The 56964-nt window shown below is 67.3% G+C and carries 49 protein-coding genes (1 of these 49 only partly in view); 28 read left to right on the forward strand and 21 right to left on the reverse strand.

The window, feature by feature from the left end; all coding sequences use genetic code 11:
• Positions 1-266: 266 nt before the first annotated feature.
• The 4 genes from AC5P6X_RS00005 to AC5P6X_RS00020 all read right to left on the reverse strand — a co-directional run bounded on the left by AC5P6X_RS00005 (position 267) and on the right by AC5P6X_RS00020 (position 6041).
• Positions 267-884: an HD-GYP domain-containing protein gene (locus AC5P6X_RS00005; RefSeq protein ID WP_005412694.1), complete on the reverse strand. Its 618-nt coding sequence runs from the start codon at positions 882-884 to the stop codon at positions 267-269.
• A 44-nt stretch (positions 885-928) separates the two neighbouring features.
• On the reverse strand, positions 929-4393 hold the full coding sequence (gene mfd, locus AC5P6X_RS00010) for a transcription-repair coupling factor (protein ID WP_088436620.1): 3465 nt from the start codon (positions 4391-4393) through the stop codon (positions 929-931).
• Positions 4394-4542: 149 nt separating this feature from the next.
• A complete protein-coding gene (locus AC5P6X_RS00015) occupies positions 4543-5088 on the reverse strand; it encodes a GNAT family N-acetyltransferase (protein WP_004150340.1) in 546 nt (181 codons plus the stop codon).
• A 95-nt stretch (positions 5089-5183) separates the two neighbouring features.
• A complete protein-coding gene (locus tag AC5P6X_RS00020) occupies positions 5184-6041 on the reverse strand; it encodes a 23S rRNA (adenine(2030)-N(6))-methyltransferase RlmJ (protein WP_005408683.1) in 858 nt (285 codons plus the stop codon).
• Between the two features lie 35 nt (positions 6042-6076).
• Between AC5P6X_RS00020 and creB the strand changes: the two genes are divergently transcribed.
• The 7 genes from creB (at position 6077) to AC5P6X_RS00055 (ending at position 13919) form a co-directional block, all read left to right on the forward strand.
• Positions 6077-6802 carry a two-component system response regulator CreB gene (gene creB, locus AC5P6X_RS00025; protein WP_080047689.1) on the forward strand — a complete coding sequence of 242 codons (726 nt, stop codon included), beginning with the start codon at positions 6077-6079 and terminating at the stop codon, positions 6800-6802.
• A 3-nt stretch (positions 6803-6805) separates the two neighbouring features.
• A complete protein-coding gene (gene creC, locus AC5P6X_RS00030) occupies positions 6806-8266 on the forward strand; it encodes a two-component system sensor histidine kinase CreC (RefSeq protein WP_012479573.1) in 1461 nt (486 codons plus the stop codon).
• Between the two features lie 81 nt (positions 8267-8347).
• Positions 8348-9667, forward strand: a complete 1320-nt coding sequence (creD, locus tag AC5P6X_RS00035) for a cell envelope integrity protein CreD (protein WP_088436621.1) — start codon at positions 8348-8350, stop codon at positions 9665-9667.
• 10 nt (positions 9668-9677) lie between these two features.
• Positions 9678-10088, forward strand: coding sequence for a hypothetical protein (locus AC5P6X_RS00040; RefSeq protein WP_005408687.1), 411 nt, complete (start codon positions 9678-9680; stop codon positions 10086-10088).
• A gap of 169 nt (positions 10089-10257) precedes the next feature.
• Positions 10258-11835 (forward strand): M20/M25/M40 family metallo-hydrolase, encoded by a 1578-nt coding sequence (locus tag AC5P6X_RS00045; protein ID WP_123958348.1) that lies wholly within the window; start codon positions 10258-10260, stop codon positions 11833-11835.
• A 154-nt stretch (positions 11836-11989) separates the two neighbouring features.
• A complete protein-coding gene (gltX, locus tag AC5P6X_RS00050; RefSeq protein WP_123958349.1) occupies positions 11990-13393 on the forward strand; it encodes a glutamate--tRNA ligase in 1404 nt (467 codons plus the stop codon).
• 34 nt (positions 13394-13427) lie between these two features.
• Positions 13428-13919 (forward strand): Fur family transcriptional regulator, encoded by a 492-nt coding sequence (locus AC5P6X_RS00055; protein ID WP_004150412.1) that lies wholly within the window; start codon positions 13428-13430, stop codon positions 13917-13919.
• 67 nt (positions 13920-13986) lie between these two features.
• On the opposite strand, the gene AC5P6X_RS00060 is transcribed toward AC5P6X_RS00055, so the two are convergent.
• The 4 genes from AC5P6X_RS00060 to AC5P6X_RS00075 all read right to left on the reverse strand — a co-directional run bounded on the left by AC5P6X_RS00060 (position 13987) and on the right by AC5P6X_RS00075 (position 19799).
• On the reverse strand, positions 13987-15141 hold the full coding sequence (locus AC5P6X_RS00060; RefSeq protein WP_329755879.1) for an HlyD family secretion protein: 1155 nt from the start codon (positions 15139-15141) through the stop codon (positions 13987-13989).
• Between the two features lie 10 nt (positions 15142-15151).
• Positions 15152-16825: an MFS transporter gene (locus AC5P6X_RS00065; RefSeq protein ID WP_005408691.1), complete on the reverse strand. Its 1674-nt coding sequence runs from the start codon at positions 16823-16825 to the stop codon at positions 15152-15154.
• Positions 16825-17391 carry a TetR/AcrR family transcriptional regulator gene (locus AC5P6X_RS00070; protein WP_005408692.1) on the reverse strand — a complete coding sequence of 189 codons (567 nt, stop codon included), beginning with the start codon at positions 17389-17391 and terminating at the stop codon, positions 16825-16827. Before AC5P6X_RS00070 ends, AC5P6X_RS00065 begins: the two co-directional genes overlap by 1 nt.
• A gap of 200 nt (positions 17392-17591) precedes the next feature.
• Positions 17592-19799: a TonB-dependent receptor gene (locus AC5P6X_RS00075; protein WP_099605143.1), complete on the reverse strand. Its 2208-nt coding sequence runs from the start codon at positions 19797-19799 to the stop codon at positions 17592-17594.
• A gap of 135 nt (positions 19800-19934) precedes the next feature.
• Here AC5P6X_RS00075 and AC5P6X_RS00080 point away from each other — a divergent pair, with 135 nt between their 5' ends.
• Positions 19935-20348 (forward strand): MerC domain-containing protein, encoded by a 414-nt coding sequence (locus AC5P6X_RS00080; protein WP_060380373.1) that lies wholly within the window; start codon positions 19935-19937, stop codon positions 20346-20348.
• Between the two features lie 110 nt (positions 20349-20458).
• Positions 20459-20638: a 30S ribosomal protein THX gene (locus tag AC5P6X_RS00085; protein ID WP_004150462.1), complete on the forward strand. Its 180-nt coding sequence runs from the start codon at positions 20459-20461 to the stop codon at positions 20636-20638.
• 100 nt (positions 20639-20738) lie between these two features.
• On the opposite strand, the gene AC5P6X_RS00090 is transcribed toward AC5P6X_RS00085, so the two are convergent.
• The 3 genes from AC5P6X_RS00090 to AC5P6X_RS00100 all read right to left on the reverse strand — a co-directional run bounded on the left by AC5P6X_RS00090 (position 20739) and on the right by AC5P6X_RS00100 (position 24377).
• On the reverse strand, positions 20739-21989 hold the full coding sequence (locus AC5P6X_RS00090) for an alkaline phosphatase family protein (protein WP_329755878.1): 1251 nt from the start codon (positions 21987-21989) through the stop codon (positions 20739-20741).
• 421 nt (positions 21990-22410) lie between these two features.
• Positions 22411-22902 (reverse strand): methylated-DNA--[protein]-cysteine S-methyltransferase, encoded by a 492-nt coding sequence (locus AC5P6X_RS00095; protein WP_149500879.1) that lies wholly within the window; start codon positions 22900-22902, stop codon positions 22411-22413.
• On the reverse strand, positions 22899-24377 hold the full coding sequence (locus AC5P6X_RS00100) for an AlkA N-terminal domain-containing protein (RefSeq protein WP_329755877.1): 1479 nt from the start codon (positions 24375-24377) through the stop codon (positions 22899-22901). The genes AC5P6X_RS00095 and AC5P6X_RS00100 overlap by 4 nt, the downstream gene beginning before the upstream one ends.
• 583 nt (positions 24378-24960) lie before the next feature.
• Here AC5P6X_RS00100 and AC5P6X_RS00105 point away from each other — a divergent pair.
• The 5 genes from AC5P6X_RS00105 to ubiM all read left to right on the forward strand — a co-directional run bounded on the left by AC5P6X_RS00105 (position 24961) and on the right by ubiM (position 29053).
• Complete coding sequence (locus tag AC5P6X_RS00105) at positions 24961-26124, forward strand: COG3904 family protein (RefSeq protein WP_088436629.1); 1164 nt, start codon at positions 24961-24963, stop codon at positions 26122-26124.
• 58 nt (positions 26125-26182) lie between these two features.
• The gene (locus AC5P6X_RS00110) at positions 26183-26728 is read left to right on the forward strand and encodes a DUF4019 domain-containing protein (RefSeq protein ID WP_088436630.1); all 546 of its coding nucleotides are present in this window, start codon (positions 26183-26185) and stop codon (positions 26726-26728) included.
• Positions 26729-26788: 60 nt separating this feature from the next.
• On the forward strand, positions 26789-27187 hold the full coding sequence (locus tag AC5P6X_RS00115) for an SMI1/KNR4 family protein (protein WP_075674959.1): 399 nt from the start codon (positions 26789-26791) through the stop codon (positions 27185-27187).
• Between the two features lie 217 nt (positions 27188-27404).
• Positions 27405-27794 carry an MAPEG family protein gene (locus tag AC5P6X_RS00120; RefSeq protein WP_099605747.1) on the forward strand — a complete coding sequence of 130 codons (390 nt, stop codon included), beginning with the start codon at positions 27405-27407 and terminating at the stop codon, positions 27792-27794.
• 80 nt (positions 27795-27874) lie between these two features.
• Positions 27875-29053, forward strand: a complete 1179-nt coding sequence (ubiM, locus tag AC5P6X_RS00125) for a 5-demethoxyubiquinol-8 5-hydroxylase UbiM (RefSeq protein ID WP_099605748.1) — start codon at positions 27875-27877, stop codon at positions 29051-29053.
• 11 nt (positions 29054-29064) lie between these two features.
• Here ubiM and AC5P6X_RS00130 read toward each other — a convergent pair whose 3' ends face one another.
• On the reverse strand, positions 29065-29286 hold the full coding sequence (locus tag AC5P6X_RS00130; protein WP_005408703.1) for an RNA-binding S4 domain-containing protein: 222 nt from the start codon (positions 29284-29286) through the stop codon (positions 29065-29067).
• Positions 29287-29553: 267 nt separating this feature from the next.
• On the opposite strand from AC5P6X_RS00130, the gene AC5P6X_RS00135 reads away from it, so the two are divergent.
• From AC5P6X_RS00135 to AC5P6X_RS00160, 6 genes are all read left to right on the forward strand, one after another.
• Positions 29554-31491, forward strand: a complete 1938-nt coding sequence (locus tag AC5P6X_RS00135; protein ID WP_049448305.1) for a DEAD/DEAH box helicase — start codon at positions 29554-29556, stop codon at positions 31489-31491.
• 218 nt (positions 31492-31709) lie between these two features.
• Complete coding sequence (locus AC5P6X_RS00140; protein ID WP_329755876.1) at positions 31710-34133, forward strand: putative bifunctional diguanylate cyclase/phosphodiesterase; 2424 nt, start codon at positions 31710-31712, stop codon at positions 34131-34133.
• A 109-nt stretch (positions 34134-34242) separates the two neighbouring features.
• Positions 34243-35907, forward strand: coding sequence for a sensor domain-containing diguanylate cyclase (locus AC5P6X_RS00145; RefSeq protein ID WP_329755875.1), 1665 nt, complete (start codon positions 34243-34245; stop codon positions 35905-35907).
• A gap of 34 nt (positions 35908-35941) precedes the next feature.
• Positions 35942-36664 (forward strand): pseudouridine synthase, encoded by a 723-nt coding sequence (locus AC5P6X_RS00150; protein ID WP_005408708.1) that lies wholly within the window; start codon positions 35942-35944, stop codon positions 36662-36664.
• A gap of 144 nt (positions 36665-36808) precedes the next feature.
• Entirely contained in the window at positions 36809-37879 is a 1071-nt protein-coding gene (locus AC5P6X_RS00155; RefSeq protein WP_049448299.1) for a sensor domain-containing diguanylate cyclase, read from the forward strand.
• Positions 37880-38043: 164 nt separating this feature from the next.
• Complete coding sequence (locus AC5P6X_RS00160) at positions 38044-39204, forward strand: AAA family ATPase (protein WP_049417946.1); 1161 nt, start codon at positions 38044-38046, stop codon at positions 39202-39204.
• 45 nt (positions 39205-39249) lie between these two features.
• Here AC5P6X_RS00160 and AC5P6X_RS00165 read toward each other — a convergent pair whose 3' ends face one another.
• Genes AC5P6X_RS00165 through AC5P6X_RS00175 form a run of 3 tightly spaced genes read right to left on the reverse strand, consistent with a single transcriptional unit; the run spans position 39250 to position 41490 of the window.
• On the reverse strand, positions 39250-40197 hold the full coding sequence (locus AC5P6X_RS00165; protein ID WP_005408711.1) for a DMT family transporter: 948 nt from the start codon (positions 40195-40197) through the stop codon (positions 39250-39252).
• A 34-nt stretch (positions 40198-40231) separates the two neighbouring features.
• Entirely contained in the window at positions 40232-41050 is an 819-nt protein-coding gene (locus tag AC5P6X_RS00170; protein WP_088436636.1) for a DUF72 domain-containing protein, read from the reverse strand.
• Complete coding sequence (locus AC5P6X_RS00175; protein ID WP_005412719.1) at positions 41047-41490, reverse strand: VOC family protein; 444 nt, start codon at positions 41488-41490, stop codon at positions 41047-41049. Before AC5P6X_RS00175 ends, AC5P6X_RS00170 begins: the two co-directional genes overlap by 4 nt.
• Positions 41491-41600: 110 nt before the next feature.
• Here AC5P6X_RS00175 and AC5P6X_RS00180 point away from each other — a divergent pair, with 110 nt between their 5' ends.
• The 3 genes from AC5P6X_RS00180 (at position 41601) to agp (ending at position 46483) form a co-directional block, all read left to right on the forward strand.
• The gene (locus AC5P6X_RS00180; protein WP_088436637.1) at positions 41601-43160 is read left to right on the forward strand and encodes a serine hydrolase; all 1560 of its coding nucleotides are present in this window, start codon (positions 41601-41603) and stop codon (positions 43158-43160) included.
• Between the two features lie 199 nt (positions 43161-43359).
• Positions 43360-45192, forward strand: coding sequence for a multidrug efflux ABC transporter SmrA (gene smrA, locus AC5P6X_RS00185; protein WP_088436638.1), 1833 nt, complete (start codon positions 43360-43362; stop codon positions 45190-45192).
• Between the two features lie 67 nt (positions 45193-45259).
• The gene (gene agp, locus AC5P6X_RS00190; protein WP_088436639.1) at positions 45260-46483 is read left to right on the forward strand and encodes a bifunctional glucose-1-phosphatase/inositol phosphatase; all 1224 of its coding nucleotides are present in this window, start codon (positions 45260-45262) and stop codon (positions 46481-46483) included.
• Between the two features lie 9 nt (positions 46484-46492).
• Here the strand turns inward: agp and AC5P6X_RS00195 are convergent, their stop codons facing one another.
• Complete coding sequence (locus tag AC5P6X_RS00195) at positions 46493-47488, reverse strand: polysaccharide lyase (RefSeq protein ID WP_108270491.1); 996 nt, start codon at positions 47486-47488, stop codon at positions 46493-46495.
• A gap of 144 nt (positions 47489-47632) precedes the next feature.
• On the reverse strand, positions 47633-49441 hold the full coding sequence (locus AC5P6X_RS00200; RefSeq protein ID WP_099605756.1) for a DUF885 domain-containing protein: 1809 nt from the start codon (positions 49439-49441) through the stop codon (positions 47633-47635).
• Between the two features lie 112 nt (positions 49442-49553).
• On the opposite strand from AC5P6X_RS00200, the gene AC5P6X_RS00205 reads away from it, so the two are divergent.
• Together AC5P6X_RS00205 and AC5P6X_RS00210 are read left to right on the forward strand one after the other, a co-directional pair.
• Positions 49554-49910, forward strand: a complete 357-nt coding sequence (locus tag AC5P6X_RS00205; protein ID WP_012479600.1) for a GFA family protein — start codon at positions 49554-49556, stop codon at positions 49908-49910.
• A gap of 23 nt (positions 49911-49933) precedes the next feature.
• On the forward strand, positions 49934-50722 hold the full coding sequence (locus tag AC5P6X_RS00210) for a DUF4349 domain-containing protein (RefSeq protein ID WP_049448286.1): 789 nt from the start codon (positions 49934-49936) through the stop codon (positions 50720-50722).
• Positions 50723-50753: 31 nt separating this feature from the next.
• Here the strand turns inward: AC5P6X_RS00210 and AC5P6X_RS00215 are convergent, their stop codons facing one another.
• Positions 50754-51047, reverse strand: a complete 294-nt coding sequence (locus AC5P6X_RS00215) for a hypothetical protein (RefSeq protein ID WP_005408721.1) — start codon at positions 51045-51047, stop codon at positions 50754-50756.
• Between the two features lie 68 nt (positions 51048-51115).
• On the reverse strand, positions 51116-52060 hold the full coding sequence (locus AC5P6X_RS00220) for a LysR substrate-binding domain-containing protein (protein WP_005408722.1): 945 nt from the start codon (positions 52058-52060) through the stop codon (positions 51116-51118).
• 115 nt (positions 52061-52175) lie between these two features.
• On the opposite strand from AC5P6X_RS00220, the gene AC5P6X_RS00225 reads away from it, so the two are divergent.
• Positions 52176-53048 carry a DMT family transporter gene (locus AC5P6X_RS00225; protein ID WP_329755873.1) on the forward strand — a complete coding sequence of 291 codons (873 nt, stop codon included), beginning with the start codon at positions 52176-52178 and terminating at the stop codon, positions 53046-53048.
• A gap of 590 nt (positions 53049-53638) precedes the next feature.
• Here the strand turns inward: AC5P6X_RS00225 and AC5P6X_RS00230 are convergent.
• Positions 53639-54541 carry a peptidylprolyl isomerase gene (locus tag AC5P6X_RS00230; protein ID WP_329755871.1) on the reverse strand — a complete coding sequence of 301 codons (903 nt, stop codon included), beginning with the start codon at positions 54539-54541 and terminating at the stop codon, positions 53639-53641.
• A gap of 136 nt (positions 54542-54677) precedes the next feature.
• Between AC5P6X_RS00230 and AC5P6X_RS00235 the strand changes: the two genes are divergently transcribed.
• Together AC5P6X_RS00235 and AC5P6X_RS00240 are read left to right on the forward strand one after the other, a co-directional pair.
• Positions 54678-55043, forward strand: coding sequence for a PadR family transcriptional regulator (locus tag AC5P6X_RS00235; protein WP_049395935.1), 366 nt, complete (start codon positions 54678-54680; stop codon positions 55041-55043).
• A complete protein-coding gene (locus tag AC5P6X_RS00240; RefSeq protein WP_049395934.1) occupies positions 55040-56029 on the forward strand; it encodes a sensor domain-containing protein in 990 nt (329 codons plus the stop codon). Before AC5P6X_RS00235 ends, AC5P6X_RS00240 begins: the two co-directional genes overlap by 4 nt.
• A 108-nt stretch (positions 56030-56137) precedes the next feature.
• Here the strand turns inward: AC5P6X_RS00240 and AC5P6X_RS00245 are convergent, their stop codons facing one another.
• A protein-coding gene (locus tag AC5P6X_RS00245; RefSeq protein ID WP_322534438.1) for a polyhydroxyalkanoate depolymerase crosses the window boundary here: on the reverse strand, positions 56138-56964 show its 3' portion. The gene runs 481 nt beyond the window's last position; 827 of the gene's 1308 nt are visible here — the last part of the coding sequence; its start codon lies beyond the right edge, outside the window; its stop codon occupies positions 56138-56140.

A 56964-nucleotide genomic window follows, 5' to 3' on the forward strand; every position in this document is an offset into this window, starting at 1 on the left:
CCGCTTGGTAGAGTCGACCGTTGGTCGACTATCGCGCGCAGCGCGGGATTTTCTCGATCTGGACGAAGGGCAGTCGACTAACAGTCGACTCTACCGGCGGGTCGTTTCACGTGCCGGGAGTCGACCAACCGGTTCGACGGAGTCCGCTTGGTAGAGTCGACCGTTGGTCGACTATCGCGCGCAGCGCGGGATTTTCTCGATCTGGACGAAGGGCAGTCGACTAACAGTCGACTCTACCGGCGGGTCGTTTCACGTGCGGGAAGATCTCAGGCCAGCTCAGGTTCCTGCGCCAGCAGGCGATGGAAGCGTTGCAGAACGTAAGGGTCGATCAGACCACCGGATTGCTCGTCGATGATGCGCAGTGCCGTCTCGTGTTCCATCGCGGCACGGTAGGGACGCACGCTGGTCATCGCGTCATAGGCATCCGCAACGGTGACGATGCGTGAGCCCAACGGAATGCTCTCGCCGCGCAGCCCATCGGGATAGCCACTGCCATCGAACGCCTCGTGATGGGCGCGGATCAGCCGCGCAACCGGTGCCGCATCGCTGCGGCCGGTGGCCAGGAAGATGTGTTCACCGCGCACCGGATGCTCGCGCATGATCGCGCGCTCCTCATCGGTATGCCGGCGCGGGGCCAGCAGCACCTCATCGGGAATGCCGATCTTGCCGATGTCATGGAAGCGTGCGGCCAGACCGATCTGCGCACTGGCCTCGTCATCCAGATCGCAGTGCGTGGCCAGGCGCTGCGCGAGCAGGCCAACGCGGTCGCAATGGTGGCGGGTGTAAGCGTCGCGCATCTGCAGCGACATCGAGAGAGCATCGATCAGGCAGGCCTGTGCATGCAGCAGGTCGGGGGCGGGTACGGCGTCAGGAAACATGGTCATCCGCCCGCACCGGGTGGGGACCGGTGCGGGGTGTTCGGGGGCGATCAACCCGGGGCGAGGGTGGTCAGAAGGGCGCGGGCCGCGTTGAAGCGGTCCTCCGGCAACGGCAGCGGATGCTTGATGCGAAGCTTGTCGGGCCCTTCCATGGCATAGAGGTTTGGCTGTTTCTGGATCAGCTGGATCACCGCCATCGGATCGATGTTCGGCTTGGACTCGAACACGATGCGGCCACCGTTCTCGCCCAGGTCCAGCTTGCGGATGCCCAGCGCGTTGGCTTTCAGCTTCAGCTCGGCGATGGCGAACAGGTGCTTGGCCGCATCCGGCAGCAGGCCGAAGCGATCGATCATCTCCACCTGCAGTTCGCGCAGCGCATCGCTGTCGCGCGCGCTGGAAATACGCTTGTACAGGGTCAGGCGGGTATGCACGTCCGGCAGGTAGTCTTCCGTGATCAATGCCGGCACATGCAGTTCGACCTCGGCACCACGCACTTCCTCGCCGGCATCCAGGTCGGGCAGCTTGCCCTGCTTGATGCTGCGTACCGCGCGCTCCAGTAGCTCGGTGTACAGGCTGAAGCCGACCTCGGCCATCTGCCCGCTCTGGTCCTCGCCGAGCAGTTCACCGGCACCGCGGATCTCCAGATCGTGCGTGGCCAGGGTGAAGCCGGCGCCCAGTTCGTCCATCGAGGCGATCGCCTCCAGGCGCTTCTCAGCGTCGGGGGTGATCGCGCGGCGGTCGGGGGTGATCAGATAGGCGTAGGCACGGTGGTGCGAACGGCCCACGCGCCCACGCAGCTGGTGCAGCTGGGCCAGGCCGAAGCGGTCGGCGCGGTTGATGATGATGGTGTTGGCGTTGGGAATGTCGATGCCCGATTCGATGATCGTGGTCGACAGCAGCACGTTGAAGCGCTGCTTCTGGAAGTCCAGCATCACCTTTTCCAGCTCGCGCTCGGGCATTTGCCCGTGGGCGATGCCGATGCGCGCTTCCGGCACCAGCTCGGACAGCTCGCGCTGCATGCGGCCGATGCTTTCCACGTCGTTGTGCAGGAAGTACAGCTGGCCGCCACGTGCCAGCTCGCGCTGGAAGGCTTCGCGCAGCAGCGCGTTGTCCCACTGGGTGATGAAGGTCTGCACCGCCAGCCGGTTCGGCGGCGGCGTGGCGATGATCGACAGGTCGCGCAGGCCGGCCATGGCCATGTTCAAGGTGCGCGGGATCGGCGTGGCGGTCAGGGTCAGCAGGTGCACGTTGGCGCGCAGCGCCTTCAGGGCTTCCTTCTGGCGCACGCCGAAACGCTGCTCTTCGTCGACGATGACCATGCCCAGGTCCTTGAACTTCACGTCGGGCTGCAGCAGGCGATGGGTGCCGACGATGACGTCGATGGTGCCGGCGGCGACCTTTTCCAGCTCGGCCTTGATCTCCTTGGTGCTCTTGAAGCGCGACAGCACCTCGACCTTCAGGGGGTAATCGGCGAAGCGGTCGCGGAAGTTGCGGTAATGCTGTTCGGCCAGCAGCGTGGTCGGCACCAGCACGGCCACCTGCTTGCCGGCACTGGCGGCGGCGAATGCCGCACGCACCGCCACCTCGGTCTTGCCGAAACCGACGTCGCCGCAGACCACACGGTCCATCGGCTGGCTGCTGGCGAGGTCGCGCAGGGTGGCGTCGATGGCGGCCAGCTGATCGGGGGTTTCCTCGAACGGGAATCCGGCTGCGAACGGCTCGTACATCGCACGGTCCACCTGCAGTGCCAGGCCGGCACGCGCCTGGCGGCGGGCCTGGATCTCCAGCAGTTCGGCAGCGACGTCGCGCACCTTTTCGGCGGCCTTGCGCTTGGCCTTGCTCCACTGCTCGCCACCGAGCGAATGCAGCGGCGCGGTTTCCGCTGAAGCGCCGGAGTAGCGGCTGATCAGGTGCAGCTGGGCGACCGGCACATACAGGCGGTCGCCCTTGGCGTATTCGATTTCGAGGAACTCGCCGGGCATGCCGCCGACGTCCATCGCGATCAGGCCACGGTAGCGGCCGACGCCATGGTCCTCGTGCACGATCGGTGCACCCTCGGTCAGCTCGCCGAGGTCGCGGATGATCGCTTCCGGCTCGCGGCCGGCACGGCGCGTGCGGCGGGTGCTGCCGGCGCGCTCGGGGAACAGCTGGCGCTCGGTCAGCACCGCGATGCGCGGATCGTCCAGTGCGAAGCCATCTTCCAGCGGTGCCACCGCGATCGCGAAGCGCGCATCGTCGGCGAGGAAGCTGGGCAGGTCGGCCACCACCGGCGGCTTCAGCTCGGCGGCCTGCAGCACTTCCAGCAGGGCCTCGCGACGCCCGGGCGAATCGGCGGCGATCAGTACCCGGCCCGGATAGTGGCCGAGGAAGGATTTCAGCGCGTCGCCAGCGGGGGCCTCGCGCGCGGCCACCGGCAGCGGCGGCAGCGGCTGGTCACCCAGCGCATGGGCATCGGCGATGCGCGCGTGGTCAGCCGACCACACCTCGATGCGCGGGGCATCGTTCAGGCGCTCGCGCAGCAGCTCCGGCGACAGGTACAACGCCGAAGGCGGCAGCAGCGGGCGCTCCACATCATGGCGGCGCTGCTCATAGCGGTCCGCGGTCTGCGCCCAGAACGCGACGGACGCTTCATACGCACCGGTACAGACCACCGGCAGGCTGCCGTCGGGCAGGTAGTCGAACAGGGTTGCGGTGCGTTCGAAGAACAGCGGCAGGTAGTACTCGACGCCGGCCGGGGCCAGCCCGGACTTCAGATCCTGGTACAGCGAACTGCGCCGGGTATCCACATCGAAACGCTCGCGCAGCGTGGCCAGCACGCGTGCGATGCTGGCCTCGTCCATCGGCACTTCGCGGCCGGGCAGCATGTGCACCGCCTCGACCTTGTCCAGCGAACGCTGGCTTTCCGGATCGAAGGCACGGATCGAGTCGATGTCCTCGTCCAGTAGTTCTACCCGCAGCGGCTCGTCGGCGCCCATCGGGAACACGTCGAGCAGGCCGCCGCGCACCGCGAAGTCACCCGGGTCCATCACCTGCGGCACGTTGCGGTAGCCGGCGCTTTCCAGGCGACGCTTCTCGGCTTCCAGGTCCAGGCGCTGGCCGACTTTCAGGTCGAAGCTGCCACCGATCACATAGCTGCGCGGGGCCAGCTGCTGCAGCAGGGTCTGCACCGGCACGATCACCAGGCCGCGCTTCAGCGCCGGCAGGCGGTGCAGGGCGGACAAGCGCTGCGAGATGATGTCCGGATGCGGGCTGAAGCGGTCGTAGGGCAGGGTTTCCCAGTCCGGGAAGGCGACCACCGGCAGGGCCGGGTCACCGCCAAGCAGGGTCTGCAGGTCGGCTTCGAGCTGGTTGGCACCGTGGTTGTCACGGGCGATCACCAGCAGCGGGGCGTCATGCGCACGCGCGGCCTGGGCCAGGTACCAGGCCAGGGCGGTCGGCGAGGCGGGGGCGCGCCACCAGGCGCGGAGCTGGCCGGCGCGCGGCAGCGGCGGGGCGGGGTATGAGGTACGCGACATGGACCCCGGATTTTAGCAGAAGCCCGATCGAAGCCCGGTGGGTCGTGCCGGCCGTTTGCCGACGGCCTCACGTGCCGTTGGGGGAACACAATGCCGGCCAGCGGCCGGCACTACCGGGAGGCATGGCCGGGCAGGGCCCGGCGCATCCGTCAGTTGTCCAGCTCCAGCACCATCCGCACCAGGCCTTCGGCACCGGTCGGGTGCGGCACCGGCTTGAAGCCCAGCGAGGCGGCCAGCTGCTTCATCGGCTCGTTCTCGGCGGCAACGTCGCCGTACAGGCGGTCGAGGTACTTGCCGCGGCCCCACTTCACCAGCTTGCGCATCAGCTGCCGGCCCAGGCCCTGGCCAATGAGGAAGCGGCTGATCAGGATCGCGTACTCGGCTTCACGGGTACCGGGGATGATCGAGGCCCGGGCGACCGCGCCGACCACCGCTTCGCCAGCGGGCAGGGACTCGGCTGCGACCAGGGTGATCTCGGTCTTGGGATTGGGGTGGGTCAGGCGCTGGGTGGTTTCCGGTGACAGCTCGGTCACCGCCTGCAGGAAACGATCACGGATTTCTTCCGGCCCGAACAGGCTGAACGCCGCTTGCAGCGGTGCGCCGTCTTCCGGGCGGATGGGGCGGATCAGCAGCTCGTGGCCGCTGGGAGCCTTGAAGATCTCATGCCAGGGCGGCATGCGGTTGCGAGTGGCCATACCGGGTGATTCCTTGGTGGTCCATCGATTGTGGCATCACCGGGGCTGCATTCCGTGAACGAAAGGCTCACGGCGGTACAGCCTCGTGAAGGCCGTTATTCGGGGGCTTTGAGCCAATCCAGGCGGGTGCTGGCCCCCGGTTCGCCCAGGTGCTGGCGCAGCGCCGGCAGGGCCGGGCCGACCACCCGGTCGAACTGCCACGGCGGGTTGAGCAGCAGCATGCCGCTGCCGTTGAGGCGCAGCGGCGAGTCGTCCGGGCGCACCAGGAACTCGATCGTCATCGCCGACTTGACCGGCAGGGCAGTGGCCTTGCGCAGGAAATGCAGGATGGTGCGGCGCTGCTTGATCGGGAACCAGACCGCACAGGTGGCCTGCGGCCAGCGTGCCAGGGTCTCGGCCAGGGCAGCCAGGATGTTCTGGTATTCGGCGTCCTGCGCCTCGTACGGCGGATCGATCAGCACTAGGCCACGACCGATCTTGCTGCCGTTGAACTTCGGCGGCAGCAGCGAGCGCAGCAGGGCATAGCCATCGCCAGCGCGCACATCGACGCGGCTGTCATGGGCGAACAGGGCCTTCAGCGTGGCCGTTTCGGCTTCCTGCAGCTCGCAGACCGCCATCCGGTCCTGCGCGCGCATCGCCTGTGCGCTCAGCAGCGGCGAGCCCGGGTAGTTGGTCAGCGCGCCGACCGGGTTGTCGGCCTGGACCGCCTTCAGGTAGCGCTCGACCACCTCCGGCAGCTTGGGCTGGGCCATCAGCCGCATGATCCCGGATTCGGCCTCCAGGGTCTTGCGGCTCTCTTCGCTGGCCAGCAGGTAGCGGCCGGCACCGCCGTGGGTGTCGAGCACGAAGAACGGGCTGTCCTTGCGCTTGAAGCTGTCGATCAGGGCCAGCTGCACGATGTGCTTGAGCACATCGGCGTGGTTGCCGGCATGGAAGGCGTGGCGATAGTTCATGGGCGGCAGTGTACGGGGCGGCGGCCGCAGCGGCTATGCTGCGCGCCATGACAGCTCCCGTTGCCCATGTCCTGGTAGTCGAGGACGAAGCCGCCATCGCCGAAACCGTGCTCTATGCGCTGCGCAGCGAGGGCTATGCCGCCAGCCACTGCCTGTTGGGCGGGGAGGCGCTGCAGCGGCTGCAGGCCGGGGATATCGACGTGGTGGTGCTGGACGTGGGATTGCCCGACCTGGGCGGCTTCGAGGTCTGCCGACGGCTGCGCGCGCAGCCCGGGCCGGTGGCGCAGCTGCCGGTGATCTTCCTGACCGCCCGCAACGATGAAGTGGACCGGGTGCTCGGCCTGGAACTGGGCGCCGACGACTACATGACCAAGCCGTTCTCGCCGCGCGAGCTGGTGGCGCGGGTGCGTGCACGCCTGCGCCGTGCGGCGCCGGTCATCGCAGCGCCCAGCGCCGATGCAGGCTGGCAGGAACATGGCGCGTTCGCCATCGACCGCGAAGGCCGGCGCATCCGCTTCCGTGGCCAGGCACTGGATCTGACCCGCTACGAGTACGCGCTGCTGGAGGCGCTGCTGCAGCGACCCGGTGCCATCCTCAGCCGTGCCCAGCTGATGGACCGTGGCTGGGACAGCAGCGCCGACAGTGCCGACCGCACCGTCGATACCCATGTAAAGACGCTGCGTGCCAAGCTGCGCGCGGCCGGTGCCAGCGACGACCCGATCCGCACCCACCGTGGCCTTGGCTACGCGCTGGAGGTCTAGCCGATGCGCCTGGTGCTGAAGCTGTTCCTGGGCTTCTTCCTGATCACCGGCATCGCGGCGTTCTTCGTGATGCGCGTGTTCGTCAACGAAGTGAAGCCGGGTGTGCGCCAGGCGATGGAATCGACCCTGGTCGATGCGGCCAACGTGCTGGCCGAGATGGCCGCCGCCGACGTCAAGGACGGCACCATCCGCAGCGGCAGCTTCACCCGCAACCTGGCCAAGGCACGGCAGCGCGACCTGAAGGCAATGGTCTGGCGTTTCCCGAAGCGCTCGCTGGATTACCGGGTGACCATCACCGATGCCAAGGGCATCGTCATCTACGACTCGCTGGGCCGTGACCTTGGGCGCGACAATTCGCGCTGGAATGATGTCTACCGCACCCTGCGTGGCGAGTACGGTGCCCGTTCCAGCCCGGAGATTCCGGGCGAGGAAGGCGATACGGTGATGCATGTAGCGGCGCCCGTATACGACCCGGCCGATGGCCGCACCCTGATCGGCGTGCTCAGCCTGGCCCAGCCCAACCGCAGCATCGATCCGTTCATCGCTGCCAGCCAGCGCGCCATCATCGAGCGCGGTGCCTGGCTCATCGGATTGTCGGCGCTGGTCGGCGTGCTGGTGACGATGTGGCTGACCACTGGCCTCGGCCAGCTCAGCCGCTATGCACGCGCGGTCAGCGCGGGCGAACCGGTGCCACCACCACGGCGCCGTCGCGACGAGATCGGCGATCTCGGCCAGGCGCTGGAAACGATGCGCCGCAAGCTCGAAGGCAAGGCCTACGTCGAGCAGTACGTGCAGTCGCTGACGCACGAGATGAAGAGCCCGCTGGCGGCGATCCGCGGTGCCGCCGAACTGCTGCAGGAGCCGCTGCCCGAAGCGGACCGCGTGCATTTCGCGCGCAGCATTGTCGACCAGCAGGAACGGCTGACCGAGACCATCGACAAGCTGCTGGCGCTGGCCGAAGTGGAACAGCACGGCTGGCTGCAGACCCGCGACCCGATCGCGCTGCAGGCATTGCTGGCCGATGCGGCCGCGGCCGCGCAGGTGCGCGCGCAGGCGGCCGGTGTGCGGGTCCACATCGGCAACGTGCCCGACCTGCGGGTGCAGGGCGACGGCTACCTGCTGCGGCAGGCGCTGCACAACCTGATCGACAACGCGATTGCCTTCTCGCCCTCCGGCGCGGAGATCGCGCTGCAGGCCGAGGTGGATGGACAGGGCGTGCGCCTGCAGGTGGCCGACCGCGGCGCCGGCATCCCGGACTATGCGCGCGAACGGGTGTTCGAACGCTTCTATTCGCTGGCGCGGCCCGGCAGCGGGCGGCGCAGTTCCGGCCTGGGCCTGCCATTCGTGCAGGAAGTCGCGCGCCTGCACGATGGACGCGCCAGTGTCGACGTCCGCGAGGGCGGCGGCACCGTGGCCAGCCTGTGGCTGCCATCGGGTGCGCCGGGCCAGCGCCCGCGCCGCTGACTTCACACTCGCTTCAAATTCGCCACAAACCCTGCTCACCCCAGCGGTCCATCCTGCAGCCCTCTCCAACGAGGATGGACCATGAAATCCCTGAAGATGCTGCTGAGGTTCGCCATTGTCGGCGGGCTGATCCTGCTGCTGCTGGTGCCGCTGACCATGATCCGCGGGGTCATCAACGAACGCAGCGCATACCGCGACGAGGCGTTCTCGCGGGTGGCCGACAGCCGCGCCGGTGCACAGCAGCTGGTGGGCCCGGTGCGGGTGGTGCCATGGGTGGAACGCAAGCAGGTTGAACTGGTCGACCCGCTGGGCGTCAAGAAGACCGAGATACAGGTCACCGAGGGGCACTGGCTGCAGATGCCGGCGTCGCTGGAGGTGGGCGGCGAGATGCTGCCGAGCCAGCGCGAAGTCGGCCTGTTCAAGGTACCGGTGTACAGCTGGAACGGCCAGATGAAGGCGACCTTCGCCGCAGACGACTATCCGGTGAAGGCCGGCCGCAGTTACGGCCAGCCGTATGTCGCGGTTGGTGTATCCGATGTGCGGGGCCTGGTGGGTACGCCGAACCTGCGCGTGGATGGCAAGCAGCTGCGGTTGCTGCCGGGCGTTGGCGCGGCCAGCGAGGTGGGGCGAGGCCTGCACGCACCGGTGGCCGGTTTCGCTGCGGATCAGGGCGGCACGCTGGCTGCCAGCACTGTTGAACTGGAGCTGCGCCTGGATGGCAGCCGCATGCTGTCGGTGGTGCCGGTGGGCGATGACACCCAGATCGCGCTGCGTTCGAGCTGGCCGCATCCGTCATTCAGCGGTGCGTTCCTGCCCAACGAACGCCGCGTTGATGCGCAGGGCTTCGATGCACGCTGGGCGGTGTCCTCGCTGGCCTCCGATGCCCAGCGCCAGCTGCGCAATGACGGTTCGGTCGACTCGCAGGCGGTGACGGTGTCGCTGGTCGATCCGGTCGATACCTACACCCAGGCCGACCGTGCCTCGAAATACGGCGTGCTGTTCGTGCTGCTCACCTTCGTCGGCTTCATCCTGTTCGAGCTGATCAAGTCGCTGCGCATCCACCCGTTGCAGTACCTGATGGTGGGCCTGGCGCTGGCGATCTTCTTCCTGCTGCTGATCAGCCTGTCCGAGCACATCGCGTTCTGGAAGGCCTATCTGGTCTCGGCGGTGGCCTGTATCGGCCTGCAGGCGGTGTACCTGGCCAATGTGCTGGGCCACTGGAAGCGCGGCCTCGGCTTCGCTGCGCTGCTGACCGTGCTGTACGGCGCGCTGTATGGCCTGCTGGTGTCGGAGAACAACGCGCTGCTGATGGGTTCGCTGCTGCTGTTCGTGATCCTGGCGCTGGCGATGTGGGTGACCCGCCGGGTCGACTGGTACGCGCTTGGCGCGGAACTGAAGTAAGGAGCACGCCATGGGCTGGCGCCAGGGATTGCGGCAACGGGCACGGCAGGGCATTCCGGCCCTGCTGGAAGTGGATGCACTGCTGCAGGCACATGGCGTGCTGGCGGCCCTGCCGGGAGCGCGGATCGCCCCCGGCCTGGTCCGCTTCCAGCTGGCGGCGGTGACCTGCGAAGGATTGCAGGCGCAGGGATTGCGCTGGCTGCAGGGCGCGCGGCAGGGACGCGGCGCGATGGCTGGCCGGGTGCCGCGCTACCGGCCATGGAAGGCCGGGGCGGAGGCGCTGGCCGAGATCGGTATCGGTGGCCTTCCGGATGACTGGCCGGCACACGCGGCGGTGTACGGCTGCAGCAGCATCGACCGGCGGCACTGGTTGCTGCTGCTGCCGGAACGGGCACAGTTGTGGTTGGGATGGAGCGGGTGATTGGGCTGTTCATCCACGCATGGCGTGGATCTACTGTTGTGGGTGCGAACCTTGGTTCGCACGCTCCCGCCCATGACCGATGGGACGGTATCCCCGCGCCCCCGCTGGCTAGACTCGACGAGTTGATGATCGAGCCGAAGGGCAGGGGTGCGATGTGTTGAAGTGGGGCATGCTGGCCGCAGCGCTGGCGATGGGTGGCAATGCAGGAGCGCAGCAGCGCGAGACGGTGGACCTGGACATGGTCAGCCGCATCCGCCAGGAGGCCTTCCACCGTTCGCAGGTGATGGACACCTTCAGCTATCTCACCGAGCGCATCGGCCCGCGCCTGACCAACTCGCCGGCCATGGGGCGCGCCAACGCCTGGACCCGCGGCAAGTTCAACGAATGGAAGCTGGACAGCGTCCACGACGAGGCCTTCGACGACTTCGGGCGCGGCTGGGAGTTCACTTCGGCGAGCGTGGAGATGCTGGGCGACCGCGTGCAGCCGCTGCATGCACTGCCCAAGGCCTGGACGCCGGGCACCAAGGGGCCGGTTGAAGGCGAGCTGGTCCAGGTCGAGATCAAGAAGCCCGAAGACATCGAGAAGTACCGCGGCAAGCTGCGCGGCAAGATCCTGCTGCTGGGCGAGGCCCGCGAGTACAAGCGCGGCACCGAGGCGGATTCGCATCGCCACGACGCCACCTCGCTGGAAGGCCTGCAGGAATTCACCCTGCCCAAGGACAAGGACGCCACCGCCGAGCGCGCCAAGCGGGTCAAGGAGTACCAGGAACGCCAGCAGCTGGCGACCAAGGTCAATGCGTTCTTCGTGGAAGAGGGCGCGCTGGCCTCGATCAGCATCAGCAGCTGGGACAACGGCATCATCCGGGTTGCCGGTGGCGGTTCGCGCAAGGCCGGCGAGTCGGTGGGCATCCCCGAGCTGGCGATGATCAGCGAGCACTTCAATCCGCTGGTGCGCGCGCTCGAGGCCAAGCAGACGGTGCGCCTGCGCGTGGATGTGGCAGCACGCTTCACCGATGAGGCCGACCAGCCCGGTTACAACACGCTGGCCGAGATCCGTGGCAGCAGCAAGCCCGATGAAGTGGTGATGATCGGCGCGCACCTGGATTCCTGGCACAGCGGTACCGGTGCGGCCGACAACGCGGCTGGCGTGGCGGTGATGATGGAGGCGATGCGCATCCTCAAGGCCACCGGCGCCAAGCCCAGGCGCACCATCCGCGTGGCGTTGTGGAGCGGTGAGGAACAGGGCCTGATCGGCTCGCAGGCCTATGTGGCCAAGCACTTCGGTCGTTTCCCGGAACCCACCGACCCGGCGCAGAAGGCGCTGCCGGCCTCGCTGCGCGAGCCCACCGGCGCGCTGCAGAAGACCCGCGATTACGGCAAGTTCCAGGTCTACTTCAACATGGACAACGGCTCGGGTCGCTTCCGCGGCATCTATGCGCAGGAAAACCTGGCGGCGATGCCGATCTTCGAAGCCTGGCTGGCGCCGTTCCATGACGTGGGTGCCACCACCGTGGCCACCCGCAACACCGGCAGCACCGACCACATCAGCTTCGACCGCATCGGCCTGCCGGGCTTCCAGTTCATCCAGGACCGGCTGGACTACTTCACCAATGTCCACCACAGCCACCTGGACACCTGGGACCACGCCGAACCGGACGACCTCAAGCAGGCCGCAGCCATCGTCGCCTCGTTCGCCTACAACGCCGCGATGCGCGAGCAGCCGTTCCCGCGCAAGGTGGAACCCTAAAAGGGGACGGAGGGGATTAAGTCGTTTCTCCCCTCCGTTTCCCGGTTGCAGGCCCAGCGGCTGGGCAATCGCGACTTAATCCCCTCCGTCCCCTTTTTTCCGTCGGGGGCGGAGGGCTGGTAAAATCGGGGGATTCCCGTTCCTCGAGCCGTCCATGACCTGCCGCACCCGCTTCGCCCCCAGTCCCACCGGCTACCTGCACATCGGTGGTGCCCGCACTGCGCTGTACTGCTGGCTGGAGGCCCGCCACCGTGGCGGCGAGTTCGTGCTGCGCATCGAGGACACCGACCGTGAACGCAGCACCCAGGGCGCGATCGACGCGATCCTGGAGGCGATGGAGTGGCTGGGCCTGGACTATGACGAAGGCCCGATCTACCAGACCGACCGCGTCGCCCGTTACCTGGAAGTGGCCGAACAGCTGCTGGCCGACGGCAAGGCGTATTACGCATACGAGACCCGCGAAGAGCTTGACGCGATGCGCGAGGCCGCCATGGCCAGGCAGGAGAAGCCGCGCTACAACGGTGCCGCGCGTGACCTGGGCCTGCCGCGCAAGGATGACCCGAACCGTGTCATCCGCTTCAAGAATCCGCTGGACGGCACTGTGGTGTTCGACGACCTGATCAAGGGCCGTATCGAGATCGCCAACAGCGAGCTGGATGACATGGTCATCTTCCGCCCGGACGGCTACCCCACCTACAACTTCGCGGTGGTGGTGGACGACTGGGACATGGGCATCACCGAGGTCATCCGCGGCGACGACCACATCAACAACACCCCGCGCCAGATCAACCTGTACGAAGGCATCGGGGCCCCGGTGCCGAAGTTCGGCCACATGCCGATGATCCTGGACGAGCAGGGCGCCAAGCTGTCCAAGCGCACCGGCGCGGCCGACGTGATGCAGTACAAGGACGCCGGCTACCTGCCCGATGCGCTGCTGAGCTACCTGGCCCGCCTGGGCTGGTCGCACGGCGACCAGGAGCTGTTCAGCCGCCAGGAACTGATCGATCTGTTCGACGTGAAGGACTGCAATTCCAAGGCCTCGCGCCTGGACATGGCCAAGCTGGGCTGGGTCAACCAGCATTTCCTGAAGACCGAGGACGTGGCCGCGATCGTGCCGCACCTGGTCTACCAGCTGCAGAAGCTGGGCCTGGACGTGGCCGCCGGCCCCGCCCCGGAGGACGTGGTGATCGCCCTGCGTGAACGCGTGCAGACCCTGAAGGAAATGGCCGAGAAGGCCGTGGTCTGGTACCAGCCGCTGACCGAGTACGACGAAGCGGCGGTGGCCAAGCACTTCAAGGCCGGTGCCGAGGTGGCGCTGGGCAAGGCCCGCGAGCTGCTGGCGGCGTTGCCGGAATGGACCGCCGAATCGGTGGGCGTCGCCCTGCACGACGTGGCCGCAGCGCTGGAGATCGGCATGGGCAAGGTCGCCCAGCCGCTGCGCGTGGCCATCACCGGCACCCAGGTCAGTCCTGACATCTCCCATACCGTATACCTGGCCGGCCGCGAGCAGGCCTTGAAACGCATTGATGTGGCCATCACCAAGGTAGCAACGGCCTGAGGCATCCTTGCCAGGCCCGAACCGGAGAACACGCATGCCCGCCAAGACCGCCACTGCCTGTACCGCCCCGCACCACCACGTCCACGACGCATCGGATTTCGTGGCGGTGGTCGAGCGTGTCTCGCGCGAACGCGGGCTGCGCCTGACCCCGATCCGCGCCAACGTGCTGAAGCTGATCGCCGAGGCCGGCAAGCCGGTCAAGGCCTACGAGCTGCTGGAATGGGTACGCAACGGCAAGGGCGTGGGCGCTGACGCCCCGCCCACCGTGTACCGCGCGCTGGACTTCCTGATGGCCAATGGCTTCGTGCACAAGCTGGAATCGGTGAATGCCTTCGTGGCCTGCCACCATCCCAGCAGCGCCGCGCATTCGGTGCCCTTCCTGATCTGCAACAGCTGCCACAGCGCGGTGGAACTGGAAGACCGCGAGATCGTCACCCAGTTGGAGAAGCGGGCCAAGGAGCTGGGCTTCCAGCCGCAGGCACAGACCCTGGAAGTGCATGGCCTCTGCGCGCGCTGCGCCGGCTAACGCAACGGTAGTGCCGGCCGCTGGCCGATCTGACCCCGTTTCATATCGGTGCGACAGGGCCCGCGTCCTAGTCCATCGCCTTGGAACGGGTATCCACCCGCACGATCACCGACATGCCGGGGCGCAGCTGCGCGGCCAGCTTCTGGCCTTTGTTGATCGAAATCCGCACCGGTAGCCGCTGCACCACCTTGGTGAAGTTGCCGCTGGCATTGTCCGGGCGCAGCACGCTGAATTCCGACCCGGTGGCGGGCGCGATCTCCTGCACGCGGCCCCGCAGCACCTGCCCCTGGAACGCGTCCACCGAGAACGTGGCCGGCTGGCCGATCGCCATGCCCCAGGTCTGGCCTTCCTTGTAGTTGGCCACCACCCACAGCGTGTCAGGGACCAGGAACAGCAGCTGCGAACCGGCGGCGACGTACTGGCCCACGCGCACGCTGGCTTCGCTGATCTGGCCGTCGCGCGGCGCGTGGATCACCGTGTTGGCCAGATCGATGCGCGCCAGTTCCAGCTGCGCCTGCGCGCTTTCCACCTGGGCCTCCAGGCTCTTGCGTGCCACCTGGGTCGACACCAGCGTTTCCTCGGCGATGCGGATCTGCGCCTGCGACTGCTGCACGCTGGCCTGTGCCGAGGCCTGGGTGGTGCGGAACTTGTCGCGGTCGTTGATCGATACCAGCTGCTGCGCGGCCAGCTCTTCGTAGCGCTTGGTCTCGTTGCGTGAGCGTTGCAGCTCCGCCTGCCCGGCCGACAATGTGGCGCGTGCAGAGGCGATCTGCGCACGGTTCTGCGCCTGCGACTGGTCCGAGTTGGCCAGTGCCGCGCGTGCGCTGTCCAGCGTCGCCTGTGCCTGGGCCACACGCTGCGCGTAGATGCGGTCATCGATGCGCAGCAGCGGCTCACCCTCCCTCACGTGCTGGAAGTCCTTCACCAGCACTTCGGTCACATAGCCGTTGACCTGCGGTGCCATCACCGTGATCTGTCCGCGCACATAGGCGTTGTCGGTCACCATCACGCTGCTGGTGAACGGCCACAGGTGCCAGGCGCGCAGGATCAGCGCAATGCCCAGCAGGGCCACCACCACCATCACCACCACGCTGCGCGCGCTGGGCTTGAGGTACTTCGGCGCGACCGCGGGTTCTACCGGCGTAGGGGCAGGCGCCGCGTCGGTCGGCGGCGGTGGGGTCACGTTGTCGGCGTCGTCGGGTCGGGGCGGGACGGGAGGCATGGTCGAGAACTCAGCGGGGCGCGGCCGGCGTGGCCACAGCGGGGGAAGTGGGGTGGCGCTTGCGCCATTGCTTGAGCACGGCGGTGCGCAGCGACAGCAGCAGCAACCAGCACAGGAAGCCGATGGCCAACCAACCGCTCAGCGTGAACACATCATTGAAGCCGCGTACGTTGGCTTCGCGGCGCGTCGTCTGCGCCAACTGCGCGCTGCCCTGCGCGCTGCGCAGCACCGGATCGGTGATCTGGGCGACGTACAGCTGCTGTTGGATGCGCAGGCGCTGTGCCACCACCGGGTCGGCTGGGTCGAGCTGGCTGGTCAGCGCGCTGGAATACAACTGCTCGCGATGCAGCTGGAAGGTACCCAGCACCGCCGAACCGGCCAGCCCACCCAGCGTCTGCGTGATCGAGAGCGTCACCAGGAAGGTGATCATGTGGTCCACGCCCTGTTTCAGCGCGGCGGAAATGCCGAGCATGATCAACGGGCCCATGAACATGCCGGCACCGACCGAGGCCAGGAACTGGCTGGCGTAGAAGTCGTGCGGCCGATCCATGCTGGTGCGGTGCTGGTCGAAGAACGCGGCGGCGCCCAGCAGCAGGATCGCCATCAGCAGCTGCGGGATCAGCCGTTTGGGCCCGAAGGTCAGTGCAGTGCCGGCGATACCGGTGATCACGCCGGCAAGAATCACCACGAACAGCGGCCGCAACTGATCAGGGCCCATGCCGAGCGTGCGCATCAGGTTGACCACGCCGTAGGACTGCTCGGTGGTCAGGAAGCGGATCAGGAAGGCGCCGACGATGAAATGCAGTACGGGCAGGCTGGCCAGCCAGCGTGTCTGCAGCAGCGGATTGCGCCGGTAGTGCTCGATGATGAAGGCGGTGGTGGACAGCACGATCGAGGCGACCAGGGCCCAGCCCAGCCACGGCGTGTTAAGCCACCAGCGGGTGTAGCCCTGCGCCAGCACGATCACCAGCAGCGCGACGGCCGGTGCGAGCAGGGCAAAGGTGAGGAAGTCCAGCGGTTCGAAGGCCTTCACCTGGATGCCGGGCGGCAGCTTCAGCACCACCACTGCCGCGAACGCGCACAGTGCCAGCCCGGCTTCGAATGAGTAGAGCTGATGCCATTGGCCGGTATCGACCAGGCCTGGTGAAACGATCCAGGCGATCGGCACCGCCAGCTGCGAGAGGCCGACGCCGACCACCAGCAGATTGCCGGTAAAGCGGCGCGGCAGCGCCTGCAGCATGTACAACGTGCCCAGTGTCGAACAGGCCGCACCCGCGAAGCCGCTGGCGGCGCGGGTCAGCATCGTGGTCTCGAAGCTGCCGACGAACAGGTGCAGCACCGCCAGTGCCGCGTACAGGCCCAGCCCGATCTCGGCGAACAGGCGGATGCCGTACTGCTGGCGGAACTTGAAGGCCAGCAGGTTGGCGGTGACATTCACCATGGCATAGGCGGCCACCAGCCAGCTGCCCTGGGTCGGGGTCAGTGCCAGCTGGCCCTGCAGGAACGGCAGGTTGGCGGTGACCAGCGCATTGCCGAGGCCGCCGGTGATCGCCACCAGCAGTGATACCAGCGCATAGGCCGCGCGCCGATACGGCGGGTGCCAGGGCATCGACGCCGAACCGGGCATGGTCGGCTTCTCGTGCTCCTCCCAATCCGGAACCGGCTTCAGATACGGCTGGACCATCAGCGAGCCTCGCTGGTTGCTCCCTGGAGACCCCCGCGCAGCAGTTGCAGTGCGCGCCCGGCCAACTGAGCGCGCTCGTCGCGGGTCTTGCCGCGCAGGGCCGCACCCAGCATGCCCGAGATCAGTGAAATATCCGTCTTTTCCAGGTCGGCACGGCACAGCCCGGCGGCCTTGGCGCGCGCGATCGGTTCCTCCAGCAGGTCGCGCACGGTCTCGCGCGCGGCGCGCATGGACGGCACGTCCGAATCGACCGCACGCCAGTAATCGGCCAATGCCGGCGAATCAATGATGCGCTGGGCCATGCCCTCGAACACCTCGAACAGGGCGTCGTCGCGGTCGCCGAGCTGCTCGACCTGGCGCCGGATGCGGTCGACCGTGCGCTGCAGCAGCGCCTGGATCAGCGCGGTGCGGTCGGGGAAGTTGCGGTACAGGGTGGCGCGGCCTACCTGGGCGCGTTCGACCACCAGGTCCAGCGGGGCGGTGACACCGTGTTGGCCGAACACATGATCGGCGGCGTCGAGGATGAGGGCACGGCGGGCGGCGGCATCGGCACGTTGAGCAGTCATGGAATTATTTTCGGACAGAATTGTCCGATTGGCGAGACATTGGGTGACGGGATTGTCCGCTTGTTGTGGTACGCACATCTTTGTGACGGATGCGTGATGGCGTGGGTCGAAATGAAAACGGGGGCCCGAAGGCCCCCGTGGAATGGCGTGGGGGTCAGAGCCCTTTCCTTCGAGAAGGGCTGCGACCCCGCCGTGTGCGATCAGAAGAACGCGCGGATGCCGAATGCGACACCACGGCCTGGCAGCGGCGAGTAGTCGCGCAGCAGCGAGGTATGCGGACGCACTTCGCGGTTGGTCAGGTTGCTGCCATCCAGGAACACCTCGTAGCTGTTGTTGGCGTTGCGATCCCAGCGGTAGGCCAAGTGCGCGTCGACCAAGGTGTAGCCGTCGCTCGGGGCTTCGTTCTGGGCGACGTCCTTCTGGCGGCTGTAGCGCACCGCACCGACCGACGCGCGCCAGCCGTCCTTCGACCAGCGCAGGTCGGCGCCGACGCGGGCCGGTGCGATGCGCGGCAGATAGCCGGTGTTGGCCAGTTCCACCGTGTAGTTGTGGTTGTGGTCGCCGTGCGGCACGGCGATGTCCAGGTTGCGGCTGCCGCTGCCATCCAGCTTGGCCTTCACGTAGTCGCCGAACAGGCGCAGGTCCCAGTCACCGGCGCCGCCCTCGAACAGGTGTACCAGCGCTTCGGCCTCGGCACCGCGGAACACCGCGTCCTGCTGCGTCCAGGTGCGCACTGGCAGGCCCTCGGTGATGCCGGTGTCGGCCAGGTAGATGAAGTCCTTGAACCTGGTCTGGTAGACCGACGCGGAGAAGTCCAGGCGCTCGCTGTGGGTGTGGATACCCAGTTCCACGCGCTGGCCGCGCTCGGTCTTCAGGTTGGCGTCGCCGATTTCCAGCGAACGGGTGGCGATGTGCGCGCCGGCGGCATACAGCTCTTCGTTGGTCGGTGCTCGCTCGGAGCTGTCCACGCCGATGCGCAGGTCAACGGCATCGTTGAGCTTCCAGATGCCAGCGGCAGACAGGTTGGTGGCGCCGAAGGTGCGGCGGCGGTAGTCACCGCTCGGGTCCAGCTTGACCTGGTCGTGGCGGCCGCCCAGTTCCAGCTTGAACGGGCCGAACTGCTTTTCCTGCAGCACGAACAGGCCGATGTTCTTCGTGCCGGTATCCGGAACGAACGCTTCTTCGCCCTTGGCACCGAAATCACTGTTGCCGAACTGCAGGCCGAAGGCGCCGTCCCAGCCGCCGATCTGCTGCTGCACCGCTTCCAGGCGCGCTTCGATGCCGCGGTTGGTGAAGCGGGTCGACGGCGTACCGGCTTCCAGCTCCACGTGTTCGTAGTCGGTGTAGGCCACGCGTGCGTTGATGTTCTTCAGGAACGAGACCGGGTTGTAGATGCCGGCCTTGGTCTCGAAGCGGTTCTGCACCATGTCGATGCGCACGTCGTGCTCGTCGCCGCCTTCCTCTTCGTCGCCATGGTCGTGACCGTGGTCATGGCCATGATCGTCACCATCGGCGTGCACGTGCGCGCCATTGGGAATGCCGTAGTTGGTGCGGTAGGTACTGGCCGATACGCCGAAGTAGCCGCCGTCGCCCAGCCACGTTGCGCCGACGCCACCGGCGCGGGTGCGGATCGAGCTGTTGTCGAGGCGGCCGCGGCGCGGCTCTTCGCCTTCCTCGCCCGCATGATCATGGTCGTGGTCGTCGTGGTGGTCTTCCAGGCTGTCGATTACCGCGTAGCCGGGAATGCGGTAGTCGTCGCCATTGCGGACCAGGCCATCCACATGCAGCACGACGTTGCCGCTGACGCCATCGAGGCGGAACATGCCGCTGCGCTCTTTGTTCACCGAATTGCCGCGCAGTTCGGCACGACCGCTGAGCGGCCGCTCAGGCAGCTCGCGCGCGATGCGCCCGTCGACCACATTGACCGCACCACCAATGGCGCCGCTGCCGAACAGCAGCGTGGCCGGGCCCTTCAGTACTTCGATCTGGTCGGCCAGGAACGGTTCGATGCTGGTGGCGTGGTCGGCGCTGACCGTGGACGCATCCATGTTGCCCATGCCGTTGGACAGCACGGCCACGCGCGGGCCTTCCTGGCCACGGATGATCGGGCGGCCGACGCCGGGGCCGAAGAAGGTGCTCTGCACGCCGGGCAGCTTGGCCACGGTATCGCCGAGGGTGCCGGCCTTCTGCTCGTCCAGGCGTTCACCGGCCAGCACCTCCACCGGGCGTGCCAGCGATTCGGCGTCACCCTGCAGCGGCGACGCGGTGACCTGCACCGACGACAGCTCGGTCAGGTGGCGGTCACGATGGGCGGTGTCCTGGCCGGCTGCAAAGGCGACGGACGGCAGCAGGGCGGCGAGGGCCAGGGCCAGGGAATGCGGCTTGAGCCGTGGGGTATGGGCGGGCATGGACGGGTCCTTTGTTACAATGTATCAATCGCGGGGCGCACGAATCCCGTCGATGGGACAGGGGGAGGGAAACCGTGCGGGTCGGAGAGGGATGTTATATTATTCCATAACGATTCGCCGACCCTGCTGGAAGTCATGTCCCTGTCCTCACGCCTGCGCCACCTGCTCGACCGTTTCGGCGCCACTGGTTCGATGCTGTGCGCGGTGCACTGCGCGGTGATCCCGGTGCTGCTGGCCGCAGCGCCTTCATTGGGTCTGTCGTTCTGGCTGAGCGACGGCGTGGAACAGGCGCTGGTGGTGTTCGTGACCCTGCTGGGGTTGTTCAGCCTGGTCTGGGGCTACCGCCGGCACGGTGCGCTGCGTGCGCTGGGCTTCCTGGTTCCCGGCCTGGTCGCATTGTGGGCCGGCGTGCTGTATGACCCGCTGCACCACAATGCGGTGCCGCACGCGGTGGTGATGACCATCGGTGGCCTGCTGGTGGGTGTGGCCCATCTGGTCAACCTGCGCCTCAACCACGGTCACGTGCACGACGCCAGCTGCGCGCACTAGGCGCTCCGTGATAGGATTTTCGATCGTGCGCGGGGGCGCCCAGCAAGGCGGCCCCGCCGAACCCGTGTCAGTACGGGGTAACCAGATTTCACATTTGAGGAGTTGAAGACATGGGTAAGGGTGACCGCAAGACCGCCAAGGGCAAGCGCTACAACGCCAGCTATGGCAACGCCCGTTCGCACACCGCCAGCAAGGTCGCCGTAGGCGCCGCCGCTCCGGTTGCCAAGAAGACCGTGGCCAAGGCTCCGGCGAAGAAGGCTGTGGCGAAGAAGGCCGTCGCCAAGGCCTGATCCGGTCGAACGACCGGTTCAATGAAAAACGCGGCGCCTGGCGCCGCGTTTTTTTATGCCTGTCCGGTGAGCCGAGCGTGGGTTCGGCTCTACAACCGCATCAGCGCAGTGTCTTCTTCAGCGTTTCCGGATTGCCATCGTTCGGCGCGGCCGGTACCTGCAGCAGGTGGGCCAGCAGCGGATAGACATCGACGTTGTCGAAGCCATCGATCACCAGGCCCTGGCGGAACGACGGGCCGCCGGCCACGAACACTGCGCGCATGGAAGGCAGTGCGTTGTCGTAGCCATGCGAACCTCGATCCTGCTTCGCACGCTTGGCGATCTTCTCCTGGTGCAGGGCATCCCAGCCTTCATCCATGACACAGACGATGGCCGGAACCCGCGGATGCGTGCCGTAGTGCCAGCGTGCCGGCAGGTTCTCCTTCTTCCAGCATTCGTAGTGCGCGTGGCGTCCGAGCAGGGCGCGTTCGGCTTCCGCTTCGCGGCCGGCGACCGGCGCAAAACCCACCGACTGGCCCTGGCTGATATTGCGTGCAATGGCCGGGTCGGCCATCGACTCGGTGGCGATCACGTTGCCGTCGGCGACGCTGGCCATGCCGTGGTCGGACACGACGATCACGTTGGTGGTCTTGGCCAGATCGCGCTGCTGCAGCCCGTCGAGCACCTGGCCGACGATCTGGTCGGCGCGCACGATGGCGTCGGCGTACTGCTTCGACCCGGGGCCGTAGTTGTGGCCGGCCTTGTCCACGTGTTCCATGTACAGCGTGGTGAGGCGCGGTGCATCAGCATCGGTCTGCGCCAGCCAGTCGAGCACGATGCCGGCCCGCTGCTCCAGCGGTTCCTTGCCGTCGTATACGCGCCACTTGCTGGGGCGCACGCCGCGGATTTCAGACTCACTGCCCGGCCACGCCGTGGTGGCCGAACGTACGCCAGCGTTCTCGGCACTGACCCAGATCGGTTCGCCACCCCACCAGCCGCTGGTGGTGACCGCGTCGCGGTTGCTCAGTTCGAAACGGCCCAGGGTTGCATCGTCCATGCTGTTGTTGACGATGCCGTGGTGGTCCGGCCGCAGGCCGGTGACGATGGTGTAGTGGTTGGGGAAGGTCAGCGACGGATAGGACGCCGTCATCCAGCGTGCACGCACGCCGCCGTCGATCAGTCGCTGCAGGTTCGGAGTGAGCCCACGGTCCAGCGCATCGGCGCGCAGGCCGTCGATGGAGATCAGCAGCAGCTTCGGAGGCGAAGCCCCAGCGGCGGAACCGGGAACGGAGGCGGAAGGGGCGGGCGCGGTGGTGCAGGCCGCCAATGGCAGCAGCAGCGCCAGCGCGCAGGTCAGGCGTACGGAAGTCATCCACGCATGATAAGCCCGCGCAATGACGCGCCCAAGACACGGCGCGCTATCGCGCGCCGTGTCCGCGCATTTTTCCTTATCCCCGCGCCTGTCGGCGCGCCCCCTTCAACAGGAAGGGGGCTTTTCTCCAGACACAATTCCTGATGCTTCCATCCACGCATGGCGTGGATCTACCGTGTCGACCAAGGTCGACACCTACCAACAGTTGCGCAGAATGACGTTCGGACAGATCGCCGGAACCTGTCGAAGGCTGGGTGGGTCCGGTTGCAGGGGCGTGAGCGCCATGGATGGCGCGACCGAGCTTACAGGGACGTACTTGCAGCGTCCCCTGCAACTGGACCCACCCTGCCTCCCCGCAGGAAGCCCGCTGTTGCTGTTGCTCTAGCCTCTGCGGGTGCCGGGCGCAGCCCGGCCAGCCCTTTCACGCGAACAGCGGGGCCTGGCGTTGTTCCAGCCGCAGCAGCGCGGCCTTGGTTTCCAGTCCGCCGCCGAAACCGGTCAATGCGCCGTTGCTGCCGATCACGCGATGGCAGGGCAGGATGATCGGCAGCGGATTGCGCCCGTTGGCCGCGCCGACCGCGCGGGTCGCACTGGGCTGGCCGAGGTGCTGCGCCAGCTGCAGGTAACTCCAGGTATGGCCGAACGGAATCAGTGCCAGCGCCTGCCATACGCGCAGCTGGAACGGCGTGCCACGTGGCGCCAGCACAAGGTCGAAGCTGTTGCGCTCGCCGTGCAGGAACTGCAGCAGCTGTTCGCGTGCTTCCGGCAGGGCATCCGGTGCGTAGTGCCAGTCGTCGCGTCCGCGCGCCGGATGGCGGTTTTCCGGGAACAGCACATGTGACAGGCCACGCTCATCACCGGCGATGGTCAGCACGCCGATGGGGCTGTCGAAGCGATCAAACAACAGGGTCATGTCGGTTCTCCAACGAACGTGCCGGACAGGTGCCACAGGTGCAGCACGGCGTAGGCGCGCCACGGGCGCCACGGTTGCGAGCGCGCTTCAGTTGCACGTTCGCTCAGGCGCTGGCCCTGTGCGTGGCCGAGCACCTGCTGCAGCACCAGGTCGCCGGCGGGGAAGGCATCGGGCTGGCCGAGCCCGCGCAGGGCGATGTACTGCGCGGTCCACGGGCCGATGCCGGGCAATGCCACGCAGCGCGCAACAAAGTCTTCCAGGGCCTGCCCGGGTCCGAAGTCGAGCTGGCCGCTGGCACATGCAGCGGCCAGCGCACGCACCGTGGCGGCGCGGCTGCGCGGCAGGCCGATTGATTCCAGCGGCGCCTCGGCCAGCACCTCGGGCGCTGGGAACTGGCGATCGAACTCGGACGGCATGCCCGGCAGATGCGCCCCATACGCATCCACCAGACGCCGCGCAAAGGTGGTGGCGGCGGCGACGCTGACCTGCTGGCCGAGCACGGCGCGTACGCCGACCTCGAAGCCATCCCAGCCGCCCGGAACGCGCAGCCCCGGGCGTTCGGCGATGCCGCGTGCCAGCAGCGGTTCCTCGCCCAGGGCGGCATGGACCTGCTGCAGGTCGGCGTCCAGATCGAACACACGACGCACACGGCGCACGATGTCGGGGATCAGGCGCGGGTCGACCGCGCCCAGCTGCAGACGCAGCTCCGGGCGCTTCGGGTCGGCGGTGACGCGCAGCAGGGTGGGGCGCTCGGGTGTGCCGAGCACGCGCTGGTAGCTGTCTTCGCCGATCAGTTCGATGCCAGGCAGGCTGCGCTTGCGCAGGAAGGCCAGCATGCGCGGGAAGTCCAACGGTGGGCGGTACACGAGCCGCAGTACCAGGCCGCCGCCATCGGCGGCCAGCGGCTGGTGCTGGCGACGCAGCGCCGTCGGTGCCATGCCGCAGCCCTGCAGGAAGGCGGTATTGAAGCGGCGCAGACTGTTGTAGCCGGCGGCCAGCGCAACATCGGTCACCGGCAGCGTGGTTTCGGTCAGCAGTTGCTTGGCCAGCAGCAGGCGGTGGGTGGCATGGATCTGCCCGGGTGTTGCGCCGAGATGTTCGACGAACAGGCGCTGCAGCTGGCGCGCGCTGAGGCCGATCTTCTGCGCGAGGTCTGCAACGGGCTGCTCCTGCAGGAAGCCGCCGTGGATGATGGCGAGGGCGCGCTGCACGGTTTGCCCGGCCAGTGCCTGCTGGGCCTGCGGTGCCAGTTCGGGGCGGCAGCGCAGGCACGGCCTGTAGCCGGCAGCAGCGGCCGCGGCAGCGGTCGGATAGTACGTGATGTTGCGTGGCTTCGGCGGCGGCGCCGGGCAGACGGGGCGGCAATAGATGCCGGTGCTGCGCACGGCGGTGAAGAAAACGCCGTCGAAGCGTGCGTCACGGGCCAGGCGGGCGCGGTCGCAGGCGGCGGTGTCGAGGGCGAGGGCGGTGTCCATGGCGCCAGTCTAGGCCTCTGGCGACGGCGATACTCGCCACATTCGGACATGGATGCTGAAGGGGGATCTGGCAGGGCTGCGCCCGGCACCCGCGGTAGTGCAGGCCGCTGGCCGGCAACGGCAACGGCAGAAGCTGGTTTCCTGCAGCAGGGCGGGGTGGGTCCGGTTGCAGGGGACGCTGCAAGTACCCCTCCGGGGCCCGGCCCAGCCGCTGGCGGCTGTGCGTTCGGGCGCTTGCGAAGCAGTGCTTCGCAAGCAAAGCGCCTTCACCCATGTAAGCTCGGTCGCCGCTTGCTCGTGTGCGCTGTCCTGCGCACACGGCAAGACCGGGGTTGGGCGTCCTGCCCAACCCGCCCGAGGCATGCCTCGGGCCCATGGCGCTCACGCCCCTGCAACCGGACCCACCCCGCCTTGGAGAGGTTCCTGCGACATGTCTTGCGGGCGTTCTGCGCTGCTGTTGGTGGGTGTCGACCTTGGTCGACACGCTTTTCCCAAGGGTCAGAAGGGGTTCAGTGCCACGCGCTGAATGCGTGCCCCGGACGGGTAGACTGTGGCTCTTGCTCACGTGAAGACTGGTTGCCCGATGTCCGCCAAACTCCGCTGGTTGCCCCTGTTGTGCCTGGCCCTGGCGGGCTGCAGCCAGCTGGAGAATCCGGGCAATGTCACCGCCGCCGACAAGGCCGCGCGCGCGCCGGCCAGCGATGGCGAGAACATGGTGTCGATCAATGCGGCTGACGCACCGCCACCGCCGGCGCCGCCGCGCAGCCGGGCGGATCGGCCGTGGCCGCAGGCGCAGTTGGAGAATGGCCGCGCCTGGGTCAGCTGCAGTACCGAGTACGCCGGTGAGGCGGGCGATGGCGTCGAGCTGGAGGGCCTGCAGCGCGAGCAGATCACCCAGGCGCTGACGCCGTGCGCCGAACGTGGCCTGATGCGTGTGCGTTACGCCGGCAAGATCAATCCGGGCTTCGCCGAGATGATGTGGCGACTGGCCGTGGTCGCTGACGAGCAGAAGATCCACAAGCGCATCCTCGACCTGGATTCCAGCGGCGGCCAGGTGGAATCGGCGATCGTCGCCGGCGACAGCATCGGTGAATCGGGCTGGACGATCTGGGTGCGCGAGGGCTCGATCTGCCACAGTGCCTGCGTGTTCGTGCTGGCCGCCGGTGACAACCGCCTGCTGTCGGGCAAGGTCGGCATCCATCGCATGATGCGGATCAGCTCCAAGGCCACCTCGCGCGCGGAACTCAATCGCGAGCTGCACGAGGTCTACGACAACGTGAAGGACTACCTGCAGCGCAACGGCGTGGCGGTGGGTGTGGCCGACCTGATGATGACCGTGCCCAACCGCAGCCTGCGCCTGCTCACCCCGGACGAGCTGCGCCAGTACGGCCTGGATGGCACCAATGCGGTGCAGGACGATCTGGAGCGGATCAAGCAGATGCGCGCCTGTGGCGATGACTTCGTGCAGCGCAAGGACGCGTTCCTGATCGCCTTCGACCAGCAGTGCAAGCGCGAAGGCGCCGACATGGAATCGATCAACAGCTGCGGCCAGGCACTGAAGCAGCGCTTCGGCTTCCCGGATGCGGTATGCCCGGAAGAAAGCCCACTGTCGGAGATCGATGTGGCAACGCTGCCACCGGCACCGTCGGAGCCGCCGCCGGTGGCCGAACAGGCGCCAGTGAACACCGCCGCGCCCGCCGCGCAGGCTGATGCGGCAGCGGTGGAGGGCAACGCCCCGGCACGCTGACGGCATAGTCACCGCGCTGGCGTAGACTGCGGTTCTCTCCAGAAAACCGGCGGTGTCCATGAAGCGCGTGCTCCTGCTGCTGTCCCTGCTGCCCCTGACCGCATTGGCGCAGGCACCTGCGCCGGCCACGCCTGCACCGGCTCCGGCACGCCCGGCCCCCGCATCGCCGGCGGCTGCGAAACCGGCCACCGCCGGTGCTCCGGCGTTGACCGCCGCGCAGCAGGCACAGGTGCAGAAACAGGATGCGGAAATGGGCGCGGCTGCAGTGAAGGCGGCGCAGCTGGTTGACACCAACCGCGCCGGCGAATTGTGGGATGGCGCTTCGGCCGTCGCGCGCCGCGCAGTACCAAAGGCCGCCTTCGTCAGCCAGTTGACCACCGAGCGCACGCGCCTGGGTGCGCTGGCCGGCCGCGGCCAGCCGACCATCACCCGGGTCAAGTACAGCGCCGGTGCCGCGGTGCCGGAAGGGCTGTACATCAACGTCAGTTTCCCGACCCGTTTCGCCAACAGCGCACAGCCGGTGCGCGAGCTGGTCTCATTCCGTTTCGACGAGGACCAGGTGTGGCGCCTGGCCGGATACAGCCTGCGTGCGTCGGCACCCTGAGGGTCGTTAGCAGGTAATTCATTGGCGGAGCCATTTGCAGAGATGCTTGGAAAAACAACGATGCAATATCATCTGACCGAGGGTCAGCTTAATAGTCCGGCTGCCGCTTTGGCTGTCGCTGGTCTGTCAACGCGCGTGGGATTTGCGCTCCCTGAAAGTTACATTGAATTCTTCAAGGCCCACGATGGCGGTGAGGGATTCATTGGTGACAACTACATTATTTTCTGGAAAGTCGAAGAAGTGGTCGATTTCAATCGTGAGTATGAGGTCGAGACATATGCTCCGGGAATATTCCTGTTCGCTTCCAATGGCGGAGGTGAGGGGTATGGGTTTGACACATTTGATGTGGCAATGCCGGTGGTTCGGGTTCCCTTCATAGGTATGGATCGTCAGTATGCGATCTCGGTAGCGCGGGACATTCCCGATCTGTTTGCTCAGCTGGCAGAACAGGATGATTGATCTGGATAAGCATTCGCGTCCCAGGGGCATGGAGTTGTTCGAGATCAAGCCCGTTATCGTTGGCGGTGATCCGTTCTGTCCAGAGAATAAAACGTGGTTGACGAGACAGCAGCACTTTGAAGCTGTGCGGTACTGGAACCGAATTATCAGCAGTCTGCGTAATGAGTCGAAGTAATTAAGGATCCTCCGTTCAACCTGTCGCCCTGTGGATGAGCAAATGGCAACTGAACTGACAATGCTGGCCTGGTCGATCGTGCTGGGCTTCGTCTACATCTTCGCCACCTCCACCGTGGTCACCCGCGAGCGCGGGATGAAGTGGAATGCCTCGGCACGCGACGGCGAGGCCAAGCCGGTCAGTGCGCTGGCCGGTCGCCTGCAGCGTGCGCAGGCCAACTTCCTGGAGACGTTCCCGTTCTTCGCCGCCGCCGCCATCGCAGTGGTGGTGGCCGGTCGCGGCAACGACACCACGGCACTGGCCGCGCAGGCCTACTTCTGGGCGCGCGTGGTCTATCTGCCGCTGTACGCCGCAGGTGTGCCCTATGTGCGCAGCCTGGTGTGGGCGGTGTCGCTGCTGTCGATCCTGGCGCTGGTGTTCGCGTTGTTGTGATCCCGGCCTGATCCAGATCAAGGCCGGTCAGGTGCGTAGCGCTATGCTGGCCCGGACTGAATCAACGGCAGGAGGCGCGCATGCGCAGGATGGACGTGGTGGTGGTCGGCGCCGGACCGGCGGGTCTGTGCTTCGCGCGTGCGCTGGCCGGTAGTGGCCTGCAGGTCGGGCTGGTCGAAGTGCAGCCGCGCCAGGCGCTGGCCGAGGCCGCCTTCGATGGCCGGGAGATCGCGTTGACCCATGCCTCGCGGCAGAGCATGGAGCAGCTGGGGCTGTGGCAGCGCCTGCCGCAGGCCGAAGTCGCCGAACTACGCGATGCCAGGGTGATGAACGGCGGCTCGCCGTTCGCGCTGACCTTCGCCAGCAGCCAGGTCGACGGCCAGCCGCTGGGCTGGCTGGTGCCCAACCATCTGATCCGCCGCGCTGCATGGGATGCCGTGCAGGGGCAGGACGGCCTGGAACTGTTCGACGGGCGCAAGGTGCTGGGCGTGCAGGCCGATGCGCAGGGCCAGGTGGTCAAACTCGATGACGGCAGCCAACTTCATGCGCGGCTGCTGGTGGCCGCTGACAGCCGCTTCTCCGCCACCCGCCGCATGCTTGGCATCGGTGCGCAGATGCGCGACTTCGGCAAGTCCATGCTGGTGTGCCGCATGCAGGTCGAGCGCGACCATCACCACACTGCCTGGGAATGGTTCGGCTACGGCCGCACGATGGCGTTGCTGCCGCTCAACGAGGGCCAGGCATCAGCAGTGATCACGCTGCCGCCGCGGCAGATTGAAGAACTGCTGGCGATGGATGAGGTGGCCTTCGGTGAAGCCATCAGCGGTTGCTTCGAACACCGCTTGGGCCGCATGCAGCCAGTGGCCACGCCACAGGCGTATCCGCTGGTGGGTGTGTACGCGCACCGTTTTGTCGGCGAGCGTTCGGCGCTGATCGGCGATGCCGCCGTCGGCATGCACCCGGTCACCGCGCATGGCTTCAACCTGGGCCTGGCCAGCGCACAGCGGCTGGCGCAGGGCATCGTCGCGCAGCAGCGTCGCGGTGCCGACATTGCCGCCGCCGGCATGCTGGCGAGCTACCAACGGGGTCACCGGCTGGCGTCGCGGCCGCTGTACGAGGCCACCAATGCGATCGCCAGCCTGTACACCGACGATCGCCGCCCGGCGCGGCTGCTGCGGGCGGCCGGCCTGCGCCTGGCGCAGGGCGTGGCACCGTTCAGGCAGCTGATTGCCTCGCACCTGACCCAGCGCGTAGCCTGAACAGCCTCACATCAGCCGGCGGCCAGCACCCGGATCTGGCTGTCGGCGAACTCGACCACCTGGCCTGCGCGGATCTTGCAGGCCTTGCGCAGTTCGACTTCGCCGTCGACCCGCACCAGGCCTTCGCTGATGACCATCTTGGCTTCGCCGCCGCTGGTGACCAGGTCGGCCAGCTTGAGCAGCTGCTTGAGTTCGACGTAGTCACCGTCGAGGTCGAATTCGAGAATCTGCATGGAGCGGGGTTCCTGGGAAGAGGGGCGCAGGCCAGCGGCCGGGCCGGGAAGAGGGCGCGTATTGTGCGCCAGCACGGGGCATGACGGCACGCGCACGGAAAGCTGTACGCCTCGTTCAGGATCAATGCGGTATCATCCCGCTCTGAGCGAGTGAAATCTCCTCCGACCGAGCAGCGCCAGGGCACGCGATAAGAAGGGCGCCCAAAGCGCGGACCATCCCTTTTTTATCGCACTGCCAGGAAGACGGCAGTGCCTTCGGAGTTCCCCATGTCCCAAGATTCCCAAGCGCCGCTGCAGTTCGCGCAGCTCGGCCTGTCCGAGCCCGTGATGCAGGCGGTCACCGCCATCGGCTACGAAACCCCGTCGCCGATCCAGGCCGCCACCATCCCGGCGATGCTGGAAGGCCGCGACGTGCTGGGCCAGGCCCAGACCGGTACCGGCAAGACCGCCGCGTTCGCGCTGCCGGTACTGTCCAACATCGACCTGCAGCAGATCAAGCCGCAGGCCCTGATCCTGGCGCCGACCCGCGAACTGGCCATCCAGGTCGCCGAGGCGTTCCAGTCCTACTCGTCGAAGATCCCGGGTTTCCGCGTGCTGCCGGTGTACGGCGGCCAGCCTTACGGGCAGCAGCTGTCGGCGCTGCGCCGTGGCGTGCATATCGTGGTCGGTACCCCCGGTCGCGTGATCGACCACCTCGACCGCAGCACCCTGGACCTGTCCGAGCTGAAGACCCTGGTGCTGGACGAAGCCGATGAAATGCTGCGCATGGGCTTCATCGACGACGTCGAAGCGGTGCTGAAGAAGCTGCCGGAGCAGCGCCAGGTGGCCCTGTTCTCGGCCACCATGCCGCCGCAGATCCGCCGCATCGCGCAGACCTACCTGCAGGACCCGGTGGAAGTGACCATCGCGGCCAAGACCACCACCTCGGCCAACATCCGCCAGCGTTACTGGTGGGTGAGCGGCATGCACAAGCTGGATGCGCTGACCCGCATCCTGGAAGTCGAGCCGTTCGACGCGATGATCATCTTCGCGCGCACCAAGGCCGGCACCGAAGAACTCGCCAGCAAGCTGCAGGCCCGTGGCCTGGCCGCTGCCGCCATCAACGGTGACATGCAGCAGGCCCAGCGTGAGCGCACCATCGCCATGCTGAAGGAAGGCAAGCTGGACATCCTGGTTGCCACCGACGTGGCTGCGCGCGGCCTGGACGTGGAGCGCATCAGCCACGTGCTGAACTACGACATTCCGTACGACACCGAAAGCTACGTGCACCGCATCGGCCGTACCGGCCGTGCCGGCCGCAGCGGCGAGGCGATCCTGTTCGCCACCCCGCGCGAGAAGGGCATGCTGCGCCAGATCGAGCGCGCCACCCGCCAGCCGATCGAAGAGATGCAGCTGCCGAGCGTGGAAGCGGTCAACGACACCCGCATCAACAAGTTCACCTCGCGCATCACCGAAACCCTCGGTGCCGGCGGCCTGGACTTCTACCGCCAGCTGCTGGAGCGCTTCGAGAACGAGCAGAACGTGCCGGCCATCGAGATCGCCGCCGCGCTGGCCAAGATGCTGCAGGGTGACACCCCGTTCCTGCTGCAGCCGCCGGTGCGTGCCCCGCGTGAAGAGCGCGCCCCGCGCGAGCGTTTCGACCGTGGCGACCGTCCGGAGCGTGGCGATCGATTCGACCGCAACGAGCGTGGTCCGCGCTTCGAGCGTGGCCCGCGTCGCGACGACGCCGAAGGTGGTTTCGAGCAGCGTCCGCGCCGTGAGGTTCCGCCGCGTGGTGCACCGGAGCAGGGCATGGAGACCTACCGCATTTCGGTGGGCCACCAGCATGGCGTGAAGCCGGCCAACATCGTCGGCGCCATCGCCAACGAAGCGGGCCTGGAAAGCCGCTTCATCGGCCGCATCGACATCCACGACGACTTCTCGCTGCTGGACCTGCCGGCACAGATGCCGCCGGACGTGCTATCTCACCTGCAGAAGGTGTGGGTGTCCGGCCAGCAGCTGCAGATGCGTGCGCTGGCTCCGGGTGAAGACACCAGCCCGGCCCCGCGTCCGTTCAAGCCGCGCTTCGACAAGCGTGGCCCGGGCGGCCCGGGTGGCCCGCGTCGTGGTGGCCCGGGTGGCCATGGTGGCGACCGCGGCGGTGACCGCGACAGCCGGCCGCCGCGTCGTGACGGCTTCAAGCCGCGCGGCCCGCGCAGCTTCTAAGCCGCACCCGCAGCCGTCCATAACAACGCCAGCCCCCGGGCTGGCGTACAGGAAAAGGGGACGGAGGGGATTAAGTCGTAAATGGCAGGCCATGCGCTTATGCCGAAAACGACTTAATCCCCTCCGTCCCCTTTTTCGCATGGCCCACACATTGCCGGTCATAGGCTGGGCCGGTTCCAAGGCAGGTTGTCACCGCAGCACATTCGGGGGGATCCGGGATGGGTAGAAGTGGCACGGACCAGCAGAGCCGGCGGGTGCCGATGACCCGTGGGCTGGGATTTCGCTTTGCGTTGTTGACGGGCATGGCGATCGGGTTGGTCGCGTTGTCCGCGTTGATCCAGGAACTGCAGGCAGCCTCGACGGCCTGGATTGCCGGCCAGGGGTACTGGTCACGAGGGCAGCAGGATGCAACCGCTGCGCTGAGCCGCTACCTGGCGCGTGGCCACGCCCAGGACCTGGATGACGCGCGCCAGGCGCTGCGGATTCCATTGGGTGATCTGCAGGCCCGGCTGGCGCTGGAACAGGCGGTACCGGACGAGGAAAAGGCCAGGCAGGGCTTCCTGCAGGGTGGCAACGCGCGCGCCGATATCCCACGCCTGGTGTTCTCGTTCCGCCATGCACGCGACATCGGTGCATTCCGGGAAGCAACCACGCTGTGGCGACAGACCGACGATGATCTGTTGGCCGTGCAGCGGCTGGTTGCCGAGCTGCAGTCGGGGCACGCCCAAGGCGTGCTGCCAGCGGCGGACCGCGATCGGTACCTGCAACAACTGCGTGATCTGGACCGGCGGCTGCAGGTGCAGGCGCAGGCATTTTCGCAAGCGTTGCTGCGCATGGCCACGATGGTACGGATCGCCACGCTTGTGGTCGGCGGGTTGTCGGTGCTGGCGATCAGCCTGATGGCGGTGGCCCTCGCGCGCCGCGTCGGCAAGGACCTGACCGAGCATGAAAGCCGCTTCCGTGCGGCCTTCTACCAGGCCAATGTCGGCATGCTCAAGCTCGACACCGACGGCAAGGTGATCGAAGCCAACCAGGCGATGGCCGACATCCTCGACTACCGACGCGACGTGCTGCTGCAGATGTCGCTCGGCGATCTGTTGATGGAAGGCGAACTGGTCATCGATGGCGTCGGCCGCATCGACTGGGACCGGCAGCTGCGGCCGAGTGAACTGCGCTTCTGCCGCCGCGATGGCAGCCTGGTGTGGGGGCGCTGGAGTGGCACCGGCGTGCGCAGCGCGGGAGGCGGCCTGTCGGTGTTTGCGATCATCGAGGATGTCAGCCAGAACCATGCATTGGCACGTGAGATCGAGCATCACGCCAGCCACGATCCGCTGACCGGCCTGATCAACCGCCGCGAGATCGAGCGGCTGCTGGAGCGTGCGCTGCTGCAGGTACGCAGTGATGGCGGTACGCATGCGCTGTGCTACATCAACCTGGACCACTTCAAGCTGGTCAACGACAGCTTCGGCCATGCCGCCGGTGACCAGATGCTGCGCAGCTTCGCCGACTATCTGGTGGCGGCCGTGCGTGACGGTGACTGGGTCGGCCGCCTGGGCGCCGACGAGTTCGCCGTGTTCCTCGCCCATGCCGGGCAGGACGAAGCCAAGCGGGTGCTGCAGCGGGTGATCCGCAACCTGGGCCAGGCCACGTTTCCGATCAGCGAGGGCAGCCCGCAGCTGAGCTGCAGCATCGGCGTGGTCGAGGTCAGTGCAGATGCGCCGGACGTGAACTGGTTGATGAGTGCTGCCGACAGCGCCTGCTATGCCGCCAAGCAGGCCGGGCGCAACCGCGTGCACTGCTTCAATGAGAACCGCATGGCGCTGGAGGAGCGGCGGCAGGAGGCCGAGCGCCTGCAGAGCGTCAGCCTGGCGATGGCCGAGAATCGCATACTGCTGTATGCGCAGCGCATCGCCCGCGTGGGCGATCCGTCCTACCTGCACTACGAGGTGCTGGTGCGCATGCGTGGTACCGATGGCAGTCTGCATCTGCCCGGCCAGTTCATGCCGGCGGTGGAGCGCTATGGCATGGCAGTGGCGCTGGACCGGCACGTGCTCGGGCTGCTGTTCCGCCACCTGCAGGTGTGCCCGGCGCACGTGCGCCAGCTGGGCCTGTGCAACGTCAACGTGTCCGCGCAGTCGATCGCCGAGCCGGGATTCCTCGCCTTCGTCTGCGACCTGCTCGAGCGCAACCGCGCGCTGGCCTCCAAGTTGTGCTTCGAGATCACCGAGACCGCGGCGATCAGCAACCTCAGCCAGGCCCGCGCCTTCATCGATGCGGTGAAGGCACGGGGGTGCCGGATGGCGCTGGATGACTTCGGCTCCGGCCTGTCTTCCTTCGGCTACCTGCGCCAGTTGCCGGCGGACATCCTGAAGATCGACGGCGCCTTCGTGCGCGACATGGATACCGACCCGGTCAGCCACGCCACGGTGCGCGCGATCAGCGAGCTCGGGCGCGAGCTGCAGATGGAAGTGGTGGCCGAGTGGGTGGAGACCGCCGAGGTTGCCGGTGCGCTGACCCGGCTTGGCGTGCAGGGGCTGCAGGGCTATGCCATCGAACGGCCGCAGCCGCTGGAGCGGCTGACCCTGGTCGATCTGCGCCCGGTACGGCTGGTCGCGGTGAAGGGGCCGCCGGCGGCTGGCTGAACCGCGGGCGCCGACTTTGGTCTACACATGCGCGGCGTGCCCGGCTGCGATAATGCGCCCCAGGGGCGGCGCGCAGTGGGCGCGGACGTAAGCAGGAACAGGACGTGGCGTGGGCGGCAGGCAGTGGCGGTATGGAACAGGAGCGGTGCTGGCCGTCCTGATGGTGTGGTTGGCGTTGCCGTGGCCGCTTCAGGCTGCAGAGGCCGTGTCGGGCCATGATTATCTCCTGGTCGGCGGCGCTACCGACGAGCCGACGCCGCACCGCGCATGCACGCCGCAGATGCTGTCCGGCGCCCGCCAGCAGGTGCTGGTACCGGCTCCGCCGCAGGGCTGGTCAGGGCAACCGCAGGCGCTGGACGTGTTCAACGTCTTTGCCGGTGAAGTGCGCGTCCAGCATGGCGACCGCGAGATCTGCGGCAACATGCACGACGCGCGCACCCGCGATTCACGTTTCCGGGCTGGCATCGGCCTGGTGGCGGTACCGCCGGCCGGCAGCCATGAGCCGTTCCTGGTCTCCTGGCAGACACCGCTGAAGGCACGTTGGGTACCGACCCTGCGGCTGGGCGCGCCCAGCCCGGTGCAGCAGAACGACACCGCCCGCCTGCTGGTGCGCGCGGCCTGCATCGCGGTGGCGATCGCGCTGGCGCTGTCGGCGTTGATGGCCTTCCTGACCACCCGGGACCGCAGTTTCCTGGTCTACATCGCCGGCACCACCGTGATGGTGCTGTGGCAGGCCATCCTCGGCGGGCTGAGCGGTTATCCGGAACCCTGGCTGCCGGTGGGCGAGCACGGCGCCTGGTGGCTGCTGGCGCTGACCGCTGCGACCCAGGCACTGGTGCTGCCGGCGCTGTGGCGGCTGAACGGAGGCGACCGCGTGCTGCCTCGATCGCGCCCGGCCCAACTGGCGGTGTTGTGGACCCTGATGGCGCTGGCCGTGCTGGTGCCGTGGCTGCGCTGGGAGCATCTGGCCTGGGTCGCGAAGGGCTTGCAGGTGTCCTATCTGGCCGGATGTGGCCTGGCACTGATGGTCGGCGTCTGGGCACGCTGGCGCGGCGACCGTTGGGCACAGGCGGGTCTGGCCGCGCTGGCACCGATGCTGGTACTGATCATCGCCGATGCCTGTGGTGCTGCGTGGCTGCTGGAATACCGGGTGGAGGCGCTGCAGCTGGCGGTGACCTGGCTGTTGATGATGGCCGCGTATGCGTTGAACCAGCGGCTGGGCCGGCTGCGCCAGCAGCGTGATGAACTTCGCCAGCTGGCCGAGACCGATGGCCTGACCGGGCTTCCCAACCGTCGCGCCGGACTGCAGCAGCTGGCCCGCCATCTGGAACGGGTGGACCGTGAGCGCGGCCCGTTGGTGATCGGCTTCCTCGACATCGACCTGTTCAAGGACATCAACGACCGCCACGGCCACGCAGTGGGCGACCAGGTGCTGGTGGCGGTGGCGCGTGCCCTGCGCGCGGCGGTGCGCAGCCAGGACGAAGTGGTGCGGATGGGCGGCGAAGAGTTCCTGCTGCTGATGCCCGGCATGCCGCGCGAGGCGGCGTCGGCACGGCTGGACCGCCTGCGCCAGCGCATCACCGAGGCTGGCCAGGCCCTGCAGGTGCCGGGGCTGGAGGTGACCGCCAGCATCGGCCTGGCGCAGTGGCGACCGGGCGAGGACGATCTGGCCGGGCTGCTGCGGCGCGCCGACCATGCCATGTACGTGGCAAAGCGGGCGGGCCGCAACCGGGTCTTCGACGGTGAGGAGCTCGATCCGCCCGCCCTGGCATGAAGCGCAGCGGGCGGCGATGCCGGATAATGGGCCGATGACCACCCGACTCAACAAACATATCGCCGACACCGGCTTCTGCTCCCGCCGCGAGGCCGATCGCCTGATCGCCGCGCGCCGCGTTACCGTCAACGGCCATCCGGCCGGTACCGGCGCGGTGGTGGGCGAGGAAGACCAGGTGCTGGTCGACGGCCAGCCGCTGCGCGCCCGCGTGGCACGCAAGCCCGGCGCCCGCCGCCACGTCTACATCGCACTGAACAAGCCGGTAGGCGTCACCTGCACGACCGAAACTTCGGTCAAGGGCAACATCGTCGACTTCGTCGGCCACGAACAGCGCATCTTCCCGATCGGCCGCCTGGACAAGGAATCCGAGGGGTTGATCCTGATGACCAGCAACGGCGACATCGTCAATCAGATCCTGCGCGCCGAAAATGGCCACCAGAAGGAATACCTGGTGGCGGTGAACAAGCCGGTCACCGATGAGTTCCTGCGCGGCATGGCGCGCGGCGTGCGCATCCACGACCAGATGACGCTGCCGTGCAAGACCTCGCGCATCGCCAAGTTCGGCTTCCGTATCACCCTGCAGCAGGGCCTGAACCGGCAGATCCGCCTGATGGCCGCCGAATTCGGCTATCGCGTGACCCAGCTGCGCCGCGTGCGCATCGACAACATCAAGATCGGCGCGCTGAAGCCGGGCCAGTGGCGCAACCTGACCGAGCAGGAACTGCAGGGCCTGCTGCCGAAGCAGCTGGACTGGTAACGCGCGGTAGTGCCGGCCGCTGGCCGGCTGCTCCAGGCATCGAATGCGCGCGGGATGCCGGCCAGCGGCCGGCACTAGCCGTTGTGCGGATTACGCGCGGGCATCAGCTAGACTTTGCAGTGACCTGCCGGAACGTGACGCTGCATGATCAAGCCCGACAAGCCTGCCAACGAAGCCCTTCGGCTCCAGGCGCTGTACCGCTACCGGATCCTTGATTCGCAGCGCGAGAAGTCATTCGACGACCTGGTGGCGATTGCCAAGGCGGTCTGCGGTACCTCGATGGCGGCGGTGACCCTGATTGACGTCGAACGGCAATGGTTCAAGTCGATCCAGGGCATCGACGCGGCGGAAAACCTGCGCAGCGAATCGATGTGTGGCCACGCCATCCTGCAGCCGCACGAAATCATGGTGGTCGAGGATGCGTTGCAGGACGTCCGCTTCCACGACAACCCGGTGGTGACCGGCGACCCGCACATCCGCTTCTACGCCGGTGCGCCGCTGATCAGTTCCGATGGCCTGCCGCTGGGTACGCTGTGCGTGTTCGATGCACAGCCGCAGCACCTGCCCAGCGACAAGGCCGAGGCGCTGGCCGCGCTGTCACGGCAGGTGATGCTGGTGATGGAGCTGCGCCGTTTCGCGCTCGACATCCAGAAGCACATGCTGGAACGCGATGACTACGAGCGCCTGCTGTCGGAATACCAGGACGTGCTGCTGGCGCAGAATGCCGACCTGGCCGAACAGAGCCGCACTGATGCGCTGACCGGCCTGCCCAACCGCCGCGCGATGGCGGCGGCACTGGAAGAGGCGGTGGCGGAGATCGATGGGCAGCCGGGAGTAGCCTGCGTGGCCCTGCTGGACATCGATCATTTCAAGCACATCAATGACTTCCAGGGCCACGCCACCGGCGACCGGGTACTGGCCGAGCTGGGTGTGCTGCTGCGTTCGCATTTTGCCGGCCGTGGCATGGCCGCGCGCTATGGCGGGGAGGAGTTCGTGGCGGTGATGCCGGGCACTGATCTGCGCACGGCCGAACTGCAATGCGAGTTCCTGCGCTTGGCCGTGGCGGATCTGCCGCTGGGATTCCCGGTCACGATCAGCATTGGTGTGGCCCAGCACCAGCCCGGTGAAAGCGTGGATGAGATGCTGGCGCGCGCCGACAAGGCGCTGTACCGGGCCAAGGGCAACGGTCGCAACCGGGTGGAGCTGGCGGGCTGAAACACCGGCGGTTCGCGCGCTGAATGCATGCGACGCGTGGATGATTCGATGCCGCTCCAGTAGATTCACGCCATGCGTGGATGCTCTTCCCGTTTCACCTGGCGTCGCAGCTCCTGCGATCAGAACCGGCCAGCATGACGTCCTTGTTTCCACGGACACCAGCCATGCTGCAGACCCTGGCCATCGCCCACTATCGCTCGCTGCACGGGCTGGTACTGCCGCTGCAGCCGTTGAACGTGGTCACCGGTGACAACGGCAGTGGCAAATCCAGCCTGTACCGCGCGCTGCGCCTGCTGGCGGAAACCGCCCAGGGCGGCGTCGCGGCGGTGCTGGCCCGCGAAGGGGGACTTGGTTCGGCGCTGTGGGCCGGCCCCGAATCCATCGATCGCCGGGTTGCGGCCGGCGATATCCCGCTGCAGGGCGGGCCCCGGCAGGCGTCGGTGGGGCTGAAGCTGGGATTCACCACCGACGAGTTCGGCTATGCCATCGACCTGGGCTACCCGCCACCCAGCCGTTCCGCGTTTGCGCTGGATCCGCAGATCAAGGCGGAGGCGATCTGGGCCGGGCCGTTCCTGCGCAGCGCCAACCTGCTGGTCGATCGCCGTGGGGCAATGGTGCGGCAACGCCATGCGCACGGCTGGGATCTCGTGGATGACCGGTTGTCACTGTTCGACAGCCTGTTCACCCAGGTCGGCGATCCGCAGCGCATGCCGGAAACCATCGCCCTGCGTGAGTACATCCGTCGCTGGCGCTTCTACGATCATTTCCGCAGCGACGCCGATGCCCCGGCGCGACAACCGGCGATGGCAACGCGCACGCCGGTGCTGCATCACGACGGCCGGGATCTGGCGGCGGCCTGGGTGACCATTCTCGAGATCGGAGATCCGGTTGCGTTGGCACGCAGTGTCGATGATGCCTTCCCCGGCGCCACGGTCGGCTTCGAAGAGCTGGACGGTCGACTGGCCCTGCGATTCCACCAGCCCGGGCTGCTGCGGCCGTTGTCGATGGCCGAATTGTCTGACGGTACCCTGCGATTCCTGCTGCTGGCCGCGGCACTGCACACGCCGCGGCCACCGCCGCTGCTGGTGCTGAACGAGCCGGAGACCAGCCTGCATCCGGACCTGCTGCCGGCGCTGGCGCGGCTGATCATCGCCGCCAGTGCGCGCAGCCAGGTGTGGGTGGTGTCACACGCCAGCCGGCTGATCGCGGCGTTGGAGCAGGCGCCGGGCTGCCACTCGCTGCATCTGCACAAGGAACAGGGCCGCACGCTGCTGAGCGGGCAGGGCCTGCTGGATGCGCCGGCCTGGCATTGGCCGCAGCGCTGAGACATCGATCCGGAACCGGCAGATCCACGCCATGCGCGGATGCACTCAATCGGCGATGTTGCGTGCTTCGGCCGTGCCAAGGATTTCCGGGTGCTGCACCGGCTTGCGGCGGTTCAGCAGCGGATGCAGGAACACCGCGCCGACAATGATGGCCACGCCCAGGTAGAACCACGGCGTGACCTCGTGCTGCTCGCGCAGCAGCACCACCGCCAGCACCACCGCATAGACCGGCTCCAGGTTGGTCACCAACTGCACCGTATAGGCGCTCAGGTGGCGCAGTGCGACCAGGGCCAGGGCGAACGGCAGCAGCGTGCAGAACCCGGCCAGCACCAGCAGCAGGATGCTGTCGTGCAGATTCGGGACCACCCACAGCGGGCTGGCCAGTGCTGGCAGCAGGTAGGGCATCAGCGGTGCCAGCAGGGTCAGGGTGAGGGTGCCGGCACCCAGCTCCAGGGCGGTGACCGTGAGCGGATCGGCGTGGCTGACCATGCGCTTGTTGAGCGAGCCGAACACCGCCACCAGCAGCGCCGATATCGCGCCGATCAAGACCCCCAGGCGCATGCCATCGGGCACGCCACCGACCACCAGCGCAACACCCGGCAGCACCGCCAGGCCGAACGCCAGTTCACGTAGCTGGAACGGCCGCTTGGCGACCCAGGGTTCGATGATCGAGGTGAACACCGGGGCCAGTGCAATGCAGGTGGCGGCCACCGAGGCATTGGCCAGTTTCACCGCGCCGTAGAAGGTCAGCCAGTGCAGGGCGACCAGCGCACCGATGCCGGCGTAACCGGCCACCAGCCGCAGGGGCAGGGTGCGCAGCCCGCGCCAGACCCGCGGCAGCAGGGCCAGCATCGCCGTCACCAGCAGCATGCGCCACCACACCAGCGGCAATGCGGGCAGGGTGATCAGCTTGCCGAGGATGGCGGTGACGCCCCACAGCAGGACACAGAAGTGGATCTGCCACAGCGCTTTGCGGGTGTCGGGTGTGCTCATCCGCCTATTGTGAGGCAAGGCGAACGTCGCAGCGCTACCCGCGTGCGGGATCGCTGCCCTGGCCAACCCGCCGCTGCAGTGCCATCGCCGCCGCTGGGTTGCGTGCCTTGCCCGCGCCGATGCACAGCAGGTAGACCTCGCGCGGGGTTTCCGGAGCTGGCGCGGCCAGGCAGGGCAGGTCATCCACCGGTTCGCCGCGTGACCAGCGGCGTGCGCGTTCGGCCCAGCGCTGCTGCACGGGCGCCGGCAGGCCCTCGTTCAAGCGCGCCTGGCTGCGCTTGATCCGCGCATAGACGAAGCCGGCACTGACATCGCCGTGCAATGGCGCCTCGTCGCTGTCCTCGATCACCAGCGCCACGCCATGGCGGCGGGCGGCGTCGACCAGTGCCGGGCCATGTGCCTCGGCGTTGCGGACCTCCAGCGCATGCTGCAGCGGCACCCCGTCCAGCTGCTTAGGCAGCTGTGCCATCAGCCGTTCCAGTGCTTCGGCGCCGGCCGGATGCCGTGGATCGAACTGCCACAGCAGCGGGCCCAGCCGGTCACCGAGCGCAGTCGCCGCCTGCAGGAAGGGCGCGGCCGCCTCGACCGTACTGGACAGGTCGCGGCGCTGCACCAGGTAGCGTGGCGCCTTCATCGAGAACCGGAAGCCTTCCGGCGTCTGCGCGGCCCACTGCGCGCACTGCGCGGCGGTGGGCGTGCGGTAGAAGGTGCCGTTGATTTCGATGCAACGCAGCGCACGGCTGGCATGGGCCAGTTCTTCACGCTGCGGCAGGCCCACGGGGTAGAAAACGCCGCCGCGCCATTCGGGAAACACCCAGCCACCGATGCCGCAGCGGATCGTTCCGGCGGTCACTGGCCGTGGTCCGCGCGCCACGGGTCGTAACTGCCGAACCACCACAGGTAGCCTTCCGGGTCGGCGCAGGCATAGCCACGGCCGCCGTAGTCCTGGTCGGCGATGTCGATGACGATTCGGGCACCGGCGGCCTTGGCCCGGGCGTAGTGCGCGTCGGCATCGGTGACGATCACGCAGGCACTCTGCGTCTGGCGGCCGCCGACCTCATCAGGCATCGCCGCATGCTCGCTCCACGCGCTCTGGTTGCTGGCCGAGCCCAGCATGATCATGCCGGTGCCGAAGGTCAGCTGCGCATGGAACACCGTATCGCCATCGGCGTAGACGGCCTGGGCATGGAAGCCGAAGGCGCGCTGCAGCCAGTCGATGGCAGCCTGCGCATCGCGGTAGCGCAGGCACGGAATGATGGTGGAGCCGCTGCTCGGTTGGCCGTTCCCGCCCATGACACCCCTCCTATGGCACAGGGCAGGGTGCAACGCAGAACGTTACCATCCCGCGAAACCCCGGTGACGGCCTGCACATGGCCGCCACCCCTGTTCGGAGATCGTGCTGGATGAAACCCTGGATTGGAGGAGCCGTGCTGCTGGCGTGCACGACCATGGCGAGCGCTGCCACCCCGGCGCAGTTGCAGGAGCTGGATGCAACCGTCGAGCGCGTGCGCGCGCAGTTCGACGTGCCCGGTATTGCGGTGGCGGTGGTCAAGGATGGCGAGGTGGTGCTGGAGCGCGGCTGGGGCGTGCGCGAGCAGGGCAAGCCGGAACCGGTGCAGGCCGATACGCTGTTTGCCATTGCGTCCAACACCAAGGCGTTCACCGCCACCTCGCTGAATCTGCTGGCCGAGGACGGCAAGCTGAAGATGGACGACAAGGTGATCGACCACCTGCCGTCGTTCCGCATGTCCGATCCGTTCGTGACCGGCCAGATGACGATCCGCGACCTGCTGTCGCATCGCAGCGGACTGAGCCTGGGCGCCGGTGACCTGTTGTTCTGGCCGACCACCTCCTACAGCAATGCCGAAGTGGTGGAACGGCTGGGCAAGGTGCCGCTGAAGGGTGGATTCCGCGAGGGCTATGCGTACGACAACATCCTGTACGCGGTCGCCCAGCAGGTGATCGAGCATGTTTCCGGCATGAGTTACCAGCAGTTCCTGCAGACCCGCATCTTCGACAAGGTGGGCATGGCCGGCACGCGCTACAACGCCGATCACCTGAAGCCAGGCGACAAGGCCGCGGTCGGCCACGCCAAGTACGATTTCAAGGACCTGCGCACCGTCGCGCCGCTGACCTGGTCGAACAATGCCGGCGCCGGCGGCATCTATTCCAGCGCGCACGACATGGCGCGCTGGATGCAGGTGCAGCTGGCCGAAGGCAAACTGGCCGACGGCACGCCGTTGTTCACCGAGAAGAGCCAGCAGCAGATGTGGCGGATGATCACGCCGCAGTCGATCCCGGCGCCGAGCGTGCCGGAGCTGGCACCGGCGCGGGCCAACTTCGCCGGCTATGGCGAAGGCTGGAGCCTGAGCGACTACCACGGGCGGAAGCTGGTCTGGCACACCGGTGGCTGGCCGGGCATGGTTTCGCGGCTGACCCTGGTACCGGGCGAGAAACTGGGCGTGGTGGTGCTGACCAATCAGGAAGTGGGCGCGGCGTTCAATGCGATCACCCTGAGTGTGCTCGATGCCTACCTGGGCGGTGAAAAGCATGACTGGGTGGACGCCTATGCCAAGGCCGTGGCCAAGGGACAGGACAAGGCCGACGAGGCGTGGGCCAAGCACCAGAGCGCGCGCGACAAGGGCAGCAGGCCGTCGCTGGCGCTGGCCGGCTACACAGGCACGTTCCGCGACCGCTGGTATGGCGACATGCAGGTCAGTGCCGAGGGCAAGGGACTGCGCCTGCGCTTTGCCAGGACCGCGCAGCTGAGCGGACGCCTGGAGCACTGGCAGCACGACACCTTCATCGTGCGCTGGGACGACCGTTCGCTCAACGCCGACGCGTTCGTGAACTTCAGCCTGGACCCGGATGGCAAGGTGCACGAGGTGCGCATGCAGCCGATTTCCGACCTGACCGATTTCAGTTTCGATTTCCAGGACCTGCTGTTCACCCCAGTGAAATGACGCCGCCGAGCGTGGCCCGGCGCTGACGTTCGACGAATCCGATGGGTAGTGCCGGCCGCTGGCCGGCAACCTCAAGATCCCTGGCTGCTTCGCAAGGTTGCCGGCCAGCGGCCGGCACGACCGCAGCTGCAGCGATCGTCGGTCGGCGTACACATGCGGCATGGGATACTCCGCCAGCTAAAGATGGCGAGGGAATGCGATGTTCCGTTGGTTTGAATCCCTGATTCCGGTGTTCCCGCCCGTGGACGGGCGGATGCCTCCGCGCAAGGTGCTGCCGTTCTACCTGCACTACCTGCGCCCGGTGTGGCCGGTGCTGCTGGCCACGCTCATCGCCGGCCTGCTGCTGGCGCTGGTGGAAGTGGCGATGTTCGATTACCTGGGCCGCATCGTCGACATGGTCGCCGAGCAGCCCGGTGCCGACTTCTTCAAGCGCCATGCCAACGACCTGGGCTGGATGCTGTTCATCACGGTCATCGCGCGTCCGATCCTGGTCGGCCTGCACAACCTGCTGGTCAACCAGGCCATCGTGCCCGGCCTGAGCAACCGCTCGCGCTGGTTGATGCACAACTATGTGGTGCGGCAGAGCCTGAGCTTCTTCCAGAACGACTTCGCCGGCAGCGTCGCCAACCGGGTGATGCAGACCGGTACCTCGCTGCGCGAGTCGGCGGTGCAGATGGTCGATTCGCTCTGGTACATCGTGGTCTATACCGGCACCGCGCTGTACCTGTTCGCGCAGGCCGACTGGCGGCTGATGGTGCCGCTGATCCTGTGGCTGCTGGCCTATGCGTTGATCATGGTCTACTTCGTGCCGCGCGCGAAGGAACGGGCCTGGATTGCGTCCGAAGCGCGTTCCAAGGCGATGGGCCGCATCGTCGATGGCTACACCAACATTCCCACGCTGAAGCTGTTCGCCCATGGCGGGCGCGAGCAGGCCTACGTGGCCGAGTCGATCCAGGAACTGGCGGTCAAGCACCGCGCGCAGACCCGGGTGACCACCGGCATGGACCTGACCATCGCCATCGTCAACGGTTTCCTGATCGCCGGTACCTGTGGGCTGGCGCTGTGGCTGTGGAATGGCGGCCACATCACCGTCGGTGCGATCACGCTGGCGACCGGCCTGGTGATCCGCATCCACAACATGTCCGGCTGGATCATGTGGACCATCAACGGCATCTTCGAGGACATCGGCACGGTGCAGGATGGCATCACCACCATCGCCCAGCCGCTGACCGTGCAGGACCGCGAGGATGCGGTGCCGTTGCAGGTGACCCGTGGCGGCGTGCATTTCCAGGACATCCACTTCCACTACGGCAAGAAGGGTGGCGTGATCGCAGGCCTGGACCTGGTGGTGAAGCCGGGCGAGAAGATCGGCCTGGTCGGTCCTTCGGGTGCCGGCAAGTCGACCCTGGTCAATGTGCTGCTGCGCCTGTACGACCTGGAAAGCGGCCGCATCCTGATCGACGGCCAGGACATTGCCTGCGTCACCCAGGAAAGCCTGCGCCAGCAGATCGGTGTGGTCACCCAGGACACCTCGCTGCTGCATCGCTCGATCCGCGACAACCTGCTGTACGGCCGTCCAGACGCGACCGATGAGCAGCTGCGCGCTGCGGTGGCCAAGGCGCGTGCCGAAGCCTTCATCGACACGCTGGTGGACGGGCAGGGGCGTCGCGGCTACGACGCGCATGTCGGCGAGCGTGGCGTGAAACTCTCCGGCGGCCAGCGCCAGCGCATCGCCATTGCCCGCGTGCTGCTGAAGGACGCTCCGATCCTGGTGCTGGACGAAGCAACCTCGGCACTGGACTCGGAAGTGGAAGCGGCGATCCAGGACAGCCTGGATGAGCTGATGGGCGGCAAGACGGTGATCGCGATCGCGCACCGGCTGTCGACCATCGCGCGCATGGACCGGTTGGTGGTGATGGACCAGGGACGCATCGTGGAGACCGGCACCCATGCCGAGCTGATTGCGGCCGGTGGCCTGTACGCACGGTTGTGGGCGCGGCAGACCGGTGGATTTGTTGCTGCCGATCAATGATCGCTTCGGGGTCGGATCCCTTTCTGCAGGAAAGGGCTCTGACCCCAGCGTGTTTCCGGAGACCTGCATGATCCGCCCCCTGCGCTCCCTGTTGCTGGCACTCAGCCTGGTTACCACGGTTGCCACGGCTGCGCCGGCACCCATGGACGGCGACCAGCTCGAGCAGGTCGTCCTGCTCAGCCGTCACAACCTGCGCGCGCCGGTGGTGGCCTCCGGCGCGCTCGCCAATGCGACGCCCGAGACCTGGCCGCGCTGGGAGGTGGCACCGGGCGAGCTGACCACCAAGGGAGGCGTGCTGGAGGTCTACATGGGCCGCTACATCGCCCAGTGGCTGCGCCAGGCGCAGCTGTTGCCGGTGTCGGGTTGCCCGCAGGAGGATGACTTCCACGCGTACGCCAACAGCCTGCAGCGCACCCAGGCCACCGCGCAGTTCTTCGTTGCCGGTGCTTTCCCGGGCTGCCATGTTGCGGTCGAACAGCGCATGCCGCTGGGCTCGATGGATCCGTTGTTCGATCCGGTGATCCGCCGCGACGACGCGGCATTCCGCACGCGCGCGCTGGAGTCAATGCAGCGAGCGCTGGCCGCAGTGGACCTGGCACCGGCTTTGTCCGTGGTGGAGGAGATCACCCGCTATCCGCAGTCGACGGCATGCAAGGGGCACAGCGACTGCCATCTGGCGCTGGCCGATACCACCTTCAGTACGGAACCGGGCAAGGAGCCTCGCGCGTCCGGATCACTGGCGCTGGCCAGCGGGCTGGTCGATGCCTTGTTGATGGAGCACTACCAGGGCAGTGGCATCCCCCGCGAAGGCTGGGGCCGGTTGACCACCGAGGCGCAATGGCAGGCGCTGGCGCAGATCCGCAACCGCTACCAGGACATCCTGTTCGGAACGCCCGAGGTGGCGCGTGATGTGGCCGCTCCGCTGCTGACAAGAGTGAATGCGTTGTTCGACGACCCGGCGTCGCCGAAGGTGACCCTGCTGGTCGGTCACGATTCCAACATCGGCTCGGTGCTGGCGGCGTTGGGAATCAGCGACTACAGCCTGCCGGGGCAGTACGAGAAGACACCGATCGGTGGCCTGCTGCAGTTCGAACGCTGGCGTGATCGCCACAGCGGGGTGGAACGGATCCGCCTAGCCTACATCTACCCGACCACCGCGCAGCTGCGCGATGCGCTGCCGCTGGCCAACGCGCAGCCGCCGGGCCGCGTCGTGCTGCGTGTGCCGGGGTGCGCGGCTCAGGAGTGCACCGTCGCCGAGTTCCAGCGCCTGCTGCATCCGAAAGCCCGCTGAGGCGCGCTGCTAACGCAGCGGCGTGCGCACGATGCCATGCGTGGCCATCAGCGTAAGGTCGCCGCCCAGCCGTGGCGAGTGGAACGGGCCGCGTGCATGCGCGGCATCGAACAGGCCGCTATCCGGTGATCGCAACCGGTAGAACTCGACCCAGCCGCTGGCCTGCAGGGGCAGCTGTGCAACGCCGGTGTGCTGGTTGAACCATGCAGGGTCCTTGCTGCCTTCGATGACGCGGCGGGCAAGGCGGTCAATTGCATGGTCCTTGCTGGCATACCAGTCCTGGCCGCGCAGCCGCGCCAGCTCGGCCATCATCACCAGTGGCGCCAATGCGTAGTCGTGATAGTGCAGGGCACGCTGTCCACGGGTCATCTCCAGCGGCAGGCTGCCATCGCCCTGGATGTCATCGATGCCTTTCTGGAATGCGGCGTGGCCTGCCTGCCACAGGGCATCGTCGTCGGTGGCCAGGCCGGTGGCCAGCACGCCCAGCCCGCCCCAGTAGTAGTGGTTGTTGCGGCGCCGTTTCGGATTGTCCCAGTACGCCAGATTGGCCCGTGCCAGCTTCTGCAGCCACGGATCGATACGCGCACGCTGCTGCGGGTTGGCCTGGTCATGCACTTTCAGGTACGCCATGGCTACCGCATCGAGCATCCACTGACGCATGTAGAACGACTGATCGTTGTTGACCCGGATCATCTGCCCGAGCATGGCGCCGTCGTCGGCCCACGCACCCAACCAGCTCAGCGTGCACTGTGCCGCTGCCGGGTCACTGGTGCGCAGGTAGTCATCGCTCATGCGCGCGACGTCGGCGGCATAGCGGTCCAGCGGCGCAGTGGCGTCCTTGTTTTGCTGGTGCAGTACCGGGTCGATCACCGAGCCGACCTTGTCGGTGTAGTAGCCAAGCGCGCGGATGTCCGGCTGGCCGGGCGGCGGTGCGGGGCAGGCGGCGAAGGCACCCGCACTGGCCATCAGCGTGGGCAGCAGGGCGAGGCGCAAGGGGAGAGACATTGGAAACCGGCGGAAGGGAAATCCGGCGAACGATGCGCCTGGCCATGTTGCCGGCATGTGATGCGGAGATGGCCTGGCGTTCCCCCACAAACAGATCGGCCCGGGTTTCCCCGGGCCGCTCCGCTTCATCTCACACCGTCCCGATCACTCGATCGGCTGGTCCAGCATCAGCTGGCGTGCGAAGCGCACCGGCGGCGCGCCGTAGGACAGCATTTGGTCGTGGTAGGCCTTCAGGTTGAACTTGTCGCCCAGCTTGTCCTGCATCGCCTTGCGGGTGTCGAAGTGTTCCTGCGCACCGACGAAGTAGGTCGGCAGCTGCGCCGAGGTCAGCTGCGCGCGCACCCACTTGCCCGAGGCTTCGCTTTCCTGCTGGAACGCATCGTGGGTCATCAGGTGCATCGCCTTCTCGCGATCCCAGTTGTCCACGTGCACGCCCTGGTCGAGGATCGCGTTGGAGATCGTGCGCAGGTAGAACTTCAGCTGCACCAGGTGGAACAGCGGGTCGTTGTTGAGGTAACCCTGCTCCTGCATCATGCGCTCGGTGTAGACCGCCCAGCCTTCGGCGAACAGGCCTGAACGCAGCACCGCACGCAGGGTGGAGGGGAACTTGGCCGAATGCCAGCCTTCCAGGTAGTGGCCCGGGGTGCCTTCGTGGATGCTCAGCAGGTGGATCATGCGCGAGTTGTACTCACGCAGGAACGAGTCGACCTGCTTGTCGTTCCAGTCGTCCGGAATCGGCGACACGGCGTAGAAGGTCTTCAGGTTCTTGTCCAGCGGACCCGGTGAATCACAGTAGGCCACGGCCACGCCACGCTGGAATTCCGGCATCAGGATGATGTCCACCGGCGCGTCGGGCAGCGTCATCAGATCGTGCTCGCGCACGAACGCGGTGGACTGCTCCAGTGCGGCCTTGGCATCGTCGACGACCTTGTCGCGTGCCGGCTTGTCGGCGTAGGCCAGCTCCAGCGCAGCTTCAATGGCCTTCTGCTGCTGCTCGTCGGTCGGCTGGGCCGGCATCTCCGGCGCACCCGGCTTGTCCTTCAGCACGGTCTGCGCGATGCCGTACATGTCTTCGCGCACGCGCTTGAGTTCAGCGCGTGCACGCTCACCGATCTCCTGGCGCGACAGCGAGGAGCTCAGCGCGAACTTCAGCTTCTGGTCGTACTTTTCCGCACCGATGCGGAAGTCGCCCTTGGCATTCGGCACCAGGGTCTTGTCCAGCCAGGTCTGCTGCTCGTCCACCGCCTTCTTCAGGCCGTCGATGGCGGCCTGCAGACGCTGCTGGTCGGCCTGCGGCAGTTCACCGATGTGGGGGGTGATGAAGGTATCGACGATGCTGAGGATGCCCTTGTTCTGCTTGGCCACCGTCTCGGCATGGATCTTCGGCACGCGCGCCGGATCCAGGTTCTCGCGGGCCTGGGCGAAGATCGCCGGCAGCTTTTCCATGCGCGCGGTGGCCGACTTCAGGCGCTCCGGCAGCGGCGCGAACTCGCGCGCCATCAGGCCGTAGATCGCGCTGCCGGCGATGCCGTTGTACAGCTGCGGGTCCCACTTGCCGGACTGCAGCACTTCGGCGTTCCATATTTCCGACTGCAGCTGGTTGCGCAGGATCGCCGCGTCTACCTGGTTCTCGCGGCCCAGCTTGGCCACCTCGATCTTGTCCAGCTCGCTCAGCAGCGCCTTGTAGGCTGCCAGGGTCTTCTGCTGGCCGGCGGCACTGAGGTCGTCAAGCTCGCTGTCGTAGCGGTGGTCACCGATCTGGGTAGCGCTGACCGGCGACAGCTGCATCCAGGTGTCCAGGGCGCGCTTGGACAGGTCGGCGAAGGCGGCATCGACCGCCGCGTCACCGGCCTGCTGGCTGGTGGCCGGAGTGGAAGCGTTGGTCGGGGCGTCGGCCGGCTGGCAACCGGCCAGGGCGGCGACCAGGGCGAGGGCAAGAAGATGCGGGCGCATCGGCGTTCCTGTACGGGGTCAAACCCTGAGCATAGGGCCGCGTGGCTGCTTTGTCCCCGTGCCATAGGATTACCATGGGCGCAGACAAGGACCCTCCAAAGGAGCGCAGAACATGGAATACCAGGGAAGCTGCCATTGCGGCAGGATCGCATTCACCGTACAGGCCGGGGCGCCGATCAGCGACGTCATCGACTGCAACTGCTCGATGTGCCGCCGCCGTGGCAGCCTGTTGTGGTTCGCCCCGCGCGAAGCGTTCCAGCTGAGCACCGATCCGGCGGACGTGGCCACCTACCACTTCAACAAGGCCCACATCGACCATCACCATTGCCGCGAATGCGGCATTGCCCCCTACAGCGAGGCGGTGGATCCGCGCAGCGGTATGCCGATGGTGGCGGTGAACGTGCGCTGCGTGCCTGCAGTGGATCTGGCCACGCTGGCGGTGACCTCCTACGACGGGGCCGCACTGTGAGGCCGGTGCGCGCGTGGATGTGCATGGCAGCAATGCCGGTGCTGCTGCTGGCGCTGGGCGCCTGCGCCAAGCAGGGCGACATGGAGGCGGATGCGGGCGCCACGGCGGCCGAGGCTGCCATCGCTTCACCGGAAGGCGCATTCCTCGCCTACGAACACGACGTGCAGGTGCAACTGGAAGCGGCGCAGATCGCACCGCGCATCCAGCAGGTGGCACTGGCCTGCCAGAGCGCGAAGTTCGGTGACTGCGCGGTGCTGCAGGTAGACCAGCGCAGTGGCGAGCAGCCCAGCGGCGAGGTCAAGGTGCGGATTGCACCGAAGGGCACCGAGCCGTTGATCGCGTTGGCCGGTGAGGGCGGCACGCTGCAGTCGCGCAACACGCGTGCCGAGGACCTCGCGCAGGCCGTGGCCGACACCGCACTGACCAAGGCGCGGCTGGAGAAGGAACACGCGCGGCTGCTGGCCTACCAGGACCGCAAAGACCTGAAGATCGAGGACCTGATGGCGATCACCACGCGGCTGTCCGAGATCGAGGCGGGTGTCGAGCAGGCCAGCAAGGATGCCGCGCAGCAGCGCCGGCGCATCGATACCCAGCTGGTGACGATCCATTTCGATACCACGTCCGGCCAGCGCAGCCGCAGCGAGATCGGCGAGGCGCTGAGCGAGTCGGGCAGCATCCTCAGCACCAGCGTTGCGTTCCTGATCCGCGCCGTCGCCGCGCTGCTGCCGGTGGCGGTGCTGGCCTTGATCGCGGCCTGGGGTGTGCGTGCATGGTGGCGCCGCCGCCGTCGCAAGCTGCCGCCCAACCTCTGAGGTGGAGGCTGATGCCGGCAGCCCGCCGGCATCAGCCCTCGTCGGTCTCGTACTCGACGAACACATCCAGCTCCAGCGCCAGTTCCTGCACTGCGTCGCGCACCTTCTGCGCGGTGCTTTCATTGCCGACTTCCACTTCCAGCTCATGGATGCCCGGGCCGATGTCGTCGGACAGCCCGGCCGAGCTGGAATCGTCGTCGTCCATGTGCGGCATCAGATCGTCGGTTTCCTCGACATGCTCGATGCCCTCCAGGCCGAGCAGCAGGTCGCTGATGGCACGGGCGTCGTCTTCAGTTCCGGTGATGCGCAGTCGCAGCATGGCCATGGCGTAGGTACGTTGTGGAGTTGCCTGCAGCCTAGCCAGCGCCGGGCAAAGAACGGGTGAGGGTGCAGTCAGGCGCGTGTGGCCGGACGCCCGAGCAGGCTGTCCGGCAATGCGGGAATCGGTGTGCGTTCGTCCTGCGCCTGCTCCAGCAGCCAGTCGATGAACAGGCGTGCGGCCGGGCTGGGCGGTTGTCCTTCGGCATGCACTACGTGGTACGCATAGCGCGCCTTCAGCGCCGGGCCGGGCAGGCGCACCACCTCGTAGCGCTGCAGATAGGGCTGGGCGATGTGGGTGCGCGCCAGCACCGCGCCCATGCCATACACCGCTGCACGCATCGCATCGGTGCTGTCGGCGAAGGTGTGCATGGGTGGCAGCGGCGACGGCGTGCGCACGCCGGCGTGGCGGAACCAGTCGCGCCAGCCCTGCGGCGACAGGTCGGTGAGCAGCGGCAGGTCGGCGATGCGCGCCGGATCGACCAGCGTTTCGACGCCGGCCAGTGCCGGTGAGGCGACCGGGAACAGGTAGTCATCCATCAGGTGCTGCGCACGCAGGCCGGGCCATTGGCCCAGGCCGTAGCGGATGCCCACTTCCGGGCCGTTGTCGTCATAGCGATCCAGCCCGCTGCCGGTATGCAGTTCGATGCGGATGTGCGGGTAGGCCTGGGTGAAGCGCGGCAGCCGTGGCAGCAGCCAGCAGTAGGACAGCGAGCGCAGCGTGGTGATCCGCAGCGGCACGCTGTCGGCATCCGGCTGCAGGTGATGGGCGACGGCCGCGACATCGGTGAAGGCGGCGCTGGCGGCGTCGGCCAGTTGCCGGCCCTCGGCAGTCAGGCGCACGCCGCGGGCGTGGCGCAGGAACAGCCGTACTTCCAGCACTTCTTCCAGGCGGCGGACGTGGTGGCTGACCGCGCTGGCGGTCAGGTGCAGCTCCTGCGCGGCCTGGGCGAAGTTCTGGTGGCGCGCGGCGACCGCGAACACGGCCAGTGCGGGTAGCAGGGAAGGGCGTAGCAGCATGTCGAGCCTCAAACCATATTTGTGGCTGGCAGCGATACTACGCGCTTGTGCGGCGGGCGTCTGCGCCTGATCCTATCCGCCTTGGCGAGGAATTGACGATGTACGGAGGCAAGGCATGAATGCGGTCCCACAGGCGGCCGAGCGCGATTGGCGCACGCCGCTGGAATTGACCCTGCTGGGCGCCATCTGGGGCTGCTCGTTCCTGTTCATGCGGGTGGCGGTGCCGTCGTTCGGCCCGTTCGCGCTGGTCGAAGTGCGGCTGGTGCTGGGTGCGCTGGTGCTGCTGCCGTTCCTGTGGCGCGCCCGCGCGCAGTTCCCGCCGCGGCGCTGGCTGTGGCTGGCGCCGATCGGCCTGATCAACTCGGCGTTGCCGTTCGTGCTGTTCGCCTATGCAGCGGAACAGGCGCCGGCGGCGATCGGCGCGATCTGCAATGCGATGACCGTGCTGTTCGCCGCGCTGATCGCCTTCCTGTTCTTCGGCGAGAAGATCGGCATGCGCCGCGCCGGTGCCTTGCTGGTTGGCTTCGCTGGCGTAGTGGTGCTGGCCACCGCCAAGGTTTCCGGCCTGGGTATCGGCACCGCGGTGCTGGCCGGTGCGGCGGCTTCGCTGCTGTACGGCCTGGGCGTGAACCTGGTGAAGCGGCACATGACCGGCCTGCCGTCGGCGGCAGCGGCGGCGGCAACGCTGTCGTGTGCCTCGCTGTGGATGCTGCCGATGGCGGTGACCCACTGGCCGCAGGCGGCGATTCCACTGAAGGCCTGGGGCGCAGCGATCGCGCTGGGCGTCGCCTGTACCGGCCTGGCGTTCCTGATGTTCTACCGCCTGATCGGCCGCATCGGCCCGTCGCGTGCGTCGACGGTGACGTACCTGATTCCGCTGTTCGGCGCGGCGTTTGCTTGGTTGTTCCTGGGTGAGGCGGTGACGGTGCAGATGTTGATTGCGGGTGCGTTGATTCTGGGTAGCGTGGCGGTGAGCCAGAAGGGCTGAGGGTGCCGAAGCGCTGGTAGTGCCGGGCGCTGCCCGGCAGGTCTTTTCCGCGCCTGCGGAGAGGTGTCACTTTCTTTGCTCGTGCAAAGAAAGTAACCAAAGAAACACGCCGCCAGGTCGCGAGCCGGTGCTGCGCACCGGTGCCCTGCGCTCCTCGGCCCGTCGAGGGACGGCGCGGGAACTCGCTGCGCTCAGACACCCGCGCCTCTTCGCCCTCGCCGGACCTGCGGTGCTCGGCTCGCTCAAGGCGGACCCAGATCAAAGGCCACAGCTGCACCCAGTAGATCCACGCCATGCGTGGATGTTTTTGCTGTTGATCTTGACCTTCCAGTCCGCCTTGAGCGAGCCGAGCATCGCAGGGGAATCAGGGGCGAAGAGGTGCCGATGTCCTGTAGAGCCGACTGTTAGTCGGCTGCCTTCTGCACACCGTCCCCTGATTCACCGAGAAGCGCAGGGGACCGGCGTGCGAAGCACGGCGGCTCGCGACCTGGCGGCGCGTTTCTTTTGGTTACTTTTCTTTTCGCGCGAAAAGAAAAGTGACGCCCATGAACAGTGAAGCACCTTCAGCACGCGTCACGTGCAGGAAACCATCAGCGCACCGGCACCGGAATATTGCAGAGATCGATATGCCCCGCCGGACGCTTGTAGAAATCATCCACGCGATTGCGCCGTGCCTCCACCGTATCGGCAAAGGTCTTCGAATCGGTGCGCAGCACCTGGATCGGCGTGCGCTCTGCAGCCGGCACATCGCTGGCGCGGCGGATCGACACGATCGGCGTGCGCAGTTTCGGGTCTTGGTAGAAGCCCATCGGCGCGGGCCCGCGCGGTGTTGCGCTGAGCAGTTCCATGCCCTTCAGCACGCGGCCGACCAGGGTGATGTTGCGGTCCAGCTGGCGCGGCGACTGGCCGGTCACCACGTACAGTTCGGCGCCGATGCTGCTGTCTTCTTCATTGCTGCGGCCGGCGCCGAGCATGCCGTAGCAGTGCGCCAGCCAGGCCTTGCCGGCCTGCGGGTCCTGGCCGACCGGGAAGCCGTCGACGAAACCGGTCTGCGCGGCCCAGCCATCGCGATCCGGCAGCACGCTGACCTTCAGGCCGGCGCTGGCGCGCTCGAACTCGGCCGGCAGCTTGCGTGCGGCACTGCCGAACGGCCTGGCCTTGGCTGCGTCATCGGCGTCGGCATCGCCGAACTGCACCACGAAGTTGTCCTGCGAACGGTAGATGCTGGTGCCGTCCCAGAAGTGCTCGTGGGCGAAGGTCTGGATGTTGGCGACATGGCGCGGGGCGAACTGCGGTGCCAGCTCGACGATGACCCGACCGGCCGGCAGGTCCATGTACAGCAGGTTGGCCGGGTCCGGGGTGCGCCAGTCGCTGGCCGCCGAGGCGTCGAGGATCTGCTGCGGGCTGCGGTAGGGCGTGGCCGCGCTGGTCAGGGCGGGTAGCAGGCAGGACAGGGCGAGGGCGGTCAGGGCAAGACGGCGACGGTGCGGCATGGGATCCCCGGAACATGAACGAGGCTTCGATTCTGCGCGAGCGGCCCGGCCACGCCAACCGGCACGATAACTAACGACACATTCGCTATACCGAACTTCGCACTACTGTGGACTTCAACGTAGTGGAGGCCCGGTCATGTCCGAGGACGATGTCCACCTGAAGAAGTTCCAGAAGGAGCTGAGCGCCGGAACGGTGTCGCTGGCCCTGCTGGCGGTGCTGGCCCGGGCCGGGGAGCCGCTGTACGGCTACCTCATTGCCAAGGAGCTGGAGCGGGTGGGCGAGGGCGTGCTGAGCGGCAAGCAGAGCGCGCTGTACCCGGTGCTGCGCAACCTGGAGGCTGCCGGTCTGCTGGAAAGCCACGTGGAGCCGTCCAGCAGCGGTCCGCCGCGGCGCTACTACCGCATCAACGAACGTGGCCGCGACGTGCTGGCGCAGTGGCGCCAGGCCTGGCAGGCCACCCGAGATTCCGTCGATTCCGTGTTGGAGGGGGTACCGCAATGAACGACCCGAGCCTGGCAGGCCGAGCCCTGCCCACGACCATCCCGCAGTACCTGGCGCAGCTGCGTGTGGCGCTGGAAGGTGCCGACCCGGCGATGGTGCAGGACGCGCTGTACGACGCCGAGGAATACCTGCGCTCGGAGCTGGCGGCGCAGCCCGGCCGCAGCGAGGCCGAGGTGATCGCCGACGTTGCCGGTAGCTATGGCGCGCCGGACGAAGTGGCCGAGATCTACCGCGAGACCGAAGTGACGGTGAACCGCGCGCTGCGCACGCCGCGTGCGGATACCGCACCGGTGCTGCGCGCAGCGGCCGAAGCCAGTGGCGTCGAGCCGGCCGCACCGCCGCCGGCGCCGGTGCAGCGCTCGCTGCTGGCGCGTTTCTTCGGCGTGGTGACCGATCCGCACACCTACGGTGCGCTGTTCTACATGCTGCTGTCGCTGGCTACCGGCATCTTCTTCTTCACCTGGGTGGTGACCGGCCTGTCGCTGTCGCTGGGCCTGCTGATCCTGATCGTGGGCATTCCGCTGACCGTGCTGTTCTTCGGCTCGGTGCGCGGGCTGGCGCTGCTGGAAGGGCGGCTGGTGGAAGCGCTGCTGGGCGAGCGCATGCCGCGCCGTCCGCGTTACACCGATCGCAGCCGCACCTGGCTGCAGCGCATCGGCGACATGTTCACCGATGGCCGCACCTGGCTGACCCTGCTGTACTTCGTGCTGATGCTGCCGCTGGGCGTCATCTACTTCACCCTCGCGGTGACGCTGCTGTCGCTGTCGCTGAGCCTGATCTGGGCGCCGGTCGCGGCGATCTTCAGTGGCGACATTCCGGGCGTGTACGTCGATGGCGTGAACGTACTGCCGATGGCTGCATCGCCGCTGGTGGCGATCACGGTTGCTGCGGCGGGCGCGCTGCTGCTGCTGCTGACGATGCATCTGGCACGCGGCATCGGCAAGCTGCATGGGCTGATCGCCAAGAACCTGCTGGTGCGGTTGTAACAGGCCAGGGGTCGGATCCTGTTCGCAGAACAGGGCTCTGACCCCGGATCCCATCATGCTGGGGTCAGAGCCCTTTCCGCTGGAAAGGGAACCGACCCCTGCCGGGAATCAGCCCGCCTTTCGCCGCAACGGGGTCACGTTGCTCTTCTTCTTCGTGGCCTTCGCCGCCGGTGCTTCGGCATGCGCGGCGAAGAAGTCGCGCACCTTCGGGTACACCACTTCGCGCCAGCGACGGCCGCTGAAGATGCCGTAGTGGCCGGCACCTTCGACGATGAAATGCTCACGGCGGTCCGCAGTGATGCCGGTGCACAGCGCCTGTGCGGCTTCGGTCTGGCCGAGGCCGGCGATATCGTCCAGCTCGCCCTCGATGCTCAGCAGCGCGGTATCGCGGATCGCCGACGGATCGACCTTCTCGCCGCTGACCACCCACTCACCACGCGGCAACAGGAAGTCCTGGAACACCACGCGGATCGTATCCAGGTAGTACCTGGCCGGCATGTCGAGCACCGCGTTGTACTCGTCGTAGAAACGACGGTGCGCGTCGGCGTCTTCCAGGTCGCCCTTGACCAGGTCGGTATAGAAATCCCAGTGCGAACTGAAGTGGCGGCTCGGGTTCATCGACAGGAAGCCGGCGTGCTGCAGGAAGCCCGGGTACACGCGGCGACCGGCGCCGGGATAGCTGGCCGGCACGGTGTGGATGACGTTGTTCTCGAACCACGACAGCGGGTTCTGCGTGGCCAGGTTGTTCACTGCGGTCGGGCTGCATCGCGCATCGATCGGGCCACCCATCATCACCAGCGTGCGCGGCGTCGGTTCGCCACGGCTGGCCATCAGCGAAACCGCGGCCAGCACCGGTACGGTCGGCTGGCACACGCTCACCACGTGCAGGCGCTCCACGCCGAGGTGGCGGATGAATTCCTGGATGTAGGCGATGT

The sequence above is a fragment of the Stenotrophomonas sp. YJH_SMC_40 genome, from assembly GCF_059368615.1.

Bases quoted from the DNA above. Each gene is read 5' to 3' on its own strand.
- AC5P6X_RS00140 (WP_329755876.1), top strand. From the start codon at position 31,710: ATGGGTAGAAGTGGCACGGACCAGCAGAGCCGGCGGGTGCCGATGACC.
- AC5P6X_RS00135 (WP_049448305.1), top strand. From the start codon at position 29,554: ATGTCCCAAGATTCCCAAGCGCCGCTGCAGTTCGCGCAGCTCGGCCTG.
- AC5P6X_RS00155 (WP_049448299.1), top strand. From the start codon at position 36,809: ATGATCAAGCCCGACAAGCCTGCCAACGAAGCCCTTCGGCTCCAGGCG.
- AC5P6X_RS00100 (WP_329755877.1), bottom strand. From the start codon at position 24,377: ATGGACACCGCCCTCGCCCTCGACACCGCCGCCTGCGACCGCGCCCGC.
- smrA (WP_088436638.1), top strand. From the start codon at position 43,360: ATGTTCCGTTGGTTTGAATCCCTGATTCCGGTGTTCCCGCCCGTGGAC.
- AC5P6X_RS00165 (WP_005408711.1), bottom strand. From the start codon at position 40,197: ATGAGCACACCCGACACCCGCAAAGCGCTGTGGCAGATCCACTTCTGT.
- AC5P6X_RS00070 (WP_005408692.1), bottom strand. From the start codon at position 17,391: ATGACTGCTCAACGTGCCGATGCCGCCGCCCGCCGTGCCCTCATCCTC.
- agp (WP_088436639.1), top strand. From the start codon at position 45,260: ATGATCCGCCCCCTGCGCTCCCTGTTGCTGGCACTCAGCCTGGTTACC.
- gltX (WP_123958349.1), top strand. From the start codon at position 11,990: ATGACCTGCCGCACCCGCTTCGCCCCCAGTCCCACCGGCTACCTGCAC.
- AC5P6X_RS00055 (WP_004150412.1), top strand. From the start codon at position 13,428: ATGCCCGCCAAGACCGCCACTGCCTGTACCGCCCCGCACCACCACGTC.
- AC5P6X_RS00195 (WP_108270491.1), bottom strand. From the start codon at position 47,488: ATGTCTCTCCCCTTGCGCCTCGCCCTGCTGCCCACGCTGATGGCCAGT.
- AC5P6X_RS00240 (WP_049395934.1), top strand. From the start codon at position 55,040: ATGAACGACCCGAGCCTGGCAGGCCGAGCCCTGCCCACGACCATCCCG.
- AC5P6X_RS00105 (WP_088436629.1), top strand. From the start codon at position 24,961: ATGTCCGCCAAACTCCGCTGGTTGCCCCTGTTGTGCCTGGCCCTGGCG.
- AC5P6X_RS00150 (WP_005408708.1), top strand. From the start codon at position 35,942: ATGACCACCCGACTCAACAAACATATCGCCGACACCGGCTTCTGCTCC.
- AC5P6X_RS00220 (WP_005408722.1), bottom strand. From the start codon at position 52,060: ATGCTGCTACGCCCTTCCCTGCTACCCGCACTGGCCGTGTTCGCGGTC.
- AC5P6X_RS00060 (WP_329755879.1), bottom strand. From the start codon at position 15,141: ATGCCTCCCGTCCCGCCCCGACCCGACGACGCCGACAACGTGACCCCA.
- AC5P6X_RS00215 (WP_005408721.1), bottom strand. From the start codon at position 51,047: ATGGCCATGCTGCGACTGCGCATCACCGGAACTGAAGACGACGCCCGT.
- AC5P6X_RS00005 (WP_005412694.1), bottom strand. From the start codon at position 884: ATGACCATGTTTCCTGACGCCGTACCCGCCCCCGACCTGCTGCATGCA.
- AC5P6X_RS00020 (WP_005408683.1), bottom strand. From the start codon at position 6,041: ATGAACTATCGCCACGCCTTCCATGCCGGCAACCACGCCGATGTGCTC.
- AC5P6X_RS00095 (WP_149500879.1), bottom strand. From the start codon at position 22,902: ATGACCCTGTTGTTTGATCGCTTCGACAGCCCCATCGGCGTGCTGACC.
- AC5P6X_RS00120 (WP_099605747.1), top strand. From the start codon at position 27,405: ATGGCAACTGAACTGACAATGCTGGCCTGGTCGATCGTGCTGGGCTTC.
- AC5P6X_RS00075 (WP_099605143.1), bottom strand. From the start codon at position 19,799: ATGCCCGCCCATACCCCACGGCTCAAGCCGCATTCCCTGGCCCTGGCC.
- AC5P6X_RS00015 (WP_004150340.1), bottom strand. From the start codon at position 5,088: ATGGCCACTCGCAACCGCATGCCGCCCTGGCATGAGATCTTCAAGGCT.
- creB (WP_080047689.1), top strand. From the start codon at position 6,077: ATGCTGCGCGCCATGACAGCTCCCGTTGCCCATGTCCTGGTAGTCGAG.
- mfd (WP_088436620.1), bottom strand. From the start codon at position 4,393: ATGTCGCGTACCTCATACCCCGCCCCGCCGCTGCCGCGCGCCGGCCAG.
- AC5P6X_RS00090 (WP_329755878.1), bottom strand. From the start codon at position 21,989: ATGACTTCCGTACGCCTGACCTGCGCGCTGGCGCTGCTGCTGCCATTG.
- AC5P6X_RS00210 (WP_049448286.1), top strand. From the start codon at position 49,934: ATGGCAGCAATGCCGGTGCTGCTGCTGGCGCTGGGCGCCTGCGCCAAG.
- AC5P6X_RS00065 (WP_005408691.1), bottom strand. From the start codon at position 16,825: ATGGTCCAGCCGTATCTGAAGCCGGTTCCGGATTGGGAGGAGCACGAG.
- AC5P6X_RS00085 (WP_004150462.1), top strand. From the start codon at position 20,459: ATGGGTAAGGGTGACCGCAAGACCGCCAAGGGCAAGCGCTACAACGCC.
- AC5P6X_RS00235 (WP_049395935.1), top strand. From the start codon at position 54,678: ATGTCCGAGGACGATGTCCACCTGAAGAAGTTCCAGAAGGAGCTGAGC.
- AC5P6X_RS00130 (WP_005408703.1), bottom strand. From the start codon at position 29,286: ATGCAGATTCTCGAATTCGACCTCGACGGTGACTACGTCGAACTCAAG.
- AC5P6X_RS00180 (WP_088436637.1), top strand. From the start codon at position 41,601: ATGAAACCCTGGATTGGAGGAGCCGTGCTGCTGGCGTGCACGACCATG.
- AC5P6X_RS00225 (WP_329755873.1), top strand. From the start codon at position 52,176: ATGAATGCGGTCCCACAGGCGGCCGAGCGCGATTGGCGCACGCCGCTG.
- creD (WP_088436621.1), top strand. From the start codon at position 8,348: ATGAAATCCCTGAAGATGCTGCTGAGGTTCGCCATTGTCGGCGGGCTG.
- AC5P6X_RS00110 (WP_088436630.1), top strand. From the start codon at position 26,183: ATGAAGCGCGTGCTCCTGCTGCTGTCCCTGCTGCCCCTGACCGCATTG.
- AC5P6X_RS00115 (WP_075674959.1), top strand. From the start codon at position 26,789: ATGCAATATCATCTGACCGAGGGTCAGCTTAATAGTCCGGCTGCCGCT.
- AC5P6X_RS00205 (WP_012479600.1), top strand. From the start codon at position 49,554: ATGGAATACCAGGGAAGCTGCCATTGCGGCAGGATCGCATTCACCGTA.
- AC5P6X_RS00080 (WP_060380373.1), top strand. From the start codon at position 19,935: ATGTCCCTGTCCTCACGCCTGCGCCACCTGCTCGACCGTTTCGGCGCC.
- AC5P6X_RS00040 (WP_005408687.1), top strand. From the start codon at position 9,678: ATGGGCTGGCGCCAGGGATTGCGGCAACGGGCACGGCAGGGCATTCCG.
- creC (WP_012479573.1), top strand. From the start codon at position 6,806: ATGCGCCTGGTGCTGAAGCTGTTCCTGGGCTTCTTCCTGATCACCGGC.
- AC5P6X_RS00160 (WP_049417946.1), top strand. From the start codon at position 38,044: ATGCTGCAGACCCTGGCCATCGCCCACTATCGCTCGCTGCACGGGCTG.
- AC5P6X_RS00045 (WP_123958348.1), top strand. From the start codon at position 10,258: ATGCTGGCCGCAGCGCTGGCGATGGGTGGCAATGCAGGAGCGCAGCAG.
- AC5P6X_RS00200 (WP_099605756.1), bottom strand. From the start codon at position 49,441: ATGCGCCCGCATCTTCTTGCCCTCGCCCTGGTCGCCGCCCTGGCCGGT.
- AC5P6X_RS00230 (WP_329755871.1), bottom strand. From the start codon at position 54,541: ATGCCGCACCGTCGCCGTCTTGCCCTGACCGCCCTCGCCCTGTCCTGC.
- ubiM (WP_099605748.1), top strand. From the start codon at position 27,875: ATGCGCAGGATGGACGTGGTGGTGGTCGGCGCCGGACCGGCGGGTCTG.
- AC5P6X_RS00175 (WP_005412719.1), bottom strand. From the start codon at position 41,490: ATGGGCGGGAACGGCCAACCGAGCAGCGGCTCCACCATCATTCCGTGC.